This window comes from Myxococcales bacterium, assembly GCA_012513515.1.
Lineage (GTDB): Bacteria > UBA10199 > UBA10199 > 2-02-FULL-44-16 > JAAZCA01 > JAAZCA01.
Genome location: JAAZCA010000020.1, coordinates 1 through 42,322, shown reverse-complemented (window position 1 = coordinate 42,322; position 42,322 = coordinate 1). Strand labels below are relative to the sequence as shown.

The 42,322-nt window shown below is 50.9% G+C and carries 40 protein-coding genes, 1 tRNA gene and 1 other RNA gene; 33 read left to right on the top strand and 9 right to left on the bottom strand.

Features of this window, described 5'->3' with window-relative positions; genetic code table 11:
- Nucleotides 1–291: 291 nt before the first annotated feature.
- From GX659_04795 to rnpB, 5 genes are all read left to right on the top strand, one after another.
- Entirely contained in the window at nucleotides 292–1,320 is a 1,029-nt protein-coding gene (locus GX659_04795; protein ID NLD28107.1) for a DUF4325 domain-containing protein, read from the top strand.
- 107 nt (nucleotides 1,321–1,427) lie between these two features.
- Nucleotides 1,428–2,195: a hypothetical protein gene (locus GX659_04790; GenBank protein ID NLD28106.1), complete on the top strand. Its 768-nt coding sequence runs from the start codon at nucleotides 1,428–1,430 to the stop codon at nucleotides 2,193–2,195.
- Nucleotides 2,192–2,497: a hypothetical protein gene (locus GX659_04785; GenBank protein NLD28105.1), complete on the top strand. Its 306-nt coding sequence runs from the start codon at nucleotides 2,192–2,194 to the stop codon at nucleotides 2,495–2,497. The genes GX659_04790 and GX659_04785 overlap by 4 nt, the downstream gene beginning before the upstream one ends.
- Nucleotides 2,498–2,530: 33 nt before the next feature.
- The gene (locus GX659_04780) at nucleotides 2,531–2,938 is read left to right on the top strand and encodes a ribonuclease HI family protein (GenBank protein NLD28104.1); all 408 of its coding nucleotides are present in this window, start codon (nucleotides 2,531–2,533) and stop codon (nucleotides 2,936–2,938) included.
- Nucleotides 2,939–3,146: 208 nt separating this feature from the next.
- Nucleotides 3,147–3,586, top strand: an RNA gene (rnpB, locus tag GX659_04775) — RNase P RNA component class A.
- A gap of 170 nt (nucleotides 3,587–3,756) precedes the next feature.
- Here the strand turns inward: rnpB and GX659_04770 are convergent.
- On the bottom strand, nucleotides 3,757–4,416 hold the full coding sequence (locus GX659_04770) for an outer membrane lipoprotein carrier protein LolA (GenBank protein NLD28103.1): 660 nt from the start codon (nucleotides 4,414–4,416) through the stop codon (nucleotides 3,757–3,759).
- Between the two features lie 3 nt (nucleotides 4,417–4,419).
- A complete protein-coding gene (locus GX659_04765; protein ID NLD28102.1) occupies nucleotides 4,420–6,426 on the bottom strand; it encodes a DNA translocase FtsK in 2,007 nt (668 codons plus the stop codon).
- Between the two features lie 638 nt (nucleotides 6,427–7,064).
- On the opposite strand from GX659_04765, the gene GX659_04760 reads away from it, so the two are divergent.
- Nucleotides 7,065–8,168, top strand: a complete 1,104-nt coding sequence (locus GX659_04760; protein NLD28101.1) for a tetratricopeptide repeat protein — start codon at nucleotides 7,065–7,067, stop codon at nucleotides 8,166–8,168.
- 3 nt (nucleotides 8,169–8,171) lie between these two features.
- Here the strand turns inward: GX659_04760 and GX659_04755 are convergent, their stop codons facing one another.
- Nucleotides 8,172–9,098 carry a TIGR01212 family radical SAM protein gene (locus GX659_04755; protein ID NLD28100.1) on the bottom strand — a complete coding sequence of 309 codons (927 nt, stop codon included), beginning with the start codon at nucleotides 9,096–9,098 and terminating at the stop codon, nucleotides 8,172–8,174.
- A gap of 354 nt (nucleotides 9,099–9,452) precedes the next feature.
- Here GX659_04755 and GX659_04750 point away from each other — a divergent pair, with 354 nt between their 5' ends.
- The 10 genes from GX659_04750 to GX659_04705 all read left to right on the top strand — a co-directional run bounded on the left by GX659_04750 (nucleotide 9,453) and on the right by GX659_04705 (nucleotide 19,295).
- Nucleotides 9,453–11,111, top strand: a complete 1,659-nt coding sequence (locus tag GX659_04750; GenBank protein ID NLD28099.1) for a hypothetical protein — start codon at nucleotides 9,453–9,455, stop codon at nucleotides 11,109–11,111.
- 119 nt (nucleotides 11,112–11,230) lie between these two features.
- Nucleotides 11,231–12,034: a prolipoprotein diacylglyceryl transferase gene (gene lgt, locus GX659_04745; GenBank protein NLD28098.1), complete on the top strand. Its 804-nt coding sequence runs from the start codon at nucleotides 11,231–11,233 to the stop codon at nucleotides 12,032–12,034.
- Complete coding sequence (locus GX659_04740; GenBank protein ID NLD28097.1) at nucleotides 12,034–12,519, top strand: hypothetical protein; 486 nt, start codon at nucleotides 12,034–12,036, stop codon at nucleotides 12,517–12,519. Before lgt ends, GX659_04740 begins: the two co-directional genes overlap by 1 nt.
- A 14-nt stretch (nucleotides 12,520–12,533) precedes the next feature.
- Nucleotides 12,534–15,332 carry an isoleucine--tRNA ligase gene (ileS, locus tag GX659_04735; protein ID NLD28096.1) on the top strand — a complete coding sequence of 933 codons (2,799 nt, stop codon included), beginning with the start codon at nucleotides 12,534–12,536 and terminating at the stop codon, nucleotides 15,330–15,332.
- Between the two features lie 37 nt (nucleotides 15,333–15,369).
- A complete protein-coding gene (lspA, locus tag GX659_04730; protein ID NLD28095.1) occupies nucleotides 15,370–15,900 on the top strand; it encodes a signal peptidase II in 531 nt (176 codons plus the stop codon).
- Complete coding sequence (locus GX659_04725; protein NLD28094.1) at nucleotides 15,897–16,691, top strand: prolipoprotein diacylglyceryl transferase; 795 nt, start codon at nucleotides 15,897–15,899, stop codon at nucleotides 16,689–16,691. Before lspA ends, GX659_04725 begins: the two co-directional genes overlap by 4 nt.
- Complete coding sequence (locus GX659_04720; protein ID NLD28093.1) at nucleotides 16,646–17,374, top strand: CPBP family intramembrane metalloprotease; 729 nt, start codon at nucleotides 16,646–16,648, stop codon at nucleotides 17,372–17,374. The genes GX659_04725 and GX659_04720 overlap by 46 nt, the downstream gene beginning before the upstream one ends.
- A 14-nt stretch (nucleotides 17,375–17,388) precedes the next feature.
- Nucleotides 17,389–18,075 (top strand): endonuclease III, encoded by a 687-nt coding sequence (gene nth / locus GX659_04715; GenBank protein ID NLD28092.1) that lies wholly within the window; start codon nucleotides 17,389–17,391, stop codon nucleotides 18,073–18,075.
- Complete coding sequence (locus tag GX659_04710) at nucleotides 18,072–18,842, top strand: hypothetical protein (protein ID NLD28091.1); 771 nt, start codon at nucleotides 18,072–18,074, stop codon at nucleotides 18,840–18,842. Before nth ends, GX659_04710 begins: the two co-directional genes overlap by 4 nt.
- Before the next feature lie 63 nt (nucleotides 18,843–18,905).
- Nucleotides 18,906–19,295, top strand: coding sequence for a response regulator (locus GX659_04705; protein ID NLD28090.1), 390 nt, complete (start codon nucleotides 18,906–18,908; stop codon nucleotides 19,293–19,295).
- Nucleotides 19,296–19,442: 147 nt separating this feature from the next.
- Here the strand turns inward: GX659_04705 and GX659_04700 are convergent, their stop codons facing one another.
- Nucleotides 19,443–20,768 (bottom strand): hypothetical protein, encoded by a 1,326-nt coding sequence (locus GX659_04700; GenBank protein NLD28089.1) that lies wholly within the window; start codon nucleotides 20,766–20,768, stop codon nucleotides 19,443–19,445.
- A gap of 18 nt (nucleotides 20,769–20,786) precedes the next feature.
- Entirely contained in the window at nucleotides 20,787–21,698 is a 912-nt protein-coding gene (locus GX659_04695; GenBank protein ID NLD28088.1) for a hypothetical protein, read from the bottom strand.
- Between the two features lie 100 nt (nucleotides 21,699–21,798).
- Between GX659_04695 and GX659_04690 the strand changes: the two genes are divergently transcribed.
- The 6 genes from GX659_04690 to GX659_04665 all read left to right on the top strand — a co-directional run bounded on the left by GX659_04690 (nucleotide 21,799) and on the right by GX659_04665 (nucleotide 27,543).
- Nucleotides 21,799–21,869 (top strand) — tRNA-Gly (locus GX659_04690).
- Nucleotides 21,870–21,900: 31 nt separating this feature from the next.
- Entirely contained in the window at nucleotides 21,901–22,233 is a 333-nt protein-coding gene (locus GX659_04685; protein ID NLD28087.1) for a hypothetical protein, read from the top strand.
- 368 nt (nucleotides 22,234–22,601) lie between these two features.
- Nucleotides 22,602–24,923 carry a xanthine dehydrogenase family protein gene (locus GX659_04680; GenBank protein NLD28086.1) on the top strand — a complete coding sequence of 774 codons (2,322 nt, stop codon included), beginning with the start codon at nucleotides 22,602–22,604 and terminating at the stop codon, nucleotides 24,921–24,923.
- Nucleotides 24,844–25,371, top strand: coding sequence for a (2Fe-2S)-binding protein (locus tag GX659_04675; GenBank protein ID NLD28085.1), 528 nt, complete (start codon nucleotides 24,844–24,846; stop codon nucleotides 25,369–25,371). The genes GX659_04680 and GX659_04675 overlap by 80 nt, the downstream gene beginning before the upstream one ends.
- Nucleotides 25,368–26,234, top strand: a complete 867-nt coding sequence (locus GX659_04670; protein ID NLD28084.1) for a xanthine dehydrogenase family protein subunit M — start codon at nucleotides 25,368–25,370, stop codon at nucleotides 26,232–26,234. Before GX659_04675 ends, GX659_04670 begins: the two co-directional genes overlap by 4 nt.
- Before the next feature lie 22 nt (nucleotides 26,235–26,256).
- Complete coding sequence (locus GX659_04665; protein ID NLD28083.1) at nucleotides 26,257–27,543, top strand: peptidoglycan DD-metalloendopeptidase family protein; 1,287 nt, start codon at nucleotides 26,257–26,259, stop codon at nucleotides 27,541–27,543.
- On the opposite strand, the gene GX659_04660 is transcribed toward GX659_04665, so the two are convergent.
- Nucleotides 27,515–28,138, bottom strand: a complete 624-nt coding sequence (locus GX659_04660) for a nucleotidyltransferase family protein (GenBank protein ID NLD28082.1) — start codon at nucleotides 28,136–28,138, stop codon at nucleotides 27,515–27,517. The genes GX659_04665 and GX659_04660 overlap by 29 nt on opposite strands.
- Nucleotides 28,135–28,926 (bottom strand): xanthine dehydrogenase accessory protein XdhC, encoded by a 792-nt coding sequence (gene xdhC, locus GX659_04655; protein ID NLD28081.1) that lies wholly within the window; start codon nucleotides 28,924–28,926, stop codon nucleotides 28,135–28,137. The genes GX659_04660 and xdhC overlap by 4 nt, the downstream gene beginning before the upstream one ends.
- A gap of 461 nt (nucleotides 28,927–29,387) precedes the next feature.
- Between xdhC and GX659_04650 the strand changes: the two genes are divergently transcribed.
- The 4 genes from GX659_04650 to GX659_04635 are packed head-to-tail and all read left to right on the top strand — an operon-like array spanning nucleotide 29,388 to nucleotide 32,202.
- Nucleotides 29,388–29,597, top strand: coding sequence for a DNA gyrase inhibitor YacG (locus tag GX659_04650; protein ID NLD28080.1), 210 nt, complete (start codon nucleotides 29,388–29,390; stop codon nucleotides 29,595–29,597).
- Nucleotides 29,584–30,840: a guanine deaminase gene (gene guaD, locus GX659_04645; GenBank protein ID NLD28079.1), complete on the top strand. Its 1,257-nt coding sequence runs from the start codon at nucleotides 29,584–29,586 to the stop codon at nucleotides 30,838–30,840. The genes GX659_04650 and guaD overlap by 14 nt, the downstream gene beginning before the upstream one ends.
- A 58-nt stretch (nucleotides 30,841–30,898) precedes the next feature.
- Nucleotides 30,899–31,351: a thioredoxin family protein gene (locus GX659_04640; GenBank protein NLD28078.1), complete on the top strand. Its 453-nt coding sequence runs from the start codon at nucleotides 30,899–30,901 to the stop codon at nucleotides 31,349–31,351.
- Nucleotides 31,348–32,202 (top strand): hypothetical protein, encoded by an 855-nt coding sequence (locus GX659_04635; GenBank protein ID NLD28077.1) that lies wholly within the window; start codon nucleotides 31,348–31,350, stop codon nucleotides 32,200–32,202. The genes GX659_04640 and GX659_04635 overlap by 4 nt, the downstream gene beginning before the upstream one ends.
- 93 nt (nucleotides 32,203–32,295) lie before the next feature.
- On the opposite strand, the gene GX659_04630 is transcribed toward GX659_04635, so the two are convergent.
- Nucleotides 32,296–32,781 carry a (2Fe-2S)-binding protein gene (locus GX659_04630; GenBank protein ID NLD28076.1) on the bottom strand — a complete coding sequence of 162 codons (486 nt, stop codon included), beginning with the start codon at nucleotides 32,779–32,781 and terminating at the stop codon, nucleotides 32,296–32,298.
- Entirely contained in the window at nucleotides 32,778–35,042 is a 2,265-nt protein-coding gene (locus tag GX659_04625) for a xanthine dehydrogenase family protein (protein NLD28075.1), read from the bottom strand. Before GX659_04625 ends, GX659_04630 begins: the two co-directional genes overlap by 4 nt.
- A gap of 265 nt (nucleotides 35,043–35,307) precedes the next feature.
- Between GX659_04625 and GX659_04620 the strand changes: the two genes are divergently transcribed.
- Genes GX659_04620 through GX659_04590 form a run of 7 tightly spaced genes read left to right on the top strand, consistent with a single transcriptional unit; the run spans nucleotide 35,308 to nucleotide 42,167 of the window.
- Nucleotides 35,308–36,567, top strand: coding sequence for a PEGA domain-containing protein (locus GX659_04620; GenBank protein NLD28074.1), 1,260 nt, complete (start codon nucleotides 35,308–35,310; stop codon nucleotides 36,565–36,567).
- A complete protein-coding gene (locus tag GX659_04615) occupies nucleotides 36,564–37,346 on the top strand; it encodes a hypothetical protein (GenBank protein NLD28073.1) in 783 nt (260 codons plus the stop codon). Before GX659_04620 ends, GX659_04615 begins: the two co-directional genes overlap by 4 nt.
- Complete coding sequence (locus GX659_04610) at nucleotides 37,343–39,703, top strand: DUF1565 domain-containing protein (protein ID NLD28072.1); 2,361 nt, start codon at nucleotides 37,343–37,345, stop codon at nucleotides 39,701–39,703. The genes GX659_04615 and GX659_04610 overlap by 4 nt, the downstream gene beginning before the upstream one ends.
- Nucleotides 39,704–39,720: 17 nt before the next feature.
- Nucleotides 39,721–40,131 (top strand): hypothetical protein, encoded by a 411-nt coding sequence (locus tag GX659_04605; GenBank protein NLD28071.1) that lies wholly within the window; start codon nucleotides 39,721–39,723, stop codon nucleotides 40,129–40,131.
- The gene (locus GX659_04600) at nucleotides 40,119–40,547 is read left to right on the top strand and encodes an OmpA family protein (protein NLD28070.1); all 429 of its coding nucleotides are present in this window, start codon (nucleotides 40,119–40,121) and stop codon (nucleotides 40,545–40,547) included. The genes GX659_04605 and GX659_04600 overlap by 13 nt, the downstream gene beginning before the upstream one ends.
- An 11-nt stretch (nucleotides 40,548–40,558) precedes the next feature.
- On the top strand, nucleotides 40,559–41,824 hold the full coding sequence (locus GX659_04595) for a hypothetical protein (GenBank protein NLD28069.1): 1,266 nt from the start codon (nucleotides 40,559–40,561) through the stop codon (nucleotides 41,822–41,824).
- A gap of 55 nt (nucleotides 41,825–41,879) precedes the next feature.
- Complete coding sequence (locus tag GX659_04590; protein ID NLD28068.1) at nucleotides 41,880–42,167, top strand: hypothetical protein; 288 nt, start codon at nucleotides 41,880–41,882, stop codon at nucleotides 42,165–42,167.
- The last annotated feature ends 155 nt before the right edge of the window (nucleotides 42,168–42,322 follow it).

Here is a 42,322-nt window from a genome sequence, read left to right as displayed (position 1 = left end):
CTCTATTTTCCAGTGCCGCAAATTTAGAAAATGGCATGAGAAAATGGAAAATGGAGGAAAACCGATACGCAAAATCTAAATTTTAAAGATCGATCGTCCCGCAAGAAGTTGCGCCTTCTAACACAATTTGGAAAAAAAGATCAATAATTTTATAACCATTTCAAATTTAACGCGAAATCAGCCGCCGTGGAGCGCTACAAGCAGGTTGCATAGAGGCATGTTTACATGATTCAAATTTTATGTTGACAATATGTTGACATGATTCAAAAATTGTGTTGTCATTATGTTGTCATGATCAAAAATAAAGACGCCATATTGAAGATGATCGCCAAAAAAGGGGTTTTGCGAAACTCCGATCTCGTTTCTAAGCTCGGCATAAGCCGCCAGGCCATCGCCAGGCATCTGAAAGATTTAATGCGCGAGGGGAAAATAATAAGGCGCGGCGGGAGCAGGCAAAATAGCTTTTACCTGCTAAATGATCCGAAGCGGATCGATGAGTTTTCAGGGAAGCAGGTTGAATTCAAGAAAAGATTCAAGGCGTTGGGGCTGCTTGAAGACTCCGCGTTCGAGGAGGCCTTAAAAGAATCGCCCCTGAAAAATCTTGCGCAGGATGAGCTCGACATCCTTCGCTATGCCTTCACCGAGATGTTAAATAACGCCATTGATCATTCCGGAAGCAAATTCATAGATGTCGTTATGCGAATTGGCGAGCTGGGGGTCTGTGTCGAGATCAATGACAGAGGCATCGGCGCATTCGAGAATATCCGTGCGAAGAAAGGTCTCCCCGGAATTATGGATGCGGTAGGGGAACTGCTCAAAGGCAAGCAGACCACCGCGCCAGATAGACATTCGGGAGAGGGAATATTTTTTACCTCCAGGGCCGTTGACAGATTCGTTCTTTCGAGCAACGGCAAGCGCCTTATAGTGGATGGTCGTATTGACGATCTCTTTGTAGAGGGGGCGCGGAAGAAAAAGGGGACTTCGGTCTATTTCGAGCTGGATCTTCCATCGTCGAGGAAGCTTGCCGATGTCTTCAGAAAGTACACCGGGGAGGATTTTACCTTCGACAAAAGCAGTATCAGCGTCAGGCTTTTTGATTCCGGCGACAGCTATATTTCAAGGTCTCAGGCCAAGCGCCTCCTGCATTCCATGGAAAGCTTCCGCAGGATAGAGCTGGATTTCACAGGGGTGCGAACCGTCGGGCAGGGCTTTGTGGATGAGGTTTTTAGGGTTTTTGCCGAGAATCATCCGGATATCGATATCAGCTGGAAAGGGGCTAATGAGGATGTGGAGTTTATGATTCGGCGTTCTGTAGGGTAGGTCGGCTGTAGGTGGCTAGAGGGCCCCCAATCCCATTGACATCCCCCTTTAGAAGACGTAAAGAGCGGGGTCAATTTTGCTAACTATTTGACATTCCGGAGATTTCGATGCCCATCGACTATCAAGAGCAGCTAGCCGTCCTTTGCGAACTACAGTCCATAGATTCAACCCTGCATAAATTTCGCCGCGTGATAGAACAATTTCCGGAACAGATAAAAGAGATCGAAGAGGCCTACAACCAGGCCAAGGCAGAATTTGAGGCCGTCGATTCAGAGCTTACCTCAATCGAATCGCAGAAAAGGCAGGACGAGCAGAATGTCGCGGAGTCTACCGACAAACTTCGCGAGCGCGAAGCCAGGCTCTATGCGATAAAGACGAACAAGGAATATCAGGCCGCGATCAAGGAAATCTCCGAGGGGAAAAAGATAAATCGCGAACGTGAAGACCGAGTGCTTCAGGCGATGGAAAAAATAGAGCAGCTAAAGCAAAAAAGTGAGCAACTAAAAACTGCGTTCACCGATAAGGAAGCAGCCTTCAACAAGGCCCGGCAGGAAGTGGAAAGCCAGACCGCTGAAATAAAGGCGCAGATGGCCGATGGCGAGAAGAGGCGCCCAGAACTCATCGCCATGCTAGACAGGGACATCAGGCGCAAATACGAATTCGTAGGCAAGCGCTATGTCGATGTCGTCGTGAAAATAGAGGATGGCGCCTGCCGCGGATGTTTAAGGAAAATTCCGCCGCAGATGTTAAACGAGATGCTGAGAAGAAGTGAGTTAAAGATTTGTCCTAATTGCCAGCGTTTGGTATACTTGGAAAAAGAAAACGTCGAGGGTGCAGTTTCCTCGGATGAACAGAAGCTCCCGGAGGGGGAATGATAAAGATAACCGCATTGCCGAAAGAGACGCTAGTTGAGCTTCTTTTGTTTCTGGCTGAAAATGAGAGCTTTCCCTGCGTGGAAAGAGATCTCAAGGGCTCCATCTCCGTCGACGATGCCAAGCAGGCTGTGCGCGAACTGGCGATGGCGCTTGCGCGCGAAGAACAAGGGGAGCGCGACACCTCGGTTTCATCGATGCTGAAGGAAGCCGGCCTAACCCCGAAGGCGAGAAAGATAGTCTCCGCGCTTTCCTCCAGAGAAGAACGCGCCTTGCTCGACGCTTTCGGTTTTATCCGCGGCTGATTCCAATCTTAACAACTTTCATCATGGTGGGTTATGTCTGAAGCCAGAATTTTTACCGATGGCGCTGCGCGTGGAAACCCTGGGCCTGCAGGAGCCGGAGGCGTCATATTAGATGGCGATGGGAAAGAGCTTGGCAGCGTCTGTCGCTATTTGGGAGAGATGACCAACAACCAGGCCGAGTATCACGCGCTACTGCTCTCCCTCAAAGAGGCTTTGCGTTTAAAATTAGAACGCGTCTCAGTCTTTTGCGATTCCGAACTGATGGTTCGGCAGATACTTGGCGAGTACAAGGTGAAAAATGAAGGGCTGCGCCCGCTTTTTCAGGAGGCGATTAAACTTTCGAAGGAGTTTGGCTCGTTCAATATAAATCATGTGATGCGCGAGAGGAATAAGGCTGCGGACAAGCTCGCAAATCTGGCTATTGATGGACAGATAGTTTAGGGCGAAATAAGGATTAAGAATTAAGAATTAAGGATTAAGGATTAAGATGAACTGTAGGAACGGGATTGCTTCGCTTGACGCTCGCAATGACGGCGAGTGAGGTTGTCATCCCCGCATGGTTTTGGCGGGGATCCATTAACTGCCGTGAATCGTGACTGGCGTTTTTTTAATGAGATGTTTTTCATAAATTACGTTCTTTGAAATGATGGTGCAGGATCGAACGATCGCTCTCGGCGCCTTGCGTGCCGAGGGAGGAAAGTCCGAGCTCCACAGGAAGCCAAGCTGGGTAACGCCCAGGTCCCGGCCATTTTACGAGGATGACGGGAACGGACAGTGCCACAGAAAACAGACCGCCTCGGTTGCTTGCAACCGGTGGCAAGGGTGAAAAGGCGAGGTAAGAGCTCACCGCGTCGGCGGCGACGTCGGCGGCATGGAAAACCCCTTGGGGAGCAAGACCAAATAAGTCGGGTGCCGCTCATCGAAAGATGATCTGCGGCGGCGTGTTCCGCGCCGTGCCTAAAAGCTAACCCGGCGGGTAGGTTGCTAGAGGTCGCCGGCAACGGCGATCCCAGATGAATGATCGTTGGGTTTGCGGCCATACACACGCCGCACGCCTGACAGAACTCGGCTTACAGATCCTGCACATCTTCGTTGCCATATGGCCCCGCTATTCGAAAGAATGGCGGGGCCTTTTTTTTGAATAGTTCAATGGTGCGATAGTTCAATAGTTCGATAGTTCGATGGTCGGAAAATCCGTAACTGGTGACTCGTAACTAGTGAATGGCAACTGTCGGAGTGGGGCTCCAGAGAGTGGGGTGTTATTGCGGAAGCGTGTCAGGAGTGGCCTTGCCGGATGAGAGCGTAAAGTCGTCGTCGGGGGGATTCAGATTCATCTTTATCGATGCGAGTATGTAGTGGCTTCTGTTCCCTGACTCGTTGTGTACTATCATCTCACGGATTATTCCATCCTTGGAAAATAGAGCCTCCAGTGACCTGTAGTGCGCGCTCTTCTTTTTTGGTTCCAGCGCCAGCGCGATCTCTCCATTCTTTTTCTTTGGGAATGACGCGCTTTCGTCGACTTTAAATTCTTTGCTTATTGCCCCGAAGCCGGAGAGAAATGACAGGGCTTCCTTAGGAATGCTCTTGTCGCCTACCGCATAGGTCTGCAGGCTCGAAGCGTCTCCCGGGACGAATATCCAGATCGTGCTCCCATCGCAGAGGTAGACCTTGGGATCGTCCCCCTTGTATTCGATTCTGAACTTGCCGCCTTTTTTGAGATGCATCAAGCCCTTCTTAGCGACGCTTTTCCCAAGCAGGGCTATGAAGGTCTTCTGTTCGAAGTCGGCGCTGATATCGTTCCATGAACCGTTGGCCGATTCGATTTTGGATATTTCCGATTTAAGGTCGGCGGCCACGGATGTCTGAACCCAAACTGCGGCGAGCGCCGCGGCCACCGATGCAAAAAAAATTTTTTTCATATTTTAACCTTCGATGTTTCCGCTGAGAACCTGGCGCGGTTTGCTACCATCTGCGGGGCCGACGACCCCTTCGGCTTCCATTCTCTCGATCATGCGGGCGGCGCGATTGTAGCCTATGCGAAGCCTTCTCTGAACCATGGATATCGACGCCTGCCGCGTTTCGTTTACGATGCTAAGCGCCTTGTCGTAGAGCTCGTCGTTATCCTCCGCGAATTCGTCGGCATCCGGCGGGAGTTCGGGCTCCTTCAGGATCGTCTCGTCATAGATGGGTTCGCCCTGAGATTTTACATGACCGACGACGCGCGTGATGTCGGAGTCGGTGACGTAGGAACCGTGGATGCGGATCAGGTTGCCGCCCTGAGGTGTCATGAATAACATATCTCCCATTCCGAGGAGGGTCTCGGCTCCGATGCCGTCGAGGATGGTCCTCGAATCATGGCGTGATGTCACCTTGAACGCGATTCGAGCCGGGAAGTTAGCCTTGATCAGCCCAGTTATGACGTCGACGCTGGGTCTTTGCGTGGCGAGTATGAGATGTATTCCGGCGGCTCGCGCCATCTGTGCGAGCCTCGTTATCGCGTCTTCCATGTCCTGCGTGGAGGTCATCATGAGGTCGGCCAGCTCGTCGATGACTATGACTATGTAGGGGAGCTTTCCTGTGTGAGCCACGGCCTCTTTGTCGGCTTCGATCATCTCCGCAGCTTTCTCCTGTGTGACGAGGTCGATCTGCCCCTTGAGGATCTTTTCGTTGTAGCCGAGTATATTTCGCGTTCCTGTGTCAGCCATCAGCCTGTAGCGCCGCTCCATCTCCCTGATCGCCCAGCGCATCGCCTGCACGGCCGGCTTCGGCTTTGTGACGACAGGCAAAAGGAGATGCGGAATTCCGTCGTAGACGGAGAGCTCCAGCATTTTGGGATCGACCATTATGAACTTCACATCGTCCGGCGAAGAGCGATAAAGCACGCTCACGATGATAGTGTTTATCGCCACGCTCTTTCCGGAGCCAGTCGCTCCGGCGATTAGCAGATGCGGCATCTTTGTGAGATCGACTATCGTAGGGTGCCCGGCTGTGCTGGAGCCGAGAACGAGCGGGAGCTTCGTCTGTATTTTTGCGAACTGGCTCGATGATATTATATCGCGCAGCCAGACGATCTCTCTCTCGCCGTTTGGCACCTCTATTCCCACGGCCGCCTTGCCGGGGAGGTGTGGAATTATTCGCACGCTCCTGCCGGACAGTGCGAGCGAGAGGTCATCCTGCAAATTGACTATCTTGTTTAGCTTGGTGCCAGCCGCCGGCTCGAATTCATACATCGTGATGACGGGCCCTGGATGTATCGCGATGACGCGTCCCTCGACATCGAAGTCCTTGAGTTTTCTTTCGAGCAGCAGAGAATTCTTTTTGAGGCTCTCCTCATCGACATCGATCTTCTTTCTTTCCTCCGCGTCGAGAAGTGAAACCGGCGGCGGCTCGTATCCTGAAAAATCCATCTTGCGGAACTTGAGCTGTTCCTCCGAAGCCCTCTTTATTTTTGTGTCTGCGCGCTGAAGTATTCTGGGTTCAGTCGCTGGGGATTGCTGGTGCGCTGTCTCAGGCGTCGTTGCTTTACTCGAAGGAGAGGCCGGATCTGCCTGTACGGATGATAATGCGGAAGCTCGAATAGGAGCGAGGGTCACGATATCGCCGGATTTTTTTGACGAAGAGAGCTTCTCTTCCTTTTTGGCTATTTCGCTTATATGTATCTCAGGATCTTTCCTTTTCTCTTTGGAGCCTCCGGAGAAAATGGATTTGAACTGCGCTCTTAGAAATATCCATGCCCTGGTCGCGATTTTGCCTGACAGCGTTCCGATGGAAATCGCTGCAGCTATGCTGAATCTGACCGCTTTTACAATCCCCACCGTAAAGAGATATCTCGCCCCCTTCGCTATCGTGAATATAGAAAGTTTGGTCGCGATCATGAAACATAGAACGAAGGAGGCTATCGATATGATGTAGGCCCCGGGGCGGTTCATGAACTTGACGAGTATTCCGCCGATAAGCCCGCCAATTATCCCTCCGCCGGGGATGCTGTGGCCTCGAATCTCCACCGTGTTGAACTGGAGGTGTATCAACGTGGACGCGAAAACTACCGCGCCTAGGTAGGCGAGAATTCCTCTGATGCGCAGATTTGGGGAGACCCCTGTTATCTGAAGTCCCGCCATCAGGAAGCAGAGCGCCGCAGCCAAGTAAGCGCTTATTCCGAACACGGTGAAGAGTATGTCCGATAGGTACGCCCCTACGATTCCCCCCAGATTGCCCACGCCTTCCAGGTTGGAGGCGGCGTTTAGGGCCGGATCGGTCGGGTTGTATGACAGCAGGCATATGGATAGAAATACACCGCAGGCGATAAAAACTGTGGCCAGTATGTCCCTCTTGAAATTCGTGCTTTGTGCTTCGGCGCTTCTTCTCATCTGGAGGCATCCCAAAAGTTGGCTAACTATTTAGAAATAATGATTATTTGAGCGGGATTATACGCCGCGTCCGACGATCTGTCAAAGGATTACGATCGGATTTTACGATCCGCTCACCCCCTATTTCCCTATGTTGCCGTCTATTTACAAATCCATGCGGAAAAAGTAGCGGTACGTCCTGCTTTTCCGAGGAGATCCGCTTGAAGAAAAAAAATGCCTATGCCTTGCTTCTGGTTTTATCGCTGATCGTCGGTTTGCACTCCTTTTCATTCGGTAAGGAGGCGGCCAAGGGGGATGAGCAGTCGCGTCTGATCGAGGGGCAGGATCTGATACTCCACAGAAGATATGACGAGGCCTTGAAGCTCTTCAAGGCCGTCAAAAAAGATTTTCCGGATTCCCCATCCGGGTCTTTCGGCGAGATGGCCGTGTATGAGGTCAGGATGCTGGAAAACGAGGACCTGAGTCTGGAAAAGGAATTTTCGCGCGCGAGCGAAGAGGGGCGTCGCAGGGCCGGGATCGTTTTGCAGAAATATCAGCCGACGCCGTGGGAGCTCTTCATATCGGGCGCTTTATTCGGGCTCGATGGTTTTTTGAAGGCCCGCAAGGGGGGGTGGTGGGATGCATACGTCGCCGGAAATAAATCCAGGCAGCTTTTCAAGCATGCCAAACAGCTCGACCCATCTTTTATCGATGCCGACTTCGGTCTGGGGATGTACGTGTACTGGCGTTCCGTTTTCACCAAGGACCTGTGGTTTTTAAAGATGTTCCCGGATAGAAGGGCGGAGGGGATTGCCATCGTCAAGGAGGTCGCGGAAAGAGGCCGATTTACAAAGGAGATGGCCGGGATAAACCTCGGGATGATGTACATGGAGGAGAAGGATTATTCGAATGCCTCGATGATATTTAAGTCGTTCGTGGAAAGATACCCGGAAAATATCGTCCTGAGAAGATTCCTCGGCAAGGTCTACGTAGCCATGAGAAAATATGACGATGCGATTGCGCAGTTTTCCGAGATGGGCAAGATAGATCCGCGCATCATAAAATATAAATATTTTCTGGGTGCGACGATGGTAATTTCCGGCGACGATAAGATCTCAGCTGAGGGTGAACGGGAGCTGCGCGACTTCATCGCCGCGGAGAAGAGCAAATACTGGCGTGCCTCGGCCCACTACTGGCTGGGGCGCATGTATGAACGAAAAAACGATAAAAAGAAGGCGCTTATCGAATACAATGCCGCGCATGCGCTGAGCCCGAAGATAGAAGATGCCTTGAAGAGGGCTCGCGGACTCGGCGGCGGGATGTAGGTTCTATCTGCGTGTGCCGAACAACCTGCCTTGATAGGAATCCCTTTCTAAGAGCCTTTTTTCCACTTCGTTGAAGATGGCGAGTTTGTTCACCGACCAACTAGGCGCCACCGTTATTTCCCTCGGGCTGTGTCCGTTTACCCTGTGGACTATCATCTCCGGGTCGATGAGTTCCAGAAAGTCTACGACCCAGTCTGCGTATTCGCGAAGGCTTGGGATATAAACGTCCCCATCCCGATGCATTTTTTCAAGCGCAGTATCTCTTAAGACGTGAAGGTTGTGAATCTTCACCCCCCAGCACTTTCCATTGAGAAACTCAGCTGTTTTTTTCATCATGCCGATATCTTCGCCGGGTAGGCCGAGTATCGCGTGCGCGCAGACCGGGATTCCGATTTCGGAGAGCGACTCGCATGCGGACGCAAAATCGGCGACCGAGTGGCCCCTGCGAATTTTTTCAAGCGTGGAGTCGTGCGAGGACTGCAATCCGAGTTCAACCCAGATAAACTTTTTTTCGCTTATTTCCCTGAGGACCTTGAGGTGATCTTTGGAGATGCAGTCCGGCCTAGTCGATATTGCGGCCCCGACGATATCCGGATGGTCTATTGCGGCGCGAAGCATCCTGCGGAGATCCTCCGGCGCGCCGTAGGTGTTGGAGGCGCTTTGGAAGTAGGATATCCCTTTGGCGTTTCCGTGCCTCCTTCTCATATATGAGATCCCTTCAGCCAGCTGCTCAGAGATGCTGGATTGGAGCTCCGGTTTTCCTATCGATGACGCGGGCCTGTAGGATTCCATATTGCAGAATATACATCCGTCATTTCCCTTGCTTCCGTCCCTATTCGGGCATCCGAATCCGCTCTTGAGCGCGACCTTGTAGACGCGGCACCCGAATTTTTTCATCAGCCATGGGTTTAGCCTGTTGTAGCGTTCCATTCTGCAGCACCCCTGATAATAGATAGAAGGCGGCCCTTAAGGTCCCTTAATTTCGCTGTTATCACTAGTACAGGCGCTTTCAAATGAGTATTGGGTAAAATTGATAGATAGGTCAAAAAAATGACTATTCGATATTACCTTTGTTTTTCAATTAGATAATTTGATCTTTGCCGTTCAATCGACAGCCTTTTTGATAAATGGGTTAAATATAACCCTTCTGTAATGTGGTTGCGATTCCGTACTTCAGTTCTAATATATTGTAATATAAGGGTATTTTTAAAAAATTAGTTTTTTAATTTAGTGGCACGCTCCTTGCTCTTTCCCGTTGTGGGTTGGGAAAAAAAGGAGCACGCCATGGGAAAAAAGCTGAGATGGAAGGTGGCTTCGGTGGTGGCGGCGGCGGGGTTGGCGGTTCTTACCGGTTGTGGGTCTGGTTCCGATTATTCCTCGGAGCTAAGCAGCGGGAACGGCGGGGGAACCGGGATAAGCGAGATAAGAAGTGATCCCTCCGATATGGGAGTCGGCGACATAATAGCTGTCAATATCGAATCCGGCGATCTCTTTTCGCTCGATTTCGAGGGCGTCGATGAGGAGGCTCAGTTCATACTCAGCATCGGGTCTTATGACTATGGCGGATATGGCAGCAGCGTCCAATTGACGAGCTCGAGCGAAGTTCTTCCTGAAGTGGGAGGGCTTGCCAAGGGGATGATGGTGGAATCCGAATCCGAACCGGATATGGACGAGGTCTATGGAGTGGATGAGATTTTCAGTTCGTGGCTCAGGGCTTCGGAATCGGCATTGGACGGCTTTGAGGAAAAGATATCCGATCCAAACGAGACGATTGGCGCCAAGTCACTTTCATTCAAGACGGCTTCGTTCGGCGACAAGGAGAGCTTCAGGGTGCTTTCGAGCCTGACCTCCACCGGATCGTATGTTGAAGTTGTAGCGGAGGCTAGGTGCGTCGGTTCAAACGTGATTTTCTTCGTCGACGAAGATGTCTCCGAAGATGATCTCTCGGATGCGGATATCGATGAGCTCTGTGAAAACTTCGACAGGATAGCAGGGGAGGAACAGGATCTCCTCGGAGATTCCTCCGACGTCGATGGAGACGGAAAACTTCACGTTCTAATGACCGCCCAGGTCAACAGGCTTGGGGCTCTCGGCGGCGGAATCATCACCGGTTACTTCTTCGCCGGCGACCTTTACGCGCGCAGCTCCTCCAATCAGGTTTCCAACGAGAGAGAGGTAATCTACACGATGGTGCCCGATCCGAGCGGCAAATACGGAGTTTCGATATCCAAGTCATTCGCCATGAGCAACCTTCTTCCGGCGGTTCTTCCCCACGAGTTCCAGCATGCGATAAGCTACAATCAGCATGTCATGGTCGCTGGCGGCACGGCCGAGGAAAACTGGCTGAATGAGGGGATGTCCCACTTCATGGAAGACTACTTCGGCTACGGAGTCGAGAACCCCTCGCGCTATGCGATGTTTCTCAGCAGCCCTTCGTCATACGGCGTGGTTACGCAGGGATCGCCAAACCTGATGGAGCGCGGCGCCGCATACCTCTTCGTTCGCTACCTGTATGAACAGGCCTCAGACGGGGACGCCTTCCTGGGCAGACTTACAAAGACGAGCTCCAGGGGCGTGGCGAATCTGGAAACCGCCTTCAACGGCCCGGCCGAGATGGACACATTTTCAGAGATGATGGCGCGATGGACTATCGCGCTTGGGATGACAGACAGAGGGATAAGCAGGGATAGCAGGTACACCTACAGGGAACGCGTTAGAAATTCACGGACTGGAAATTTCGAAGGGGTTTGCCTGATGTGCGATGCCCAGGATAACCGAGGGACCATGCTCGAGGGAATAAACCTCAACCCGTACTTCGGATATCACACGGTGACGATGGATGCCTCTGCCATGAAGTTCTACGAACTTAGCGACTTCCCTTCAGAGTTGCAGATACAGGGAAACAGCAATGGAACCTTCGCAGTTATGATAAGAACCCAGTAAGGGCTCCTTTTCCCAGGCCCGTAGAGAGGCGGCATAGTGCCGCCTCTCTCTATTTTATGCCGGGCAAACCCCTAATTTAACTTTACTTTTTGGGGGCGCTTACCTATAGAAAACCCCCTATGCATCCGGTTTTAATCAAGATTCCGATATTCGGTGGGCTCACCATCCATACCTACGGCGTAATGGTCGCGCTCGGTTTCGTTTTGGGAATTTTATGGATCGTGCGTGAGAGCAAACGGGTGGGGGTTGAGCCGTCGAAGATGCTCGACCTAATTTTCTACGTAATAATAGCTGGAATAGTGGGGTCGCGGGTATTTTACGTTGCGATAAGTCAGCGCTCTGAATTTCTTGCAGACCCGCTCGTGATACTCAAGATGTGGCGCGGAGGCCTGGTCTTCTATGGGGGGTTGATCTCCAGCGTAATCGTATCCTTCTTTTTTATAAGGAAACATAAGCTTCCAGTTCTTCTTACCATCGACATCTTTGCTCCGGCGATAGCCATCGGTCATGCGGTGGGCAGAATAGGGTGCCTGATGGCTGGATGCTGCTATGGGAAAGAGCTTTCCCATGCTGCGTGGTATGGCATCACCTTTCCGGATGGCGTCGGTTCCTTCGCCCCTCCTGGGATAGAGCTCTTCCCGACCCAGTTGTTTGAAAGCTTTGGGGAGATCGTCATATTCTGTCTGCTTATGCTGGTCAGGAAGTTCAAAAAGTTCGATGGGCAGCTGATATCGGTTTACATAATTCTCTATGCGATACTGCGATATGTGAACGAACTTTTCCGGGGAGACCAAGTGAGAGGATTTCTCATAGATCCGTGGCTATCGACATCGCAGGCGATATCGATAGCCCTGTTCATGCTCGGAGTCTTAATGTATTTGAAGCTGTGGCGCAGGGCGGCCTCGATAAATAGGGGGATTTGATGCGTAAAATAGCAGCCGTTTTTTTGATACTTGTCCTTTCATCGGTCGCGGCCTGTTCAAAGCCGATGGTCTCTTCGACAATAAACCCCGATGTAAAATACTTAAGCCGCGACTATGCGGCCGTGCCCAACGATATCTACTACGCCGTGAGGGCCGCATTCAGGGATCTCGATTATACGGTCAACGAGGAAAACCTTTCGGCCGGTGTTATCACATCGACCTGGATGCCGACGACCTCCGACTCACATTACATGCTCCTCTTCGATCGCAAGGAATACGGCGTTACGAATTCTTATTATCAGATGGAGGTCCAGGTCGTTTCGGAAGGGGGCAGGACCAAAGTCAAGGCCGGCACGAGGTTGAAGGGAATAGTCGCAAATCAGCACAGTTCCGGCATCGAGGAGAAAAAACTTTTGGACTTGGTTGGAAATTATCTGAGGAAAAGCCCTCCTGACGTTACCAACCTGGGCCTTGTCAACGAGTAGAATAGGAAATCTAAATGGAAAAGAATTACAAGGATACCTTAAATCTCCCTAAAACAGATTTTCCGATGAAGGGCAATCTCGCCGAACGCGAGCCGGTTCAACTCAAAAAATGGGATGAACAGAAAATCTATCAGAGGATGATAGATAAAAATCGCGGGCGCGAGACGTACGTCATGCACGACGGCCCTCCGTACGCCAACGGGCATCTGCATCTCGGCACGATCCTGAACAAGATCCTCAAGGATATAGTGGTCAAGTACAAGAACATGACCGGTGCCCAATGCGCGTTCATACCGGGGTGGGATTGCCACGGTTTGCCTATCGAGCTGGGCGTCGAGAAGAAGCTAGGCCCCAAGAAGCACACGATGGACCCGGTCGATGTGAGGAAGGCATGCAGGGCGCACGCCGAGGAATTCGTCGGCATCCAGCGCTCCGAATTCCAGAGGCTCGGCGTCTTTGCCGACTGGGATCGCCCCTACCTCACGATGTCCTACGATTACGAGGCCACGATTGCGCGCGAGTTCGGCAAGTTTGTGAAAAACGGTTCCCTCTATAAGGGAAAGAGGCCGATCTACTGGTGCGCGTGCTGCAAGACGGCGCTGGCTGAAGCGGAAGTGGAATATGCTGATCATTCCTCTCCTTCAATCTACGTTAAGTTCAAGCTCAACGATGACAAGAAGTTAAGGAAGGAATGGGGGCTTGGAGACGAGGAGATATCTCTCGTCATCTGGACGACGACGCCATGGACTATCCCGGCGAACCTCGCAATCGCTCTGAACGCTGAGCTACCTTATGTAGCCGTCAAGGTCGACGATGAGGTCTGGATCATGGCCGAAGGGCTGCTGGATTCCGTGATGGAATCGATAGGGCGTTCCTATTCTACAGTAGTGGGCAAACCTTCACCGCAGGAACTTGAGCACAAGAGCTGCCGTCATCCGCTCATCGATCGCGATTCGCTCATCATACTCGGTGAACATGTCACTCTCGAGGCCGGAACCGGCGCGGTTCACACTGCGCCAGGACATGGGCAGGAAGATTTCGATATCGGTCAGAAGTACGGCCTCGATATTTTAGCGCCTATAGACGATGCCGGACGCTTTACCAAGGAGTCGAGGCTTCCGTGGCTCGAGGGGGTCTTTGTCGAGGATGCGAACAAGCTTGTCATAGAGAAGCTGCGCGAAGTGAACGCACTCGTTCATACTCATGCGATCAGCCATTCATATCCACACTGCTGGCGATGCAAAAAACCGATAGTCTTCAGGGTAACCGATCAGTGGTTTATATCGATGGAAAAAACCGAGCTTCGCAAGAAGGCCCTTGAAGCTATCAAACAGGTTAAGTGGATTCCTCCTTGGGGGGAACAGCGTATTACAGGCATGATAGAGGCGAGGCCTGATTGGTGTATATCCAGACAGAGGCTTTGGGGTGTGCCGGTGATAGCCCTCGTTTGCAAATCCTGCGGGGCTTCACACACCACTCCCGATCTCGTGGACAACGCCGTTAAGTTTTTCGAAAAAGAGGGGGCCGATGCGTGGTTTTCACACGACGCGTCCGATTTCAAACCGAAGGGTTTCAAATGTCCAGTCTGCGGCGAGAAGGAAAAGTTTGGCAAAGAGCCGGATATCCTCGACGTCTGGTTCGACTCGGGGGTTTCCTATTCGGCTGTCCTCGAGAGTCGCGAAGGGATAGAGCAGCAGGCCGATCTTTATCTCGAGGGGAGCGACCAGCACAGAGGGTGGTTTCACACCTCGCTGCTTACCTCGATAGGGACGAGAGGACGGGCGCCGTACAAAAGGGTGCTCACACATGGATTCGTGGTAGACGGCGATGGGAAGAAATATTCCAAATCTGCAAAGAACTATGTCCCACCCGAAAAACTGATCAATCAGCATGGGGCGGAGATACTAAGGCTCTGGGTTTCCGCCGAGGATTACAGGGACGATATAAGATTTTCCAATGAGATTCTCAACCGCTGCGTCGAGGCGTACAGAAAAATCAGGAATACCGCCCGCTATATCCTTGGCAATATCAATGATTTTGATCCCAACGTCGATATGGTCCCGGAGGATCGCATGCCAGAGATCGACAGGTACGCGATCGCGGAACTCGGTAAGCTTACCTCGAAGATGCTTGCGGCCTACGAAAACTTCGAGTCTCATGCGATATTCCATACCCTTAACAGATTTTGTACCGTCGAGATGTCCTCTTTCTACCTAGACGTCCTGAAGGATCGCCTGTATGCCGAGAAAAAAGATGGAGAACTTCGCAGATCGGCCCAGACTGTTCTCTGGAAAATACTCGATTCGATGGTAAGGCTGATGGCTCCGATATTCTCATTTACCGCCGAGGAGATCTGGGAAATCATGCCGAAGCTCGCCGGCTCTTCAGGCAGCGTCTTCGTTTCCGAGATGCCTGCGAAGCCGCAGTTCGATTCCCAGATACTCGAACGTTTTTCAAAATTCATGTCGCTGCGACAGGATGTGATGAAGGCCCTCGAGAAGGCCCGTGCGGAGAAATTCATAGGGAACTCGCTTGCCGCATCCGTAACGATCGAGTGCGATGCCGATGCCAGGTCTTTTCTGGAAAGCTTCGGTGGGGATCTCGCCGATCTGTTTCTGGTATCCGGCGCCAAGTTCGGAAAGGCGGAAGGGGCGTATCTCGTGCAAAGCGAGGATAACAAGGGTTTCGCGGTTTCGGTTTCCAAGGCGGACGGCGAAAAGTGCGAGCGTTGCTGGAAGTATTCCGAGAGCGTAGGCAAAAACACGGAGCATCCGACGATATGCGCAAGATGCGCCGGGGTCCTTTCCTCCTGAAGTCAAAACTTGAAGTAAGAAACTGGACATTTCACAGATGAAGAAAAAATATATATTATTTTCCGCCATCGTTTCTATCCTCGTGATGCTCGACCAGATCACTAAGTGGCTGGTCGCCGGGACCCTCTTTTACGGCGAAAGGATTCCCGTGATCGGCGGAATTTTCGATCTCGTGCATTTCCGAAATACGGGGGCCGCCTTCGGCATCTTTTCAGGGCTTTCGGATGCCGTCAGAAATCCCATCTTTTTTGTGATAGCTGCGGCCGCTGCTGCGATAGTGGTTCTCTATCTGAGGTCGCTGCGCGATGACGATATTTACATGACGGTCACCTTGTCGCTGATCTTCGGCGGGATGGTAGGAAACATAATAGACCGCGCCGCACGCGGCTCCGTCGTGGATTTTCTTTCATTCAGAGCGGGCGACGCGCACGCCAGTTTTTCGCTGTTCGGAAGAAGTTTCGATTTCCCGCTGGAATGGCCTGCCTTCAACGTTGCGGACAGCGCGATAACCGTGGCGATGTTCATGCTGATAATCATGATTTTTAGAAAGGGCGGTAATCCGACATGAGACCCTTCTTATTTACTATTGGCGATATCCGCGTTCCATCTTTTTTCTTCATGGTGATGATCGGCGCTCTCGCGGCCACATTTTTTTCGTCCTGGTGGGCCAAACGCGAGGGATCCGATCAGGTGGCCCTTCTCGATATGGGCATAATAGCCATCATCGCCTCTGTGATAGGCGCGCGTGTCTTTCACATAGTCGTGGAAAGCCCGATGTACTATCTGGAAAAACCGATTCGCGTATTCTATTTCTGGCAGGGCGGGTATGTTTCGATCGGCGCATATATGTTCACCATAGCTGCGTGGCTCGTGTATTTTTGGAAGCGCAATCTTTCAACGTGGAGATACATGGATCTCGCCGCGATGGGAGTTCCGATCATCATCTTCTTTGTGCGCGTCGGATGCGTATGCGTAGGGTGCTGCTACGGAAAGCCAACCGATTTTTTCTTTCATCTCACGTTTAACAACCCTGCATCCGTTCCTGCGGCCTTTGGATATGCCGGGGTCCACCTTCATGCGTCGCAGATTTATTTCATGATCAACGCGATAGTAATGTGGGGCGTTTTCTTTTTCCTGTATCACAGGAGAAAATTCTACGGAGAGATAATATCAGCCTTTTTCATCTATTACGGAATCTCCAGATTCATCATAGAATTCACAAGGGGCGACGCTGATCGCGGCATGTGGTTTGATGGTGCTGTATCAACGGGCCAGATAGCGATGCTAATATCATTCATCGGAGGCGTAATTCTGTGGAAAATCCTCTCCAAACGTCAAAATCTCCGGATTCGGGGCTAGAGGCTCCAAAGCCTTATACCAGGGCCAGATGTGCGGCGGAGCTTTCCGTTGTCACTATCGCCTTGCTCGTCATGTCGCGCCTTTTGTTCATGGCCAAGGGGGTGGATTTCATCGGCAAAATTTTGCCCGTGGCCATCGCCGTCCTGTTTCTCTACGGGCCTGTGGCTGTCATATGGAACAGGCGAAGGAGGATAGACTTTCTCGACGACGGATTTGTTTCTTACCTTAAGTCCATCCACACGTTTTTAATAGTGGCGCTAATCGTCTTCCCTCCGTATCTTATGGCGGCGCATTTCTGGCAGCTAACGGTGGGCGGATACTCCAGTTTCAGCGCGGCTGGATTTTCAGACTTCTGGAGCGCGGCGATGTTTCAAATACTTATAGTTGCGCTTCCTGAGGAATTTTATTTCAGGGGATATTTCCAGTCCACGATCAACCTCGTCACGCAGCGCAGATGGAATGTCTTTGGTACAAGGCTGGGCTGGGGATGGCTTATCACGGCGCTTGTATTTGCCTTCGCGCATTCGGTCGTCTATTATAGATGGTGGCATTTCGCCATATTCTTTCCAGCCCTCGTATTCGGATACTTGAGGGAGAGGACAGGTGCGATAACCGCTCCCGTTCTTTTTCACGCGGCCTCAAATTTGTTGATGGACTGGTTTGCGAGAAGCTACATCGTCTAGATTGAAATATGCCCATGCGCAAAGATGACATTAAAAAAGCGGTCGCCATTTTGGGAAGAGCCTATGCCCGCTCCTGCGATATTTTGAAAAAACGCAGCGATCCCTTTCAGACCGTCATCTCCACGGCCCTTTCCGCGCAGTCCACCGATGATCAGGTCGACAGGGTGACTCCCGCTCTTTTCCGCAGATATCCAACCCCCGAAAAATTGGCCCGGGCGAAAATTTCAGACGTGGAGAAGGTGATAAAATCGGTCGGCCTGTATAAATCCAAGGCCAGGAATATAGTAGCTGCCGCCAGGGTTCTCATCGAGCGCTTCGGAGGAGTAGTTCCGTCCGACCTCTGCGAACTCATCGTTCTTCCCGGCGTCGGAAGAAAAACGGCCAATGTCGTGCTTATAAAATCCTTCGGTAAGGCTGCGATGCCGGTGGATACCCACGTCTTTCGGGTGGCAAACAGAATCGGCATCGGCGTCGGCAAGACCCCGGAAGAGGTCGAGAAAAAACTCATTTCGGCGATACCGGAGAAAAAGCTGGCGGAGGCCCATTTCTGGCTGATCACCCATGGCAGGGTTATATGCCACGCCCGAAATCCTGAGTGCGGCAGATGTCCGGTATCAAATCTTTGCGACTATAATGTAAGAGGCTTAGGCGCCGGTTCGAAAAAACGGCCTCTTGATGCGAGAAGCGGAAGGGCGGGATGATGCTGTCAGCTATCGCCCCAAAGTTCATTGGGCCTCGTGCCGATGCCCTTGGCGCATCGCTGATAGGAAATCAGCTTTTGCTAGCATCGCGCGCGGTCATGCCCGTCTCCCCCGATCAGTATGGAGTGAGTACTTCGGCGATGTATCAGATAGCCGAAAGAGGGGGCTTTCAGGGAACCTTTTCCGAGGCTAGGATTGTCTCGGAAGATTCGGCGGATAAATTTTTGAGATCGAGGGGTGTGTTTCTCAAGGCGGCTTCCCGCTATTTCGGCGCCAGTTTTGCTTCCATGGCATCACAATCGATTCCCTACGATCATTTCAAATCTCACAATCTTCTTTCGCGATCCATAGATTACCGCGATATCGTGAGATGCGGGCTTCTCACCTTCATGGACGCGGACGATGGGCTTGCCGCGGTGGAAAGTGATCTTCGTGCAATGTTTTCAGACTTGATAGGGAGGCGGCATTCCAAGAAGGCTTTGATGAAGAGATCCGCCATCTACAAGGTGAGCCAGCTCTCCTTTGTCGCACTTGCCGCCGCCATATTTTCCGGGTCTCCCCTCGCGATAGTCTCTGCCGGTGCCCTCGTAGCTGCCGGTTTCGGAGTCAACGAGTTGAGAATGATTTACAAGACATCTCAGGAGTTTTCATTCGACCTCGCCGTTTCCAGAAATTATCAGGCTTCGATGACCGAGCTTTTGGGGGATTACATGTATGTCAGGTCGCAGAGGAGGGGGCTTGCAAAGGCCTTCGGATATTTTCGCTAGGTAGCGAGTTGTTGAAAATGTTGAGTGAACGTGCTAGCTGGAGTAACCTTGCTGGGAGGTTATATGGCCAAGATACTGGTTGTCGATGATAGCAAACTGATAGTCGCCATGCTCACCGATGTGCTCACTTCGGCGGGGCATGAGGTGAAGGCCGCGTACAATGGCGCCGAGGCGATAGCCGAGCTTAGAAAAGAAAAGCCGGATCTTATATTCATGGACATACAGATGCCCGGGATAGATGGCCACACGACCGCCAAGCTTATAAGTATGGATAGAAAATTCGAGAACACCCCCATCATAGTCTTTTCATCCCTCAAATCACCCGAGATGATGGAGCTCAGCAAAAAGGTAGGCGCGGTGATCCATTTGAACAAGGATGCGGGTAAGGAAAAGATACTCTATACTGTCGATGAGGCATTAAAAATTTCCGATCCCGGTCGCCGACAAATCTGAACGTGGCTTCTTCAATTCTCGTTTCGCGAAGGCTTCTTTGTAAGCGATCTGCTCGTCGGTTGCTTCATGATATGACTCATAGGTCGGGTGCTTCTTCAATAATTTCTTACTCTGTAAAAATTTTTTCTCTGATGATTTTTTCCTCCTCTAATGTGTCCATCTATGGCTAGCCGCCGCTATCACTGCGACGCCGATTCCGGAGCCATCGGCGGTTTTGCGTATTCTTACGTTGCCGGAATTTTTTCCAAGGAGGGTTTTCATGGAATTTCTGAGCGTCCTTGAAAAACCGGGATGATTTTCATAGAGTGCGCCATCAACTGCTATCGTGTGCTTTCGCGCTATTCTTGGATCCATCTTCATGATGACCGCCGCGAGGCATGCGGCGCTTATCTTCGCTGCTCTGATAACAACGGCTCGCGATATCGCTGCAACCACCGTGAGGTCCTCCTCACTGATTCCAGAGAGGCCGGTCTTTTCAATTATTTCGGAATATTTTTTACCCTTTGCCGTTTCCAACGCGGAGAGCTGCGATGTATGAAGCCCGCCGGTGCGCCTGAGGGAGGATTTCCCCAGCTCGATCTCTCCAATGTCGTAGAGTTTCCTGATGGCCATTCTCGCCAGTTCTCCGAGATACATTCCGGAGATCATCTTTTCCATCACCTGCCTGCCCGGATTATTGGACCTGTCGTCTATTAAAATATCGAACTCGTTTCGCGGAAGCTTGGAGAAATTTCCCCACTCGATATTTATGATCATCCTGCCGCGTCCTTTTGCGCCGCCGACTTTTTTTATTTTAGAAAGTTTTTCCAGGTAACATGCGTTGGTCCCCGTTCCGAATATGGCGCCGATATCGCATGTCCGGCAGGAGTAGGCGCAGGCCGCAAGGGTTCCTACAGTGTCGTTAGCCAGGGCAGCGATTTCAATGAAGCCGAGCCCTGCGCGCCTGAGCGCCATTTGAAGGAGTTTAGTTACATCCTTGCCGACGACGCCGGATGCGGTAAACCCTTTGGTCCACGTTATGAGGAGGCCGCTTGTGAGACTTTTTTGTTCCACAGGGAAGGAGAAGGTGAATCCAAGTTTAAATTTGCCGGATTTTTTCGTGTGCAGAAATTTTGCTATGTGTGAGGCTATGAAATCGAACAATTCGATTCCGCTGCCCTTCATGAGTGTGTGCGGTATTCTGGTTTTAGATGAGCGTAGAACCTTCAACGATCCATCTCCCGATAGGCTTGCCTCTATGACGCGAAGGTTCGTCCCGCCGATATCAAGCGCGAGGAAGGTGCCATTTTCCTTGCCAGACGGGGCGTCGGTGAACGCTGGAAGCATCTTGAGGTCGCTTTTTTCCCCGGCGAGTCCGGCTTTCATTTCATCATGAAAGGATGATATTATTTTTGCGATGTCGTCGTTAGATAGATGAAACTCTCTTTCGATTTTGCGAAACGCCCGGCTTCTGGATTTTATTTTAGAGTTCATGGCGGCGAATATACCCCGTTAATTCGCGTAGGCTAGAAGAAATTTACATTCTCCCCGTGATGGCTTTATTTTATAATTGAGCCCTTCCGGCAGCAGGATCGTATCGCCCATGACGATTTCCATCCGCCAGGAATCGTATTCGATGGAGGCCGATCCTGAAATCACAGTGGCTGCAGCCCAGCCGGTATGCCCCTTAAACCCTGCGGATTTTTCGGATAGAGATATCTTTTCGAGAGAGAAGTGTTCACAGGAATAGACTTTGCATGAGCTGCCCTGACCCCGATTCGTTATTTCAGGAAGCAGGGAGGAAAAATTAACGGATTTTATTCCCTCTTCTATGTGGAGTTCCCTTTTAGGGTTGCTCCTGTTCCAGTCGAAGAGGCGGTATGTTACATCGCAGCTCTGCTGAAGTTCGTAGGCTACGATTCCCTTTCCTAGCGCGTGGACGGTTCCAGCCGGCACCGGTATTACGTCTCCGGTTCGGACAGGAACCGATAATAGAGAGTCTTCTATTTTTCCCGATGCGATGGCTTGAGAGAGGCTTGTCGCATCGACGCCATCTTTGAATCCGCGTATTATGCGCGTCCCGGGTTCGGCGTGGAGAACGTACCAGCATTCGGTCTTTCCGCTGGGTAGGCCGAGTTTTTTGGCCATGCGATCGTCTGGATGGAGCTGAACCGAAAGATTTTCGCTGGCATCTATGAGTTTCACCAGGAGTGGCAGGCGTTTTTTTCCACCAAACCACGATCTTTTCCCTGAGACGATTTCATCTAATGGTATGCCCGCTAGATGACCGTTTGCCGCCACGGAAGGGGAGGATGGAATTCCTGAGAGCTCCCACGATTCCCCTATTTTTTTGCCTGCCGGAAGGCTCTTTCCGAAGCCTGCAAGTTTTTCACCTCCCCACGGGAGCTCTTTTAATTGCGGCATGAATTTTATGGGGTAGGGGGCCATATGGTTTATTGCCGTAGGCTGCCTTATTTGCGCTTGCATGGCAAGGATGCAGATGTTATAGGCGCGGGCACCTCTTGCGGGTGTAATTCAGTGGCAGAATGGAAGCTTCCCAAGCTTCATACGTGGGTTCGATTCCCATCACCCGCTCAAGAAAAAAGCCCCCTTTAGGGGCTTTTTTGTGAAATATGACGGAAGGTGGAAGATTTCCAGGTTATTCTCCTTCTCCGAGCTCGCGGGCATAATTTCAGGTGGCAGAGCCCTTCTCAATCAACGGGTAATAAAAAGGCTCGTCGATTCGGGTGTAATAGTGTCCGTTCAAAAGGGGATTTATGTGACAAAAGATTACGATCTATTCGTTCTTGCGATGCGTATAGATGAGCGATCATATGTTTCCATGAATTTGGCCCCGGCCTTCTACGGCAAGGTAGGAGCGGTTCCGGTAAGGGCGCTCTCAGTCGTTCATACTGGCAGGGAAAAGAGCTTTTCCACTCCGTTTGGAGAGATCAAGTAGTATTCGATATCTAAGAAGCTTTTCTTTGGTTTTTTCAGGGGGCAATTGCGCCAATGTCGCCGACCCGGAAAATGCTACATAGACCTTTTATATTTTCATACGAAGGTAGCGAGCTTTATCATCGATTCCTTGAACGACGTGGACGTGGATCGCCTCGATAGGAAGAAAATAATTGGCTATCTCAAAAATATAAAAACCCTAAGTTCATAAAATTCGTGAAAGGAACTCTATGAAAGATAGGGAAGAACTTCTTTTGAAAGTCATGCATTTGATGTCTGAACATTTCAAGGACAGTTTTCTCATCACAATCCATCATTTCCCCTTCATTCATTGATTGATTTTATCGATCGTGATGTTAGATATGCCATATGGCTCAAAGCGGCGCAAACGTGCCACGCAGGGATGGAGTAGGCAAGGTCACTGGTTCCGCGCGGTACGTTGATGACATAAGGCTTCCCGGCATGTGGTTCGGCTCGGTCGTGAGATCGCAGCGCCCTCATGCTAAAATATCCAAAATAGAATTTGACGAGTCGTTCGACTGGCCCAGCGTAGTAGTTGCCACCGCAGCGGATATCCCCGGCAAGAACTGCATTACGATCATAGAGGAGGACATGCCTCTTCTGGCCGACTCCGTTACCAAATACGTTGGCGAGGGGATAGCCCTTGTAGCTGCGCCGACGCGTGAGCTCGTCGAAGAGGCGAGAAAGATGGTTCGCGTTACCTACGAAGACCTTCCCAGCGTTCTTTCAATAGAGGATTCCAGGTCCGCTGCGACGAAGATCAGGAATGATGACAACGTGATGTCACACTTTACTATTTCCAAGGGGAATATCGATAAGGGTTTTGCGCAGGCCGATCAGATCGTGGAGGGAGTGTACGCGGTTGGCCACCAGGAGCACATGTACATCGAGCCAAATGGCATTATCGCATCCCCGCGAGAGGATGGCGGCTTCGATGTTATCGGTTCGATGCAGTGCCCTTACTATATTTCGAAATCCGTTTCCGTGATGATGGGGATGCCTGAGGAAAAATTTTCAATACGGCAGGCCACCGTCGGAGGAGCGTTTGGTGGCAAAGAGGATTATCCCTCGCTTTTGGCTGGATATTGCCTGCTTTTGGCACGAAAGGCCCGCTGTCCGATCAAGATGATATATGATAGGGCGGAGGATACTGAGGTTACGACGAAGAGGCACCCCGCCCGCATAAGGCATAAAACTGGCGTGAAGAAAAACGGCAAGATCACTGCGATGGATATCGTCGTCGAGATGGATGCCGGAGCCTACCTAACTCTCACTCCTGTCGTCTTGTCGCGTGGAATCATCCATGCTGCCGGTCCGTACAGATGCGATAATATCAGCGTCGTCGGAACCGCGTATGCCACGAACATGACTCCGAACGGCGCCTTCAGAGGGTTCGGCGTTCCGCAGACCTGCTTTGCATGCGAGGCGCACATGGATCTCGTCGCTGAAAAACTAGGCATCTCTCCGGTGGAACTGCGTAAGAAAAATTATCTAAAGGAGGGGGACCTGACCGCGACAGGGCAGAAACTCGATTCGAGCATTGCCTGCGAAGATGTACTTATGCAGGCGATTGAAAAGTCCGGCATTGAAAAACAGATATCTCTAAATTCCAAACAGAGCGGAAATATCAGAAAGGGCGTAGGCATCTCTCTCTTTTTTCATGGTGCGGCATTTACCGGCTCCGGAGAGGCTAAGATAAAGGCGAAGGCCGGACTCCGTGTTGAGGCCGATGGAAGGCTGGCGGTTCTTACCGCTTGCACCGAGATGGGGCAGGGTTCACACACCGTGATTCCCCAGATGGCTGCGGATTTTCTCGGCATCGATCTGGATTTGATTTCGATAGAGACTCCCGATACCTCGCTTGTTCCAAACAGCGGTCCCACCGTCGCTTCGCGCACGACGATGATCATGGGGATGGTCATGAAAAAATGCGCGGCATCGGTTAAGTCATCTATAATTGAATTCGTCTCAAAAAAACTGGGCGTCGCAGCTTCGGATCTGGAATTTTCGGGCGATCAGATAGTATTCGGCGACGAGAATGTGATGAGGATAAAAGATGCCGTATCCGCTTATCATAAAGAGTTTGGACCACGTGAATTTGTAGAGATGTACGATCTTCCTCCGGGGATATCCTGGAATGAAAAAGAACACTTAGGTGATGCGTATCCGACTTACTCATGGGCCTGCGACGTGGCGGAGGTGGAGATCGATATGTCCACCTTCGAAATCAAGGTCGATCGAATGTGGCTGTTTCATGACGTAGGCAAGGCTATAAATCCGGCGATGGTGGAGGGGCAGATAGAGGGGGGGACCCTTCAGGCTCTTGGCTACGCTATTCTGGAAAATCATATCGTGAAGGATGGTCGCTTTGTCACCAACAGGTTTCAGAATTACATTATACCCACTGCTTTGGATGTTCCGGAGTTCAAAACGTTTATAGTGGAAAAGCCTTATGAGCACGGCCCGGTGGGGGCCAAAGGCATCGGTGAGATGCCGATGGACGGAGCGGCTCCGGCGATAGTCAACGCGATAGCGGATGCGACGGGTATAAGAATTACCGAACTTCCCGTTACTCCGGAAAAGCTCTACGATGCTTGGCATAGAAAACAGGGGATTTGTGACTGGAGGTTTTGTGGCGGAGAAGGTGTCGAAAAAAATTTCTGTAAATAGCAACCATATCGAGGTGTTGGCTCCTCCAGAACGCAGGTTGCTCGATGTTCTCAGGTTCGATCTGGAACTGATGGGCACCAAAGAAGGATGCGGCGAGGGAGAATGCGGCGCCTGCAGCGTCATAATCAACGGAGAGGTCGTAAATTCCTGTCTTGTTCTTTTCGGACAGATTGCGGACGGGGATGAGATACTAACCGTCGAAGGGCTCGGTGATGCGGAACACCTTGCGCCGATACAACAATGCTTCATCGACGAGGTTGGCACGCAGTGCGGGATATGTACCCCGGGGATGCTCATTTCCGCCCACGCCCTTTTGATGAAGAATCCAAACCCGGACAGGGATCAGGTCGCGATTGCGATGGCGGGCAATCTTTGCAGGTGCACCGGTTACAAAAGGATAATCGATTCGGTCATGAAGGCGGCCGAAATTTTGAGGGGAGAGAAGTGAGTTCCATAGCGTATAACAAGGCTTCTACCCTGCCTGAGGCGATAGCGCTGAGTGCGGCAAATCCGAATATGCCGGTTCTTGCGGGTGGTACTGACCTGATCGTGCAGTGGCGTTCGGGGCTCATATCGCCGCCTGGATTTGTCGATATCTCTTCAGTTGCCGAGCTAAGGACCATCTCAGCGAATGATACATTCATAGAGATAGGTGCATGTGCTACCCATGCTGCGATTGCTGCTGATGCTGGTGTAAATTTACATTTGCCCGCCCTTGCGAAGGCATGCCTTTCTATCGGAGCGGCCCAGATACAAAATCGCGGGACGATAGGCGGAAATATAATGAACGCATCTCCTGCCGGGGATACCTTGCCTGTGGTACTCGCCTACGGTGCGGAGTTAAAACTCGAGAGCGTCAAGGGTGCTCGCTGGGTTTCGGCCGTGGATTTTTTTACGGGGTACAGGAAGACGGCTAAAAATTCCGATGAGCTTCTCACAAGGATAAAATTTCCGAGAAGATATTCGAAAGATCTCAGAAGCGAATTTTACAAGATAGGAACTCGCAGGGCTCAGGCGATATCCAAGGCTGCGATGTGCATCGTAGCTGAAGTTTCTCGGGGGGCTATAGTCGAGATTGCGATAGCGGTGGGAAGCGTGGCGCCCACAGCAGTTCGGGCCTTCGGTACCGAGGCGTTGCTCAGGGGCAGGGCGGTGACGGTCCCTGTGATAGACAGCGCAAAGGCTTCGATAACGGATGAGTTCAGTCCGATAGATGACGTCAGATCCACTGAAGACTATCGCAGATTCGTGTGCGGTAGCATGCTCGCTAATTTTCTTTCAGGCTTGACCAAGAAAAATACACCTGTTTGACTCCGTGGAATGGAGGTTTTTCATGATGAGCACAAGACAGCTGAGAGGTACCGGCCATCATCGGAAGAAAAAAATAGGCTGGAGGATACTTTTTCTGGCGCTTGTAGCTACTGGTGCGGCCTTTTTGGGAACTGGAATATCGAAGGTGATAATATATCTTGGAAGACCCGAACTGGTCGAGATCGAACCTACGGGGAAGTCGCAGCTGGAGTGGATCGATTACACTGTTGAGAGCGGCGACACGTTGCAGTCGATATTTGCCAGGTTCGGAATAGACTCGTCGCAGGGTTACGCGATAACGAATTCCCTGGGGAAAATTTGGAACCTTTCCAAAATCCGTCCCGGAAATCTCATGGAATTCGGATTCGACGATAATATGTCGCTCCTTGAATTCGTCTATGCCGCATCGCCTGTTGAGGTCTTTCAGGTTAAGCGAATCGAGAGGGAGTACCTGGCAAAAAAGCTGGATGTGAATGTCGAGCGCAGACTCTCCAGGATACAATTTCGGCTTGAGAATTCCATCTACGGCGACCTCGTCGCTATAGGTGAACTCCCCTCTCTTGTGGAAAAGATAGTCGATATCATGGCGTGGGACATAGACTTTTTTTCCGATCCGAGACAGGGGGATCTTGTTACGATGCTCGTCGAGAAGAACTATGTCGATGGTGAGCTCTACAATTATGGCAGGATCAGCGCTATGGATTATGACGGCGCTGTGGTGAAACAGGCCGCATTTTATTTCGAGACGGCGGCAGGGGACTGCGGATATTTCGATGAGATGGGGCGTTCGCTCGCCAGAAATTTCTTGAAGACGCCGGTGAAGTTCACGCGGATATCATCCAAGTTTGGGATGCGAAAGCATCCTGTAACCCATAAGATGAAACACCATTATGGCACTGATTATGCTGCTCCGACCGGAACTCCAGTCTGGGCGATGTCTGGCGGGGTTGTTACCAGAAAAACATACGACAAGTACGGCGGCAACATGGTGGTGATAAAACATGCGAAAGGATACGAAACCTATTATCTTCACCTGTCAAAATTCGCGCCTCAGGTCAAGCCGGGTGTGCGAGTGCGACAGAAGGATGTGATAGGATACGTCGGAACGACAGGGCGTTCGACTGGACCTCATCTTCATCTGTCGATCAAGCAAAACGGCAGACATATAGACCCGCTCAAGGTAAGCAAGGTAAAAGAGATAACTCTTGCCGGCGCCGATCTTGAAAGATTCAAATCTGAGATGGCAGTTGTAGCCGCGCAGCTGAGGGGAGAGGAGCAGATCAAGACCGCGTTGATAGATCTCTACTAGAGGAGAAATCCTCCGGTGTATTTATGTTTTTTAGTATCGCAGCATCTTCTGTTTCAATTCTGGATTTTGATTCGCAGCGTGACAGCTGAACATCGAGCCTTGAATCTTCATCATCTAAATCCAAGCCGATCAAGTTTTCGCAAAACTTTTTTGATAGGTACACAGGGTGGCCGCCCCTGCCTTTGTAGGTAGGAATTATCGCGTCGATAGCCGGCATCTGCGAAGCGGCATCGAGAATGGAGCGGATTGTTTTCACGTTTATGCCGACGACATCTACGGGGAGGAGGAGAGCACCGGACGAATTATCGGAGAGCGCTTCCGATATTCCTGCCGCCGCGGAGGAAAATTGCCCCTTCGGCCAGATTTTATTTTGAACCCACTTTACCGGAAGTAGGGGATGCTCCGACATTATCTCTTCCGCCTTGCATCCGACGACAGCTATTACCGGATCGCATCCGGAGAGATTCAGGAGTTCGTGCTGGCGCGCGAGCAGCGTCGATTCGTCTAATTTCAGAAGAGCCTTCGGAAAGCCCATTCTTTTGGATTCTCCGGCGGAGAGGATCACTCCGGCTATTTTTTTGCGTGCGGTATTCATTTAAATCTCGCGACCCTTGCCTTGAAGTCCTCCGGTTTTGTCCTGAACTGGATTATCTCGGCGGCGATGGCGACCGCTATCTCAAATGGGGTTTCTGCTCCTATATCGAGGCCTATGGGGGTTGAGATCCTTCTCATCTGGTCGTCTGAAAATCCTTTTTCACGGTAGCGCTGGCAGAAAAGGGCCCACTTTTTTCTAGAGCTGATCAACCCGAAATATTTGAATGGCTTGTCGAGGCAGTATTCCACTATTGCCTCATCATGGATGTGTTTGTGCGTCAGACATATCATGAACACTTCGTCGTCGAACCGGAAGGATGAGAGAAAATCGAGGGGGAGCAGGGATGATTTCTTTTCTATCGAAGAGAAGGTGGAAAGCGAGAGCCTTTCACTTCTTTCATCGACTAGAGTGAGATCGAAGTCCATTTCGACCAGCATCGGACAGAGTTTTTCCGCTATGTGGCCGGCGCCGAATACTACAACGTGCGATAACGGTGCCACCGATTCGAAGAATATCTCGACCCTTCCCCCGCAGGGTTGAATCCCATCCCCGGTGAGATCGTATGATACGCACTCGGCTGTTTTCGTTTTCAGGAGATATTTTGCATCTTCTATCGCCTGATGTTCCACCCCTCCTCCGCCTACGGTGCCGAAAATATTTCCATCGGCAGCTACTATCATCTTTGATCCGGCGTGCCTCGGGGCAGAGCCCTCGACTCTGACGACGGTGGCGATGCAAAAGGCTATTCCGGCTTTTTTTAATTCCATGGCCTTTGCGTCGATATCCATGTTTAATCCTCCCTGAACGGCTGGAAAGGTAGCAGCGCTGTTTGAAATGGCAATAGTTAAACTGTACAAATCAATATCTTATCAAGCAGTTCTACAAACGAGTTTTAATAAGGCCTTACATTCGCTACGGTTTTGATGGGGTTCCCCCTTCGTCGACTAAGCGCACTTCGCCTCCCTATCCGTCGTCACAAATCAGTCGCTTTCAGCTGATTTGGATGTCCTCCGTTGTCGGCCTCCAAATCAGGAAAGCGATCTGATTTTTGACTTCCGAATACGGTCGGTCTCGTTAACGCGCCAATGTCTCCTTTAGGGGAACCCCATCAAAACCGTAGCAATCAAACACTGCCCATCTGAATGACGGAAAAGAAGCTTAGTGAGGGATTCCGGGAGCCCCTTTTTCATTATGCAGATTACCTGCTCCCCCTTGTCATAACGCCGCAAATTGGATAGAGAGATCAGATATGGAAACCAGAGGATATCTCTGCAGGAATTGCGGAAAAAAGATCGCCAAGGATGCGAATGCATTTTGGCCCTTTTGTTCCTCCAGGTGCAAACTTCTCGACCTCGGTAACTGGGCGAGCGCTTCGTACAAAATCGCCGGAGATCCGGTCGATGATGTATTCGATGTACGGGATTCAAATTCAGCGGAGGATGCCGATGAGGCAATATAGGGGGCGGATTCTGCACTCCATCGGTCCGGATAGCGTCGAGGATATCCGGGATGGCCTGCTCGTTGTGGAGGATGATGGAAGAATATCGTACTGCGGAGCCGTTGACTCCGTTTCTGCGCAGAATGTGGAAGATCTCCGGGGAAGGCTCATAATCCCTGGGTTGATCGATGTCCACAGCCATATCCCGCAGCTTGATGAGCGCGGAAAGCACGGTGCTACGCTTCTCGATTGGCTTCAGAAATATATTTTTCCGGCGGAGCTTGCCTTTGCCGATCCGAAGATCGCCCGCGATGTTTCGAGGAGATTCTTCAAAAAACAGATATTGAACGGCATTACCTGTTCGGGGCTTTATTCGACTGTCCATGAGGAGGCTACCGACATCTGTTTTCAGACCGCAGCAGCGGCTGGGACGCGATGCTTCATCGGGAAGGTTATGATGGATGTCAATTCTCCGAAGGGCCTCGCTGAGAAGACCTTGGAATCGCTGGCGGCGAGCGAGCGCCTCTGTGCGAAGTGGCATGGTGCAGCTGGTGGTCGTCTTGCGTACGCATTTACGCCTCGCTTTGTCCCGACCTGTTCGATGGAACTGTGGAGGGGAGTGGGGCGCCTCGCAAGACAAAGCGGGGCCTATATCCAGAGCCACATCGCTGAGACTCTGGAGGAGAATGCGAAGGTGAGGGAGATGCATCCGAATTATCGCGACTATGTTGAATTTATGGAGGATGCGGATGTCTTGGGTGCAAAGACCATTCTTGCCCACGCGATTTATCTTAGCGACGATGAGATGCGAAGGCTTGGCAAGTCTGGTACGAAGGTGGCGCATTGTCCCACCTCGAACTTCTTTTTGAAGAGCGGAAGGATGTCCGTATCAAGGATAGAGGCTGCTGGAATAGATTATTCGCTTGCGACCGATGTAGGGGCGGGAACCGCGATGTCACTCTTTATCGAGATGAGGCATGCCGATTATACTCAGCCCGATTCTTCCATTTCTCCACAAAAGGCATTTTATCTGGCTACCTTGGCAGGGGCGAAGGTGATGTCGATGGAGGCCGACGTTGGAAATTTTCAACCTGGCAAGTATGCCGATTTTTCAATCCTCGATATAAACGGAATAGATCGCAACTACAGCCTTGCAGGTATGGATACTGACGAGCTTTTATCCCTGCTCATGTACCGCGGTGACGGAAGGGCGATCGAGCGGGTCTACGTCGCCGGCAGCCGTTTAGATGTGGATTCCTTCTGATTTTTGATGATTTTTTTGATGAAATCTGTAAGACTGCGCCCGCAAAAAGGAGATTTATATGAAAAAAATGCCTGTTACTTTAATTATTGCGGTCGTTTTTGGGCTTTCCTTTGTCTTTTCATGTTCCGATAAACGAGAGGCGAAAGAGGTAAAGTCCTTCGAAGTAAAAGAGAACCCTTATCACTTTGAGGATATAGTCATAGGCACGGATGGCGAGATCGCCGATTGCAGTCTCAGGCAGCTCGATGGGCGACTGATCTTCATTACCTCTAAATATTGTCCGCATTGCAAAAGGGCCCTTCCTATCGTTGAAAAAATAATAGCCGACAAAAAACTGCAGGATATCTACGAGCACGTCGATACCACGACCGAAGAGGGGCAGGACATTCTTTCCGGTGCCGGCATATCCGTGCAATACGTTCCAGCGCTTATCTACGATTGCAAGGCGTACGTAGGCGGCGGTGATGCAGCCAAATACGATAAAATACTTTCAGGAGGAGTCAAGAAATGAACAAGAAGTCGGAGACGATGCATCATGCGAAGGTTAACTGGGTGATCGCGGCGATCTCATTTCTGGTCGTAGCCGCATTTTTTGCCATCGCCAAATATATTCCGATGGATGCCCTGGAAAGAATGGGGATGGAACTCCCACTGCCGCTTTTTACCTTCATCATAGGGCTCGTCGATGGCTTCAATCCGTGCAATATTTTCGTCCTTACGATGCTCCTTGGTTTTCTCGTATCTGCGTCGAGTTCGAGATTCAGGCTTTATTTGGTAGGTTATACATTCGTAATAGTGGTTGGCATTTTTTATTTTCTCTTCATGGCAGCATGGCTGAACGTTTTTAAATACATGGGTTTCATAGATCCTTTAAGGATAGCTGTGGCGGTGATCGCAATAGTCGCAGGGATTATCAACTGCAAGGAACTTTTCTTTTTCAAGAAGGGCGTTTCGCTGACCATCAACGATCACAACAAGGGGGTGCTTTACAGAAAGATGCGCAAGATGGATAAGATCATGGTCGAGGGGGGAGTTTCGGTTTTGATTATTTCATCAGCCACCCTCGCGATATTTTCGTCGCTTGTAGAGCTTCCCTGTACGGCAGGATTCCCTATAATCTATACGGGAATCCTTACCGGGAATTATGTCGATGGAAGCGTGAACTACTATCTTTATCTGCTTTATTATAATCTGATTTACGTGCTTCCGCTTATCGTCGTTATAGCTATTGCTGGTGTGCTTCTCAAATCGCGCAACATCAGCGTTCGCGAGGTCCAGATAATAAAATTCATCGGTGGCCTGATCATGCTGCTACTTGGGATCGTCCTCCTTGTAAATCCTGGGTTGATAATGGTTCAGTGAAGAAGATCCGTGACAGGTTGACAGGGATTCCCTGTTCGCCCCGTTGAAGGCCGCGGCTTAAGAATGCGGCCTTTGACCGGTATATAAGCCTCTTTATTTTGAAATCAGCTTTGCGGCCATTTCGACCGCCTCAAATATCTGTTGATATCCGGTGCAGCGGCAAAGATTGGGCGTAAATGACTTTCTTATTTCCTCCCTTATCGGTTTAGGGTTTTTATCGAGAAGCGCCTTGGCCGTGAGGATCATCCCGGGCGTACAAAATCCACACTGGACCGCACCGCATTCTATGAAGGCCCTTTGTATAGGATGAAGGTCATCTCCATCCGAGAGCCCTTCGATGGTGAGTATTTTCGGAGAATCTGTGAAGGTCGCAGATTTGCCGATCACGACCTCCGAGACCTTTACTTTACATGCGCGCTTCGTTTCGCCATCGATCAAGACTGTGCAAGTTCCGCATACCCCTATGTCGCAGCCGCGTTTGGTTCCGGTGAGGCGGAGTTTTTCGCGGATAACATCTAAGAGCGAGCTGTCAGGATCGCAATCGATGGAATAGATTTTGCCGTTCACGTTTAATTTCATATCTTACCTCCGATGGCGCGAAGTATCTCCTGTGCGGTTATCGGGGTCTTCGTGAATCTCTTGCCGGTCGCGTAATAGATCGCGTTGGCAATCGCCGCTCCCATAAGTTCGTTGGTAGGCTCTCCGAGAGACTTTGCCCCCCATGGTCCCGCAGGATCGGGATTTTCGACGAGTATCGCGGTCATCTCGGGTGCGTCGATGGATCTGGGTATCCGGTAGCTGTTGAAATTCAGGTTCTGGATCTCGCCATTTTTGTGAACGATGCTTTCCGTCAATGCGAAGCCAAGCCCCATCATGATGCCGCCGAATATCTGTCCCGCAGCCATCTGCGGGTTTATCGCCTTGCCGACCTCGTGTGCCGCAACCGCCTTTTCCACTCTCACCTTCCCATTTGATGGATCGACGGTTAGCTCGCACGCCTGACATCCGTACACGTAGGTGAAATAGGCGTTCCCCTTTCCGACATCCTCATCCCAGCTTACTTTCGGTCCGGAGAAGAGGCCTAGGGAGTGAAGGTACATCTTTTTTGCGTGGCAGGCGGCGACTGCATCGTCGAATGATATAGTTTTGCCGCTTTCTCTGTTTTTTATCTTCCCCTTTGCGAAGATATAACCACCTTTCGATGCGCCAATGAGGTGTTTCAAAACAGGGGTCATCATCTTCTTAATTTTGTTCGCCGAGTCGATAACCGCGTTTCCGCCTACCAGCGTTCCCCTGGATGCTACCGTCGGGCCGCCATCTGGAATTGAACTTGTGTCGGTGTCGATGAATCGTATTTTTTCGATCCTGATGCCAAGTTCGCCGGCGAGGATGCTCGCCATCGCGGTTTTTAGCCCCTGTCCGTTTTCGGAGACCCCGACTTCGAGCAGGATCGATCCATCCGGCTGGATGTTGGTGATGGCGGAACAGAAGTCGTTTCCTTCGGCCCCGAGCGATACACCGCGATAACTGCAGGCGAAGCCAATACCGTGGAGAAAGCCATCTTTTGCCGGTTTGCCGCGCGAGCATTTCGGAAATTTGGTTTTCCATTTTATCGCGGCGAGCGCCTTGTCGGTCACCTCTCTGATTGAAACCTCGTGGTTGTCGAGTTTTTGTCCTGTGTGCGTCGTGATGTTCTGCCGGAAAAAATTTCTTTTTCTGAACTCCAGAGGATCCATCCCGACTTTTTCAGCGCATATGTCGATGAAGGACTCGCAGGCGAATACCTGCTGCGGAGTTCCAAAACCGCGCATTGCGCCGGTCGGAGTGTTGTTTGTGTAAACTCCCTTCGAGTCGCAGCGGACGTTTGGGACTATGTAGGGACCGGTGCACTGGACGGTTGGTCGCCAGATTACGAATGGTGTGACCGCGCAGTAGGGACCGGCATCGGCGAGGATATCGACGTCCATCGACTGCAATTTTCCATCCTTCGAGATGCCGGCCTTGTAATCCATAATGAACGGGTGGCGCTTGTAACTTTCGCGGATCGATTCCTCACGGGAGTAGGTGATCTTCACAGGTCTCTTTGCCCTCAGCGCAAGAATCGCAGCGCGGGCGCAGATGACCGCTATCGTGTCATCCCTTCCTCCGAATCCGCCTCCGAGGGTCGTTTGAATTATCTGCACCCTGGCGAGCTCAAAACCGAGTGCTCGCGCAACGTATCTTCTAGTTGAAAATGGATGCTGCATTCCGCCGTACACGGTTACCGTTCCGTCCGGGTTGGCTATGGCGACGCACGATTCCGGCTCCATGTAGGAGTGTTCGATGAAAGAGGTTTCGAAGTGTTCTTCGACTATGTCAGCGGAATTTTTGTATCCCCTTTCGACGTTGCCGCGCCTGACCTTGAATGAGGAGAGAATGTTATTCTTCCTGAAATCGTGCATTTTTGGGGTACCCTTGGAATCGGCGATTCGTGGGTCCAAAACCGGATCGAGCGGCTTGTATTTCACCTTTATCAGGTCGGCTGCGGAGTAGGCCTGACTGCGGCTTTCTGCCGCGACCACGGCCACGACCTCCCCCATAAACCTCACCCTGTCTTTCGCGATGACATAGTGATCGGGGATCAGCCCTCCGACCCTGGGGCTTCCAGGAATATCGTTGGCCGTGATTATATCAACGACTCCGTCAGAGGTCAGCGCGGCCGATATATCTATATCTTCGATTTCAGCGCTGGGATATTTTGAATGTAGCGGAACCGCGTAACACATTCCGTCGAACTTCAGGTCGTCGGCGTAGATAGCTTTTCCGGTAACCTTTTCCACCGCGTCGATTCTTTTTGTCATGGCGATTTCCCAGTCCTTTGGATGGGGGATTCTCATTCATGGGAGCGATTAATTCAAGCAATTTGTGTGGAGATGCAGGGGTAGTTGATTTCGGAAATGACGTTCGGACAGATGCACAACTGTTCGGCATTTGTTCCATCTCCCTTCACAAGATGCGCTCCCCCCCGACGTCGTGCAGAAAATTTTTAAGTCGGAATTTCATGGGCTTCACGATTTTTTAGGAGGATCTGGCTTTTTTGGTACGTCCATTGCTTGGAGCGCGGGCATGAATTTTTCAGCCGGACAAAAAATCATATCGATTGTGATGCTGCTGATCTTAGCGGTGGATTTCAGAGTGCTTTATGCAGCTTCCTCCGTATCCAGAGTCCTTGTCTATGCGGGCGAAGATGCCTATTCCGATCCCTTCATCGGGGAGGTTGCAGAGGATTTTTCAGAGATTCTCTCGTCTTGGGGGTACAAGGTGGTTGAGCCCGCCAAAGCCCTGGATCTCGCTAAATATCATGATGCGGGAAAGGTGAGCCGATCTTCGGAACCCACCCGGATGCTGGTGCGTGCGAAAGAGGACTATTTTGAATTCAGGTATGCGGATGCAATAGCTGGGCTTATGCAGGCCGAAAAATTCATACATGAGAGGGATGATGGGATTTTGCGCTTTGGGGATATCCTTCTCGATGCGAAGATATCGAAGGCGGTCATAGAAAAGGCGCGTGGTAAGATGGCCGAGGCACGAAAATCGATCGAAGATGCTTTGAGGATAAATCCGCTGCTTCAGCTTTCCGAGGAGGGGTATCCTCCGAGCATGATAGCACTCTTTGAAGATGTTCGGACAAGTTTCGTTTCAGGCAGCGGTTCGATAGAGGTGGATTCAAAACCGCCAGCTGTCGATATTTATGTAAACGGCGTGCTCCATGGCCAGACTCCGATGAGAATATCTCCGCTTCCGGATGGAAAATATTTTCTGGAGCTAAGGGGGGCCAGATACGATCCGGTGGTAAAGGAAGTAAATCTCATAAATGGTGCAAGTGTCGAAGTGAAAGCGAAACTCAAGTGGGCGAAGGGGGGCGGGCCGTTGCCGCAGAGCGAGGTTGATGAATTTGAACTGGCGCGCGACCTTGCAAGGGAGTCCAAATCGGACAAGGTGATAATCCTCAGAGGTTCGGGAGGTGCAAAGAACCGTGCGCTTTATGCCAGAATGTTCGATTCTAGGCTCGGAAGCAGTCATCGTCCTATAATGCTAAAGTCCATGGGTGAGGATGACGCGAAATTCGATTCGCTCGCAAGACTTGCCAAAGAAATATCTGCACAGCTTCGCGAGGATCCTCTTGCCGATCCATCGAAGGTAACCGATCCCAAGGGACGTGGCGATCCGATGATACTCATCAATAGAAAGAAGAAATTTTATTTAACCCCATGGTTCTGGGGAGCCGCTGGGCTCGTCATCGCTGGTGCCGTGGCTGGCGGAATTGCCGCATCCATGGGCAGTAGCGGGGACGGCAGTGGACGGGTGAATGTGAGGTTTAGATGAAACGAGGCATCTCATATATTTTTATGGTCATGTTTTTTGCTTCCTGTGGAGCTGGCGGGGGCAATGATTATTCTGGGGGAGGATCCGTCGGGATCAAGATCGTGGATCACGAACCATCGGAAGTGGAGCTCGTGGACTATCTTCCCAATGAATATGTCGTGACCATTAACGGTGATGGAATCGAGGGTGGCATAACTGCAAAGTTCGACGGGGATGCCTCGGAAGGGAGTATCGACGAAGTTCCTACAGGCGACGATCGCACCGTTGCCGTTGAAGCTGTAAATGCCAGAGGCATCAAAATAAAAAGCGGTGTTGCACATGGTGTGGTTGTGGGAGATGGCCAAACCGATGTCGAAGTTGAAATGAAATATCATCCGATCTTCGTGAATCTCGCCGATGGCGGTACTGTTGAAAACACCAGGTTCATGATGAAGCTTCTCGCAGACCCTTCCAGCTTTGTCAGAGTTGTAGCGCAACGGATCGATGATCAAAACGCAGGCGAGTTTTCGATATCCGATGAGCCCACTGCCGATGATCTTTTTCAGGCTGATAAGGTCAGCTGGAGGTTTGCAGTTTCTCCTCCGGTCATGGAGCCAGGAAGATACCGGTTTTCCGCCATTGACGACATCTCCGGCCTGGATTCCTCAGTTGAAATCAGGATCGTGGATGGGCGAGGATTGATGCCCGCCCCTCTTGTCGGGCTTACGGCCTCAACTCCCAATGTGTCGGCCTCGATAATACCTTTCGATGGAAATTCCAGAATGGAGGTTTTTAGATGAAGAGTTTTGCTGCGGTTCTTTTTATTGCAATTGCTACGCTGGTGCTTTTTTCATGCTCTGGCGGCGGGGGTGAAAATCCTGTTTCTTTCATGGCAGAGTATCCAGCGGAGCTCTCCGCTTTTGCCGACAAACTGACAGCTAGGGGATACCTGGAATCTTCGGAAAGGGCAGTGCTTTCAGCTCCCTCGCGCGGGGTTGTCGAAGGAAAGACGTGGAAATTTGATTTGGATCCCCTGCCCGGAGCTGAAGGGAGGGAGTCATTTTTCAGGGTGGATTTCATGCTTCACTCTTCAAAATTTTTGCACTCCGGCGAAGATGATTACGAACTGGTACTTTGTTCTGTTTCGGTTCGGTTCTCTTCAAAGGATGTTTTGGGTGCGCGTCCAGAAGAGTACGACTGCATGATGGACGATGATGCCGATGGGCTGGCAAATATCATGGAGATCATCGTCGGGGTAGATCCGATGCTTTCCGACAGCGATGGGGATGGCAGGCTCGATGGCGATGATATGTTTCCGTCGATCGCTACTGAATGGATGGATACCGATGGCGATGGAATCGGCGACAACGAAGATGGCGACATTGATGGAGACGGCATTTCAAATGATGATGAGTTGGTCTTTGGAACCGACCCACATCTTTTCGACAGCGATGGTGATGGGGTTGGAGACGGAGAGGATAACTGTCCTCTCGTTGGCAATGCCGATCAGAGGGATACCGATGGCGATGGCAGAGGGGATGCGTGCGATGATGATGCCGATGGAGACGGGTTGCCCGATGATGTAGAAAAGAGAATCGGCAGCGATCACTTGAATCCCGACACGGATGGCGATGGCCTTGGGGACGGGCTCGAGCACAAGATGGGGAGTGATCCCTTAAAATCAGATACCGATGGGGATGGAATAGGGGATAAAAGAGACAATTGTCCTCTCGTAGTAAATGAAGATCAGTTGGATACCGATGGCGACGGCGTTGGAGATCTTTGTGACTCTGACATGGATGGAGATTCCATATTCAATGATCATGACAATTGTCCGCGCGTTGCTAATACTTTTCAGGACGATACCGATGGGGATGGAATCGGCGATAAATGCGATGATGATATAGATGCCGACGGCATTCCGAACGCGATTGACAATTGTCCTTTCAAGAAAAATCCAGCGCAGCTTGATACCGATGCAGATGCCGACGGCGTGGCGATAGAGTGCGACCTAGATGACGGCGATCCCAAAGTCTTTTCGGATGATAGCGGCATATTCGTCGATGTTGCGCGCGGGAGCGATTCAAACGCCGGAGACAGGCGAAGGCCCTTTGCCAGCATAGGTCGCGCCCTCGCAGCCGCTGCCGGCAAGGAGGTGCCTGTGTATGTAGCTGCCGGCATATACGATGCATCGCGTCTCATCTTTCCAGATGGTGTTTCGCTTCATGGTGGGTTTCTGAGCGATGAAGCGGAGGCTTTTTCATCGCGCGATTTCAGAAGCTTGGAATCAAAATACAGGACTGTGATCTCCCGTAAGGATCTGCCGGTGACAATAGCCATATCTGCCAGCGATGCCTGGCTCGGAGGATTTCATTTTGAAAATGCCTCGAGCGTCGTCGATCCTTCGAAAGCGTCATCGACGATACTCGTTAGCGGGGGCTCTGCTACAATAGACAGGTCCAGCATCTCAGGAAACCTTTCCTCTCCCGACGATTTTACGATTTTTTCATCAGGAGGTGATTTGAGAATTTCAAAATCAATCATCGCCGCAGGAGGCATAGATGCACCCGGCTCCGGTGGTTGTGCTATAAAATCTGAAGGCGAAAATCTTGTCGTTGAAAACAACGTAATTCAATCGAGGAATGCGAGGTTTGCCTGCGGGATAGACTCCTCATCCGATAAATCATCCATAGTTCATAATACCATTTTGGCACATGGTTCGAATCCCGATTCCGGATTTGCCAAGGCCCTTGTATCCAGAGGCGAAGATATCTTGATTGTAAATAACATCATAACAGCTGGTTCTGCTCCCGATAGATATCCACTCATATGCTCAGGCGCGCCCAGCGGTGGAACCGTTGCCGGCAATATCATCGCCGATTTTTCCGTTTCCTCATTTTCTGAGGTAATCGGCTGCGATGGGCTTTTCTACTCCGTTTCGGATTTCGACTTCTTCGGAGCGGATGTCTTCGGCAACACGATTTTCGACGGCGAATTGGAATCCTCGCTGGTTGCTTCCGATTTTTCACCCCTCTCCAGTGCGATAGATTCTGGAATCGACCTGGCTCAAACTGGCCTTTCATCAATCAATGACGACATGCACTCGTCGCCACGCCCTTCCGGGGCCGGATATGACTCTGGCGCCATAGAAAAATAAACAGGGAGGATTTTGAGATGATAATCGAAGAAAAATTTCCTGAATTTTGTGTCAACGAGATGATGGGAAATAGCTATGAGGCCTCGATAATGGTGCTCAAGTTCGTAGTCCCGTTTTTGGCCGACGAGGATGAAACGAAGCTCAGGCTCATGAACATGGTCAAGAAGATTCCTTGCATGATCGCATCCTATCCAGAGAAAAATACGCGCGATCAGCTCGAACCCGAGCTTCTGGTCTTTGCCGCCAAGATGTGCAGGGAGGTCGCGGTAATACTTTCTTACTGCAGGGATCTGAATTCACGCTTTGTGAACTCGAACATGTGCGAGCAACTAATAAAGACTTACAAGGATATAAGCGGCAGCCTGGAGAGGTACAGCTCCTTACACACAATGGATGATCAGATCGGAGAAGAGGAATGCGCAAATTAGCGATTGCCGCATGTTTTTTTGTCATTTTTGCCGGCTGCGCAAAAGTTCCGCGCAAAAATTCCAATTTGGTTCCCGATTTTAAAGAAGCTGGCGAGTTCAAAAAAATCCACTTCAGCGTTGGGAGTTATGAGATTTCACCTCCGGAGATGGAGGTCGTGAAATCAAATGCGTCGATCCTCGAATCGAACCCGTCGATCACCGTTTTGATCGAGGGGCACTGCGACCGTAGGGGAAGTGAAGCGTTCAATCTACATCTGGGTGATCTTAGGGCGCGCCAGGTGAAGGCCGCAATTATAAAGCTGGGGATCGATCCTGATAGGATGGGAATAATTTCGTATGGAGAGAGCGTGCCGCTCGATGCCGGTTCGGGCGAAATGGCATGGAGAAAAAACAGGCGCGTCGAGTTTTCCAGATGACAGGAGGATACATGAACATGAAGATGGTTTTGGTTCTGATTGCCGCGGTCGTTTTTTTTGGCGCTGCTGCCGAGGCCGGTGAGATTCCGGATATAATGGCCTTCCAGTCGCGTATTTTCGATGAAGGTGGCAACCCCGTGGAAGACGGACCTGCGGAGGCATCGTTCAGGATCGTGGATGTGGATGGAAATGTCATCTACGAAGAAACACAGCAGGTGGATATAGTTAGGGGGCTGCTTAGCGCTATTGTTGGAAATGGCGAGTCTCCAGATGGCGGGAGGGCCGGAGGGATTCCATTCGAGATGATGTCGGGATCTTCACCTCTCTACCTTGATGTTGAGGTCGGCGGATATGCTCCGCTCGGGCGTATGGAAATCGCAACGGTTCCATTCGCCGGCGTCGCAGGTACCGCTTATTCAGTTGAGCCAGAAAGCATCGGGAGCGCCGAGATATCAGATGGCTCGATAACGATGAAAGACTTGAGCGATTCCCTCATAGCCGATCTGGAAACGGGCAGGATTGGGAATCGTGAGATACTTTTTAAGGATGAGCTCGTTAGTGCATATGCTTTCCCAGAAGCGGCCTCGAATATAGGTGTGAAGCGCGGGCTTTCGTATTCCAGCTCTTCCAATCTGCAGGGGGCTCTCGAGGATATCGATCTCGCCGTAAAGGCGCGCGATGAGAGAATTTCGAGAGAGGAATCAGTCCGCACTGGTGAGGTTTCAGCTCTCGGCGCGGCGCTTTCATCTGAGGTAGCTGCAAGGTCGGCCGCGGATTCGGCCTTTCAGTTCTCCTTAAAAGAAGAGATTTCACAGAGGAAAAAGGATGTTTCAAAAAGGCTCATCAAAAGCGGGGATTCTATGAGCGGAACTCTCAATATGGATGACAACAGAATTACGAATCTCGCAGCTGCTTTGTCGTTGGATGACGCTGTTTCGAAAAGATATGCCGACTACAGATACATAAATGAAGACGGAGGGATTTCAGTGTTTAAAAGGAAGAAATTTGTAACTTTTTCAAATCAGGAAGATTCTGGCCGTGATGATCATTGTTGGCTCGACAATGGGGTATGGTGGTGTACGGCGGAATCCTCCTGTCAGTCAGATGAAATTCTGATCGGATGTTCTGGGTATTATAACCACGTATGCTGGGGAGACGTTCTTTGCGAATATATGGGTGTAGACCTGTTATCGGAGACATGTTATGCCCACGCAGCTCAGAATATAGATAGTGTTCAACGGCTTTACGCCCACGCCATCTGCATGAAGATAAATTGAGGTTGGTGGCCGCTCTCTATCCAAATGAAAAACTTTAGAATAAAGGAGGATTGTAATGCGCTTTAAAATTTTATTTTTGGCAGTTGCTCCGTTTGTGATTTTTCCTTCCGTTTCGCTTTATGCTTCGGTCGCCGATAAAGGAGATGATCCCCTTCAGGCTCGCGGCGGCTTCAGTCGTGCCCCTGCATATGATGCCGATGATGAGTCTCCTGCGGTGGTTGAAATATCGGTGCTGAGGAGGGGATCCCAGGAGAAAAATAAGGAAAATCGCGACGAGCAGGACATCTTTGGCAGCGAGCCTCCAGGCGACGATATCGATAATTCCATTCACAGGGGCGATTGACTGCTGAAGGTGTGATGAAATCATAGACCGAACGGTCCCATTTTCCCTTGATATTCACCGGAGTTCTTGGCAGATTGCGCCCCTTCAAGGGGGCGCTTAGCTCAGCTGGTAGAGCACCTGCTTTACACGCAGGGGGTCACAGGTTCGAGTCCTGT

Bases quoted from the DNA above. Each gene is read 5' to 3' on its own strand.
- GX659_04695 (NLD28088.1), bottom strand. From the start codon at position 21,698: ATGCCGCAATTAAAAGAGCTCCCGTGGGGAGGTGAAAAACTTGCAGGC.
- GX659_04780 (NLD28104.1), top strand. From the start codon at position 2,531: ATGTCTGAAGCCAGAATTTTTACCGATGGCGCTGCGCGTGGAAACCCT.
- GX659_04700 (NLD28089.1), bottom strand. From the start codon at position 20,768: ATGAACTCTAAAATAAAATCCAGAAGCCGGGCGTTTCGCAAAATCGAA.
- GX659_04600 (NLD28070.1), top strand. From the start codon at position 40,119: ATGCGCAAATTAGCGATTGCCGCATGTTTTTTTGTCATTTTTGCCGGC.
- GX659_04660 (NLD28082.1), bottom strand. From the start codon at position 28,138: ATGAATACCGCACGCAAAAAAATAGCCGGAGTGATCCTCTCCGCCGGA.
- GX659_04640 (NLD28078.1), top strand. From the start codon at position 30,899: ATGAAAAAAATGCCTGTTACTTTAATTATTGCGGTCGTTTTTGGGCTT.
- GX659_04740 (NLD28097.1), top strand. From the start codon at position 12,034: ATGCGTAAAATAGCAGCCGTTTTTTTGATACTTGTCCTTTCATCGGTC.
- guaD (NLD28079.1), top strand. From the start codon at position 29,584: ATGAGGCAATATAGGGGGCGGATTCTGCACTCCATCGGTCCGGATAGC.
- GX659_04770 (NLD28103.1), bottom strand. From the start codon at position 4,416: ATGAAAAAAATTTTTTTTGCATCGGTGGCCGCGGCGCTCGCCGCAGTT.
- GX659_04630 (NLD28076.1), bottom strand. From the start codon at position 32,781: ATGAAATTAAACGTGAACGGCAAAATCTATTCCATCGATTGCGATCCT.
- GX659_04710 (NLD28091.1), top strand. From the start codon at position 18,072: ATGATGCTGTCAGCTATCGCCCCAAAGTTCATTGGGCCTCGTGCCGAT.
- GX659_04790 (NLD28106.1), top strand. From the start codon at position 1,428: ATGCCCATCGACTATCAAGAGCAGCTAGCCGTCCTTTGCGAACTACAG.
- GX659_04635 (NLD28077.1), top strand. From the start codon at position 31,348: ATGAACAAGAAGTCGGAGACGATGCATCATGCGAAGGTTAACTGGGTG.
- GX659_04680 (NLD28086.1), top strand. From the start codon at position 22,602: ATGGCTCAAAGCGGCGCAAACGTGCCACGCAGGGATGGAGTAGGCAAG.
- GX659_04725 (NLD28094.1), top strand. From the start codon at position 15,897: ATGAGACCCTTCTTATTTACTATTGGCGATATCCGCGTTCCATCTTTT.
- GX659_04595 (NLD28069.1), top strand. From the start codon at position 40,559: ATGAACATGAAGATGGTTTTGGTTCTGATTGCCGCGGTCGTTTTTTTT.
- GX659_04650 (NLD28080.1), top strand. From the start codon at position 29,388: ATGGAAACCAGAGGATATCTCTGCAGGAATTGCGGAAAAAAGATCGCC.
- ileS (NLD28096.1), top strand. From the start codon at position 12,534: ATGGAAAAGAATTACAAGGATACCTTAAATCTCCCTAAAACAGATTTT.
- xdhC (NLD28081.1), bottom strand. From the start codon at position 28,926: ATGGATATCGACGCAAAGGCCATGGAATTAAAAAAAGCCGGAATAGCC.
- GX659_04675 (NLD28085.1), top strand. From the start codon at position 24,844: ATGCTTGGCATAGAAAACAGGGGATTTGTGACTGGAGGTTTTGTGGCG.
- GX659_04705 (NLD28090.1), top strand. From the start codon at position 18,906: ATGGCCAAGATACTGGTTGTCGATGATAGCAAACTGATAGTCGCCATG.
- nth (NLD28092.1), top strand. From the start codon at position 17,389: ATGCGCAAAGATGACATTAAAAAAGCGGTCGCCATTTTGGGAAGAGCC.
- lgt (NLD28098.1), top strand. From the start codon at position 11,231: ATGCATCCGGTTTTAATCAAGATTCCGATATTCGGTGGGCTCACCATC.
- GX659_04620 (NLD28074.1), top strand. From the start codon at position 35,308: ATGAATTTTTCAGCCGGACAAAAAATCATATCGATTGTGATGCTGCTG.
- GX659_04755 (NLD28100.1), bottom strand. From the start codon at position 9,098: ATGGAACGCTACAACAGGCTAAACCCATGGCTGATGAAAAAATTCGGG.
- lspA (NLD28095.1), top strand. From the start codon at position 15,370: ATGAAGAAAAAATATATATTATTTTCCGCCATCGTTTCTATCCTCGTG.
- GX659_04750 (NLD28099.1), top strand. From the start codon at position 9,453: ATGGGAAAAAAGCTGAGATGGAAGGTGGCTTCGGTGGTGGCGGCGGCG.
- GX659_04625 (NLD28075.1), bottom strand. From the start codon at position 35,042: ATGACAAAAAGAATCGACGCGGTGGAAAAGGTTACCGGAAAAGCTATC.
- GX659_04665 (NLD28083.1), top strand. From the start codon at position 26,257: ATGATGAGCACAAGACAGCTGAGAGGTACCGGCCATCATCGGAAGAAA.
- GX659_04590 (NLD28068.1), top strand. From the start codon at position 41,880: ATGCGCTTTAAAATTTTATTTTTGGCAGTTGCTCCGTTTGTGATTTTT.
- GX659_04795 (NLD28107.1), top strand. From the start codon at position 292: ATGATCAAAAATAAAGACGCCATATTGAAGATGATCGCCAAAAAAGGG.
- GX659_04610 (NLD28072.1), top strand. From the start codon at position 37,343: ATGAAGAGTTTTGCTGCGGTTCTTTTTATTGCAATTGCTACGCTGGTG.
- GX659_04615 (NLD28073.1), top strand. From the start codon at position 36,564: ATGAAACGAGGCATCTCATATATTTTTATGGTCATGTTTTTTGCTTCC.
- GX659_04605 (NLD28071.1), top strand. From the start codon at position 39,721: ATGATAATCGAAGAAAAATTTCCTGAATTTTGTGTCAACGAGATGATG.
- GX659_04785 (NLD28105.1), top strand. From the start codon at position 2,192: ATGATAAAGATAACCGCATTGCCGAAAGAGACGCTAGTTGAGCTTCTT.
- GX659_04765 (NLD28102.1), bottom strand. From the start codon at position 6,426: ATGAACCGCCCCGGGGCCTACATCATATCGATAGCCTCCTTCGTTCTA.